46 protein-coding genes are annotated in these 44,106 nt (G+C 49.9%); 7 read left to right on the forward strand and 39 right to left on the reverse strand.

Going from position 1 to position 44,106, the window contains the following annotated elements; translation table 11 throughout:
* From ACTNDI_RS11985 to tsaE, 11 genes are all read right to left on the reverse strand, one after another.
* Window positions 1–98, reverse strand: a 98-nt coding sequence (locus tag ACTNDI_RS11985; RefSeq protein WP_441101256.1) for a transposase, incomplete at its 3' end; no start/stop codon positions are given.
* A 310-nt stretch (window positions 99–408) separates the two neighbouring features.
* A complete protein-coding gene (locus ACTNDI_RS11990; protein WP_441101215.1) occupies window positions 409–831 on the reverse strand; it encodes an arsenate reductase/protein-tyrosine-phosphatase family protein in 423 nt (140 codons plus the stop codon).
* Window positions 821–1,873, reverse strand: coding sequence for an ACR3 family arsenite efflux transporter (gene arsB / locus ACTNDI_RS11995; protein WP_441101216.1), 1,053 nt, complete (start codon window positions 1,871–1,873; stop codon window positions 821–823). The genes ACTNDI_RS11990 and arsB overlap by 11 nt, the downstream gene beginning before the upstream one ends.
* 110 nt (window positions 1,874–1,983) lie before the next feature.
* A complete protein-coding gene (locus tag ACTNDI_RS12000) occupies window positions 1,984–2,376 on the reverse strand; it encodes a thioredoxin family protein (protein WP_441101217.1) in 393 nt (130 codons plus the stop codon).
* A 14-nt stretch (window positions 2,377–2,390) separates the two neighbouring features.
* Entirely contained in the window at window positions 2,391–2,711 is a 321-nt protein-coding gene (locus ACTNDI_RS12005; protein ID WP_441101218.1) for a 4Fe-4S dicluster domain-containing protein, read from the reverse strand.
* A 22-nt stretch (window positions 2,712–2,733) separates the two neighbouring features.
* Complete coding sequence (locus tag ACTNDI_RS12010) at window positions 2,734–3,735, reverse strand: permease (protein ID WP_441101219.1); 1,002 nt, start codon at window positions 3,733–3,735, stop codon at window positions 2,734–2,736.
* Window positions 3,732–4,043 (reverse strand): ArsR/SmtB family transcription factor, encoded by a 312-nt coding sequence (locus ACTNDI_RS12015; RefSeq protein WP_441101220.1) that lies wholly within the window; start codon window positions 4,041–4,043, stop codon window positions 3,732–3,734. Before ACTNDI_RS12015 ends, ACTNDI_RS12010 begins: the two co-directional genes overlap by 4 nt.
* Before the next feature lie 364 nt (window positions 4,044–4,407).
* Window positions 4,408–4,713, reverse strand: coding sequence for a DUF3784 domain-containing protein (locus ACTNDI_RS12020; RefSeq protein WP_441101221.1), 306 nt, complete (start codon window positions 4,711–4,713; stop codon window positions 4,408–4,410).
* Window positions 4,714–4,873: 160 nt separating this feature from the next.
* The gene (gene rimI / locus ACTNDI_RS12025) at window positions 4,874–5,389 is read right to left on the reverse strand and encodes a ribosomal protein S18-alanine N-acetyltransferase (protein WP_441101222.1); all 516 of its coding nucleotides are present in this window, start codon (window positions 5,387–5,389) and stop codon (window positions 4,874–4,876) included.
* The gene (gene tsaB, locus ACTNDI_RS12030) at window positions 5,389–6,144 is read right to left on the reverse strand and encodes a tRNA (adenosine(37)-N6)-threonylcarbamoyltransferase complex dimerization subunit type 1 TsaB (RefSeq protein WP_441101223.1); all 756 of its coding nucleotides are present in this window, start codon (window positions 6,142–6,144) and stop codon (window positions 5,389–5,391) included. The genes rimI and tsaB overlap by 1 nt, the downstream gene beginning before the upstream one ends.
* Window positions 6,125–6,556 (reverse strand): tRNA (adenosine(37)-N6)-threonylcarbamoyltransferase complex ATPase subunit type 1 TsaE, encoded by a 432-nt coding sequence (gene tsaE / locus ACTNDI_RS12035; RefSeq protein ID WP_441101224.1) that lies wholly within the window; start codon window positions 6,554–6,556, stop codon window positions 6,125–6,127. The genes tsaB and tsaE overlap by 20 nt, the downstream gene beginning before the upstream one ends.
* 275 nt (window positions 6,557–6,831) lie before the next feature.
* Between tsaE and ACTNDI_RS12040 the strand changes: the two genes are divergently transcribed.
* Window positions 6,832–7,350 carry a peptidylprolyl isomerase gene (locus ACTNDI_RS12040; RefSeq protein WP_441101225.1) on the forward strand — a complete coding sequence of 173 codons (519 nt, stop codon included), beginning with the start codon at window positions 6,832–6,834 and terminating at the stop codon, window positions 7,348–7,350.
* A 21-nt stretch (window positions 7,351–7,371) separates the two neighbouring features.
* On the opposite strand, the gene ACTNDI_RS12045 is transcribed toward ACTNDI_RS12040, so the two are convergent.
* Window positions 7,372–8,088 carry a YigZ family protein gene (locus ACTNDI_RS12045; RefSeq protein ID WP_441101226.1) on the reverse strand — a complete coding sequence of 239 codons (717 nt, stop codon included), beginning with the start codon at window positions 8,086–8,088 and terminating at the stop codon, window positions 7,372–7,374.
* A 736-nt stretch (window positions 8,089–8,824) separates the two neighbouring features.
* On the opposite strand from ACTNDI_RS12045, the gene ACTNDI_RS12050 reads away from it, so the two are divergent.
* The gene (locus tag ACTNDI_RS12050) at window positions 8,825–11,383 is read left to right on the forward strand and encodes a transglycosylase domain-containing protein (RefSeq protein ID WP_441101227.1); all 2,559 of its coding nucleotides are present in this window, start codon (window positions 8,825–8,827) and stop codon (window positions 11,381–11,383) included.
* 585 nt (window positions 11,384–11,968) lie between these two features.
* Here the strand turns inward: ACTNDI_RS12050 and hprK are convergent.
* The 7 genes from hprK to ACTNDI_RS12085 all read right to left on the reverse strand — a co-directional run bounded on the left by hprK (window position 11,969) and on the right by ACTNDI_RS12085 (window position 20,006).
* On the reverse strand, window positions 11,969–12,910 hold the full coding sequence (gene hprK, locus ACTNDI_RS12055) for an HPr(Ser) kinase/phosphatase (RefSeq protein WP_441101228.1): 942 nt from the start codon (window positions 12,908–12,910) through the stop codon (window positions 11,969–11,971).
* 342 nt (window positions 12,911–13,252) lie between these two features.
* Window positions 13,253–15,106 carry an excinuclease ABC subunit UvrC gene (uvrC, locus tag ACTNDI_RS12060; protein ID WP_441101229.1) on the reverse strand — a complete coding sequence of 618 codons (1,854 nt, stop codon included), beginning with the start codon at window positions 15,104–15,106 and terminating at the stop codon, window positions 13,253–13,255.
* A gap of 130 nt (window positions 15,107–15,236) precedes the next feature.
* The gene (gene ftsH, locus ACTNDI_RS12065; protein WP_441101230.1) at window positions 15,237–17,126 is read right to left on the reverse strand and encodes an ATP-dependent zinc metalloprotease FtsH; all 1,890 of its coding nucleotides are present in this window, start codon (window positions 17,124–17,126) and stop codon (window positions 15,237–15,239) included.
* 73 nt (window positions 17,127–17,199) lie between these two features.
* On the reverse strand, window positions 17,200–17,799 hold the full coding sequence (locus tag ACTNDI_RS12070; protein WP_441101231.1) for a DUF6553 family protein: 600 nt from the start codon (window positions 17,797–17,799) through the stop codon (window positions 17,200–17,202).
* Between the two features lie 186 nt (window positions 17,800–17,985).
* Window positions 17,986–18,663, reverse strand: a complete 678-nt coding sequence (locus ACTNDI_RS12075) for a J domain-containing protein (RefSeq protein WP_441101232.1) — start codon at window positions 18,661–18,663, stop codon at window positions 17,986–17,988.
* Between the two features lie 50 nt (window positions 18,664–18,713).
* Window positions 18,714–19,574, reverse strand: a complete 861-nt coding sequence (locus ACTNDI_RS12080; RefSeq protein ID WP_441101233.1) for a DUF5685 family protein — start codon at window positions 19,572–19,574, stop codon at window positions 18,714–18,716.
* A gap of 30 nt (window positions 19,575–19,604) precedes the next feature.
* Window positions 19,605–20,006: a hypothetical protein gene (locus ACTNDI_RS12085; protein WP_441101234.1), complete on the reverse strand. Its 402-nt coding sequence runs from the start codon at window positions 20,004–20,006 to the stop codon at window positions 19,605–19,607.
* A 535-nt stretch (window positions 20,007–20,541) separates the two neighbouring features.
* Between ACTNDI_RS12085 and ACTNDI_RS12090 the strand changes: the two genes are divergently transcribed.
* A complete protein-coding gene (locus ACTNDI_RS12090; RefSeq protein WP_441101235.1) occupies window positions 20,542–21,018 on the forward strand; it encodes a hypothetical protein in 477 nt (158 codons plus the stop codon).
* Window positions 21,019–21,194: 176 nt separating this feature from the next.
* On the opposite strand, the gene ACTNDI_RS12095 is transcribed toward ACTNDI_RS12090, so the two are convergent.
* The 6 genes from ACTNDI_RS12095 to fba all read right to left on the reverse strand — a co-directional run bounded on the left by ACTNDI_RS12095 (window position 21,195) and on the right by fba (window position 28,210).
* On the reverse strand, window positions 21,195–22,217 hold the full coding sequence (locus ACTNDI_RS12095) for an aldo/keto reductase (RefSeq protein WP_441101236.1): 1,023 nt from the start codon (window positions 22,215–22,217) through the stop codon (window positions 21,195–21,197).
* A gap of 59 nt (window positions 22,218–22,276) precedes the next feature.
* The gene (pfkB, locus tag ACTNDI_RS12100; protein ID WP_441101237.1) at window positions 22,277–23,215 is read right to left on the reverse strand and encodes a 1-phosphofructokinase; all 939 of its coding nucleotides are present in this window, start codon (window positions 23,213–23,215) and stop codon (window positions 22,277–22,279) included.
* 139 nt (window positions 23,216–23,354) lie between these two features.
* Window positions 23,355–24,404: a galactitol-1-phosphate 5-dehydrogenase gene (locus tag ACTNDI_RS12105; protein ID WP_441101257.1), complete on the reverse strand. Its 1,050-nt coding sequence runs from the start codon at window positions 24,402–24,404 to the stop codon at window positions 23,355–23,357.
* Between the two features lie 121 nt (window positions 24,405–24,525).
* The gene (xylB, locus tag ACTNDI_RS12110; RefSeq protein WP_441101238.1) at window positions 24,526–26,049 is read right to left on the reverse strand and encodes a xylulokinase; all 1,524 of its coding nucleotides are present in this window, start codon (window positions 26,047–26,049) and stop codon (window positions 24,526–24,528) included.
* A 110-nt stretch (window positions 26,050–26,159) separates the two neighbouring features.
* Entirely contained in the window at window positions 26,160–27,197 is a 1,038-nt protein-coding gene (locus tag ACTNDI_RS12115) for a LacI family DNA-binding transcriptional regulator (protein ID WP_441101239.1), read from the reverse strand.
* A gap of 155 nt (window positions 27,198–27,352) precedes the next feature.
* Entirely contained in the window at window positions 27,353–28,210 is an 858-nt protein-coding gene (gene fba, locus ACTNDI_RS12120) for a class II fructose-1,6-bisphosphate aldolase (RefSeq protein WP_441101240.1), read from the reverse strand.
* Between the two features lie 249 nt (window positions 28,211–28,459).
* Between fba and ACTNDI_RS12125 the strand changes: the two genes are divergently transcribed.
* The gene (locus ACTNDI_RS12125; RefSeq protein ID WP_441101241.1) at window positions 28,460–28,930 is read left to right on the forward strand and encodes an RbsD/FucU family protein; all 471 of its coding nucleotides are present in this window, start codon (window positions 28,460–28,462) and stop codon (window positions 28,928–28,930) included.
* A gap of 229 nt (window positions 28,931–29,159) precedes the next feature.
* Here the strand turns inward: ACTNDI_RS12125 and ACTNDI_RS12130 are convergent, their stop codons facing one another.
* Together ACTNDI_RS12130 and ACTNDI_RS12135 are read right to left on the reverse strand one after the other, a co-directional pair.
* Window positions 29,160–30,458, reverse strand: a complete 1,299-nt coding sequence (locus ACTNDI_RS12130; RefSeq protein ID WP_441101242.1) for a tetratricopeptide repeat protein — start codon at window positions 30,456–30,458, stop codon at window positions 29,160–29,162.
* A gap of 641 nt (window positions 30,459–31,099) precedes the next feature.
* Complete coding sequence (locus ACTNDI_RS12135) at window positions 31,100–32,569, reverse strand: PucR family transcriptional regulator (RefSeq protein ID WP_441101243.1); 1,470 nt, start codon at window positions 32,567–32,569, stop codon at window positions 31,100–31,102.
* 366 nt (window positions 32,570–32,935) lie between these two features.
* Between ACTNDI_RS12135 and ACTNDI_RS12140 the strand changes: the two genes are divergently transcribed.
* The 3 genes from ACTNDI_RS12140 to ACTNDI_RS12150 all read left to right on the forward strand — a co-directional run bounded on the left by ACTNDI_RS12140 (window position 32,936) and on the right by ACTNDI_RS12150 (window position 35,314).
* Window positions 32,936–33,934, forward strand: coding sequence for a uroporphyrinogen decarboxylase family protein (locus ACTNDI_RS12140; protein WP_441101244.1), 999 nt, complete (start codon window positions 32,936–32,938; stop codon window positions 33,932–33,934).
* A 203-nt stretch (window positions 33,935–34,137) separates the two neighbouring features.
* Window positions 34,138–34,749, forward strand: a complete 612-nt coding sequence (locus tag ACTNDI_RS12145) for a GTP-binding protein (protein ID WP_441101245.1) — start codon at window positions 34,138–34,140, stop codon at window positions 34,747–34,749.
* Window positions 34,750–34,753: 4 nt separating this feature from the next.
* Window positions 34,754–35,314, forward strand: a complete 561-nt coding sequence (locus ACTNDI_RS12150; RefSeq protein WP_441101246.1) for a hypothetical protein — start codon at window positions 34,754–34,756, stop codon at window positions 35,312–35,314.
* A 95-nt stretch (window positions 35,315–35,409) separates the two neighbouring features.
* Here ACTNDI_RS12150 and ACTNDI_RS12155 read toward each other — a convergent pair whose 3' ends face one another.
* The 12 genes from ACTNDI_RS12155 to ACTNDI_RS12210 all read right to left on the reverse strand — a co-directional run bounded on the left by ACTNDI_RS12155 (window position 35,410) and on the right by ACTNDI_RS12210 (window position 43,912).
* Window positions 35,410–36,444 carry a hypothetical protein gene (locus ACTNDI_RS12155; RefSeq protein ID WP_441101247.1) on the reverse strand — a complete coding sequence of 345 codons (1,035 nt, stop codon included), beginning with the start codon at window positions 36,442–36,444 and terminating at the stop codon, window positions 35,410–35,412.
* A 33-nt stretch (window positions 36,445–36,477) separates the two neighbouring features.
* Window positions 36,478–36,840, reverse strand: coding sequence for a fluoride efflux transporter CrcB (gene crcB, locus ACTNDI_RS12160; RefSeq protein ID WP_441101248.1), 363 nt, complete (start codon window positions 36,838–36,840; stop codon window positions 36,478–36,480).
* Between the two features lie 25 nt (window positions 36,841–36,865).
* Window positions 36,866–37,708 carry a DUF4230 domain-containing protein gene (locus tag ACTNDI_RS12165; RefSeq protein WP_441101249.1) on the reverse strand — a complete coding sequence of 281 codons (843 nt, stop codon included), beginning with the start codon at window positions 37,706–37,708 and terminating at the stop codon, window positions 36,866–36,868.
* A 147-nt stretch (window positions 37,709–37,855) separates the two neighbouring features.
* Entirely contained in the window at window positions 37,856–38,269 is a 414-nt protein-coding gene (locus ACTNDI_RS12170; protein WP_441101250.1) for a hypothetical protein, read from the reverse strand.
* A 60-nt stretch (window positions 38,270–38,329) separates the two neighbouring features.
* The gene (locus ACTNDI_RS12175) at window positions 38,330–38,767 is read right to left on the reverse strand and encodes a hypothetical protein (protein ID WP_441101251.1); all 438 of its coding nucleotides are present in this window, start codon (window positions 38,765–38,767) and stop codon (window positions 38,330–38,332) included.
* A 103-nt stretch (window positions 38,768–38,870) separates the two neighbouring features.
* On the reverse strand, window positions 38,871–39,425 hold the full coding sequence (locus ACTNDI_RS12180) for a hypothetical protein (protein WP_441101252.1): 555 nt from the start codon (window positions 39,423–39,425) through the stop codon (window positions 38,871–38,873).
* Window positions 39,415–40,077: an ABC transporter ATP-binding protein gene (locus ACTNDI_RS12185; protein WP_279199017.1), complete on the reverse strand. Its 663-nt coding sequence runs from the start codon at window positions 40,075–40,077 to the stop codon at window positions 39,415–39,417. Before ACTNDI_RS12185 ends, ACTNDI_RS12180 begins: the two co-directional genes overlap by 11 nt.
* Window positions 40,070–40,927 carry a hypothetical protein gene (locus tag ACTNDI_RS12190; RefSeq protein WP_441101253.1) on the reverse strand — a complete coding sequence of 286 codons (858 nt, stop codon included), beginning with the start codon at window positions 40,925–40,927 and terminating at the stop codon, window positions 40,070–40,072. The genes ACTNDI_RS12185 and ACTNDI_RS12190 overlap by 8 nt, the downstream gene beginning before the upstream one ends.
* The gene (locus ACTNDI_RS12195) at window positions 40,899–41,672 is read right to left on the reverse strand and encodes a hypothetical protein (protein ID WP_279199015.1); all 774 of its coding nucleotides are present in this window, start codon (window positions 41,670–41,672) and stop codon (window positions 40,899–40,901) included. Before ACTNDI_RS12195 ends, ACTNDI_RS12190 begins: the two co-directional genes overlap by 29 nt.
* A gap of 21 nt (window positions 41,673–41,693) precedes the next feature.
* Entirely contained in the window at window positions 41,694–42,527 is an 834-nt protein-coding gene (locus tag ACTNDI_RS12200; protein WP_441101254.1) for a hypothetical protein, read from the reverse strand.
* Between the two features lie 74 nt (window positions 42,528–42,601).
* On the reverse strand, window positions 42,602–43,492 hold the full coding sequence (locus tag ACTNDI_RS12205) for a hypothetical protein (RefSeq protein ID WP_279199013.1): 891 nt from the start codon (window positions 43,490–43,492) through the stop codon (window positions 42,602–42,604).
* Between the two features lie 9 nt (window positions 43,493–43,501).
* Window positions 43,502–43,912: a DUF2712 domain-containing protein gene (locus tag ACTNDI_RS12210; RefSeq protein WP_441101255.1), complete on the reverse strand. Its 411-nt coding sequence runs from the start codon at window positions 43,910–43,912 to the stop codon at window positions 43,502–43,504.
* Between the last annotated feature and the right edge of the window lie 194 nt (window positions 43,913–44,106).

Below are 44,106 nucleotides of genomic sequence, written 5' to 3' on the forward strand. Positions count from 1 at the left end.
GAAATCTCGTCATCGATTACCTTATTCCGGTATTTTACGCACATGATAAGATGATAGTGCAGCATGAATACCGAATGATTATTTGTGTCTAATTGCATTGTATTTATAACCTTTATAATAAGTACGACTGACCTATTTATAATCAGATTATAATATAGCAAGACACAAAAGTCAAAAACGCCGTGTTTATCGCAATTCATCCCGCCACCTATAGAGGTGGGGGATTTCTTGCTTACGGCGTGTTAAATTATCTATCAAGTACGCAGTTTTTCCTAACATAGTATCATGTGTGATACCATTCGTACATTACCGGCATTTGGAATGAGCCATAAACCATATTTTCCTATATCAATTAATATGCCGGTTGCGACTTTACAAAGTGCCATCTTATAAAAATCATTGGTTTCTTTATTTCCTGAACGTTCTCTCCAGGTTTTCCTGTATCTGACCGATCACCTTCAGATATTCTTCATCTGATTTTCCAGTCGGGTCCTCAAGTCCCCAGTCAGCATCAAAATTTCTCCCAATGAACGGACATTTCACCCCGCATCCCATGGATATGGCGATGTCCGGAGCCGGGATGTCCCGGATCGTCTTCGAATACTGAGAATGCATGTCAATTCCAAATTTTTCTTTCATGATACGGACTGCATTCTGATCGATCTGTTCCTTCGGAACGGAACCCGCTGAACAGAATTCGTACCCTTGATATCCGGCACGCTTTGCCAATGCCTCGGCCATCTGGCTTCGGCAGGCATTATGCGTACAGATGAATGCTACGATTTTATCTGCTCTTTTATCTGTTGTTTTATCTGCTGTTTTATCTGACATCTGAAAAAAATCCCTTTGTCTTATTTGCAATTTTTACGAGTGTCAGCATGACCGGCACCTCTGTCAGTACGCCTACAGTCGTCGCAAGTGCCGCAGGGCTTGTGGTTCCAAACAGCGCAATCGCAACCGCGACAGCCAGTTCAAAGAAGTTGGATGCGCCGATCATGCCGGCAGGTGCTGCGATTTCAAACGGCAGCCGCATTAGTCTGCCCGCTCCGTAAGCAAGGAAGAAAATCACAAACGTCTGGATGATGAGCGGAACCGCAATCAGCAGGATGTGCAGCGGGTTACCAAGAATGACCTCTGCCTGTGAGCTGAAGATGATCACCAGGGTCAGAAGGAGTCCGATCGTCGTGGCGTTGTCAAACTTGTGGACAAATTCATTCTCCAGATAGTCTTTTCCCTTCTTTTTTGTTACCGCAACGCGGGTGATGACGCCTCCGGCCAGCGGAATGACCACGAAGAGAAAAATACTCACAAACAGCGTACTGTACGGTACGGTTACGTTCGAAACGCCCAGCAGGAACTTCACGATCGGCACAAAGGCGATCAAAATGATCAGATCATTTGTCGCTACCTGCACCACGGTATAGGCAGGATTGCCGTTCACCAGAGTGCTCCAGACAAAAACCATCGCCGTGCAGGGAGCGGCACCAAGCAGCACCGCGCCTGCCAGATACTGTGTCGCCAAATCCGGTGCGATGAAATTTTTAAACACCACAAAGAGAAAAAGCGACGCAAAGCCATACATCGTAAACGGCTTGATCACCCAGTTGACGATCCACGTCAGAAAAATTCCCTTGGGATTTTTCCCGACTTCCTTCACACTCTGGAAATCCACCTTGATCATCATCGGATAAATCATGATCCAGATGAGAATCGCAATCGGTATGGAAATGCCGGCGATCTCCATTCGTCCCAGCACCTCCGGAACGGCCGGGATGAAGTGGCCAATCACAATACCGGCCGCCATGCAGAGCAGAACCCAAACCGTCAGATATTTCTGAAAAAAGCTGATACCAGCCCGCTGTTTTGTTTCCATTGATGTCTATCCTTTCTGTTATGTCATTCGTGACCTTGCTTATCTTTTATGTCATGCGTGGCCTTACTTATCTTTTATGTCATGCGTGACCTTACTTATCTTTTATTATGTCATGCGAGTCCTAGCTTATTTAACAGTTTCTGTATATCAGACGCTTTCAAAACTTTTCCCATGGAAACGACCTGCTCTCCCACCACCAGAGCGGGCATACGCATCACACCATACTTTGCGATTTCCTTCATATCCGTGATGTATTCAATCTTTGCCGGATCGCTCATTGCAGATACTGCGTCTTTTGTATTTTGCAGAAGCGTCTGGCAATTTTTACACCCGGAACCCAGGATTTTGATTGTCAAAACATCCCCTGTCTTCAGTCCTGCTTTGCCCACTATCCTTAACTTTTCTTCCTGGACTGTATCAGCAGCTGTTTTACCGCAGGAGCACTTTGCCTTCACTGCTTCCTCCTTGTTTTCTTTCTTTTTTCCAAATAATCCCATTTTCATTTCTCCTTCCGCTACTAATTATTGCCGCATCCGCAGCCACAATTCTTTTTATCCGTTTCTTCCGTCACACTGCCGCAGCACCCGCCTGCTGTCCCATTTGTCTTCCCGCCTCTTGCCGGAGGCACCCATCCGGTATCATCACCCACATATGTAATCGCTCCAACAGAGCACCGGATGCCACAGCCATGACAGTGATCTACACAGTTCTCCGGATGAATCACTCTCGGAGTCGGTGCGGCAGCCAGATCATAAACGCCATGTGCACACATCCCGCTGCAGGTGCCACACTCTGCACAAAGCAAATAGTCAATAACCGGATACCAGGTCCTTGCCATAACGATTCCTCCTTCAAATCCCTCAGATAATGAAAGGTTGTATAAAGTTAAAGAAATAACCCACGATCATAATACCAACGGTACAGATTGCAATAAACGTTGCCAGAAGCTTCGGCTTCACAGCATTCCGCAGCATAATCAGTGACGGGAGCGAAAGCGTTGTCACCGCCATCATAAACGAGAGCACAACACCGAGAAGAGCACCTTTTGACAGCAGCGCCTCTGCAATTGGAATCGTTCCGAAGATATCTGCATACATAGGAATTCCGATGACCGTGGCCAATATCACGCCCAGCGGATTCCCATCTCCAAGAACTTTCTCCACCACGCCCTCCGGAATCCAGTTATGAATTACCGCGCCGATCCCGACGCCAATCAGGATATAAGGAAATACTTTCTTAAACGTTGAAACAACCTGATCTCTCGCATAGATAAGCCGGTCCTTAAAGATCAGCTCCGGAGATTCAATGTTTACCACGCTGTTGCTTTGATAAATAAACTCTTCAACGTATCTCTCCATATGCAGGTGCTCAATCCATGTGCCGCCTGCGACAGCGATAATGAGTCCCAAAACGACATAGATCACAGCCACCTTTGTTCCGAAAATACTCATCAGAAGCAGCAGGCTTCCCAGATCCACCATCGGCGACGAAATCAGAAAAGAAAAGGTCACGCCAAGCGGAAGCCCTGCGCTGGTGAAACCAATAAAAAGCGGAATAGATGAGCACGAGCAGAACGGCGTTACCGTGCCAAGCAGTGCGCCGATACAGTTAGCCCAGATTCCATGGAATCTGCCCAGGATCTTACGGCTTCTCTCCGGTGGAAAATAGCTCTGGATATAGCTGATCAGGAAAATCAGAACACAAAGCAGGATCGTGATCTTTAATACGTCATAGATAAAAAATAAAATACTGCCGCCGATACGTGTATTCGTATCAAGGCCGAATCCTTTCAGCACGGATCCAATCAGAGAATTCAGCCATTTCATGCCCAGAATCTGATTTTGAAGGAAGCTCCATATCATTGACAGTCACACTTTCCATCTGAACACCTGTTTTTTTTCTCACAATCCAGTTCACCGATAAAGCGTTGGAAATCTCGCAGGGTTTCGCAGTTCAAAGAGTAGTGGCTCCATTTTCCCTCTTTACGGACATTGACCAGCCCGCAGTCACAGAGAATCTTCATGTGATGGGAGAGCGTCGGCTGTGTAATATCAAACGCCTGAAGAATCACGCAGGCACACTTTTCACATCCGGAAATCATATTCACAATTCGAAGCCTGTTCGGATCTCCCAATGCCTTACAAATGGAGGAAACCTGATCTTCTGTCATGCCAAAATATAACCTTCTTTCTTAAATATTGATGATTATCTATGAGTCAGGCTATCACACACATAGATATGTGTCAATATATCTCTGTAAAAAAACGAGATAAAACACGCTGCGCGAGTTTTATCTCGCTATCGCGACGCTCGCCGCACACGAATACTTCGCATTCGGCTGCGGCTCACTGTTCGCGTAAATAAAAAGGAGCACTATCTGACTTACGTTCTGTTTCTGTAAATCAGATAGTGCTCATTCTGTACAAAGCAATTCGGCTGTCAGAGATTGCTGTATAAATGTTTCCAAAGGCTGCTCATTTTGGTCTGCACGGCGCATGAAGTAAGCTTTTTCCCGCCCGGCCCGTCATTCACCCTCAATCATACAATCTTCTCAGATAGATAACGATTCCGATCATATCCGCAACCGTAACGACGATTGAAACAATTCCCATGATCGGGTTCTCGATGAGTGCCATGAACACTTCAACTGCAGAAAGGATGATCAGAAAAACCCCTACTGCTCTCTGATATCTGAGCCGGTTCTCCGGACTCAGTTTCCGCTTATCCCGGTACTTTCCACTGAACGCATCCAGAATTCCCTGTCCTTTTCCTGCAAAAAACACAATTGCAAGCAGGAAAAGTATTCCCGCAAGGAACCAGTCAAAGGTACTGTTAAACATAATCATCCTCCATATCCCGGCCGCCGGATCAGCTTCCGCCGTGCCGCTGCATAATATCTTCCGGCCGTCGTATACTCAGCTTCTACATCTGCCATCCGGCCCCTATATTCCGTCTTTTTCTCATCCAGCCTCTATATTCTGTCTTTTTCTCATCCGGCCTCTATATTTCGTCTTTCTCCGTCTCCGGCCCGCGCATCATCAGAACGGCATCTTCCACCGGAGATGTGTAATAATTCCTGCGAACCCCGGTTCTCCGGAATCCGGAATTTTCATACAGCCGGATTGCTGGCGCATTGCTCTCCCGCACCTCCAGAAAAATCTTCCGGATGCCCCGCGCTCCCGCCGTCTGTATAAGCCCTGATACCAGACAAGTTCCAATATGGCGGTTCCGATATCTCCGGTCCACCGATACATTCGTGATGTCTCCCTCGTCCGGGAGTCCGTATTCTCCGATGTATCCGACGATCCTTCCATCCACCACCGCCACAAGAAAATCCGCATCTTCCCTGTCCAGAAAACCCTGATAATCTTCTGCGGTCCATGGTCTCGAGAAGTTTTCCTGCTCAATCCTCTCTACCTCCGGAAGATCCGCTGAAACCATTCTCCGGATCTCAGGAGTCACAGGAACACTCTGCGCTGATGCATCATCCTTCCCTCTGTTCCCGCGCCTTCCCATCAGGAGTAATCCCTCGGCTTCAGCTTTTCCGAATTTTTCTCAATTTCCTTTACCGGAACACCCCTCGCGGTCTGTTCTCTCTCTGCCTGAGAGGCGCGGAGATATTCCGGCCGGTGTTCATCTGCCGTAACCGTCATTCCCCGGGAAAAATATTTTTCGCCGAGAGCTCCGACCGCGCCTGCCCTCTGTCTGTTCAGGTGTGCAGGCGCCACGGTGAACGGAACCTTCAGCAGCTCGCGGATTCGGTCCAGATAGGGTTGAACCCCGTCCCCAAGCAGAATGACCGGCTCTCCGAGGCAGTTCAGTTCCTCCATAAGGTCCTCCACCGCTTCGGCGCACTGCGCCTTCACCGCAGTGAGCTCGTGATTCACAAACCGGTAGATTCCAGTATATACCTGGGCTCTCCGGGCATCCATCATCGGGACGATCAGCCCTTGTGCGTCATAGAGATTATACGCTAATGCGTCGACCGTAGGTACCTCAACCAACGGCTTATCAAGTGCCAGACCGAGACCCTTGGCCGTAGCTGAGCCGATTCTGAGTCCGGTAAAGGAGCCCGGCCCCTTGGAAATGGCAATCGCGTCAATGCTGTTCAGCTCCAGATCGATCATCTGTGCAATGGCATCCAGCATAGGAAGCAGCGTCTGCGAATGTGTCTTCTTGTAATTCACCGTATACTCGGCCAGCAGCGTATCGTCCTCCAGGAGGGCGACGGACGCCACAAGACCTGAGCTGTCAATTGCCAGTATTTTCAATCGTAATCCTCCGATAATCAAATCCCTTGTCAGGATCTTTTTCAATCGTCACATGAACCGCACCTTCCGGTATTATATCCCGGACCATATCCGCCCACTCAATCAGACAGACACCGCCGCCGTAAAAATAGTCGTCATATCCGACTTCCTCCATTTCTTCCGGCTCTTCAATCCTGTACACATCAAAATGATAAAACGGTATTCTGCCGCTCAGGTATTCCTGCACGATCGTAAACGTCGGACTGCTCACCGGCTCGGTCACCCCGAGGCCCTCTGCCAGTCCCTTTGCAAATACGGTTTTCCCTGTGCCGAGATCCCCATCCAGTGTATAAATCGTTCCCGGAACCGCCTTCTCCCCGAGTTTCCGGGCAAATGAACGGGTTTCCTCCGGGCTTCTTGTCTCAATAACCATTCCGACTCAAGTCCCTCCGGTTTTCCTGTCATGTGTCGCACAAGCGTCTTTTATTTTATCACATTTTACCTTATAATAACATACGTTCCAATCCTGAAAACAGGATGCTCACATCCGCTGCTCTTACAGCCTGTTCATAATACACGGTTCGGCCTTACCGGTGACGGCCTGGTCCTCACATCCGTTTTTTATTTACAGCATATTCAAGGGCAGTCCGTGGACAGTAACCGCATCCTGACCAGGACACATTTTATAAATACATAAGGAGAAAAATTATGGCCAATCCTATCGTTACCATCACCATGGAAAACGGCGATGTCATGAAGGCAGAGCTCTATCCGGAAACCGCGCCGAACACCGTCAACAACTTTATCAGCCTTGTCCGCAAGGGATTCTATGACGGGCTCGGATTTCACCGCATCATCTCCGGCTTCATGATCCAGGGCGGTGATCCTGCCGGCAACGGAACCGGTGGCCCCGGCTATTCCATCCGCGGCGAATTTTCCGGCAACGGTTTCCGGAATGATCTTTCGCACGAGCCGGGCGTGCTCTCCATGGCTCGCGCTTCAGATCCGGATTCTGCAGGCAGCCAGTTCTTTATCATGCACAAATCCGCAGATTACCTGGACGGACAGTATGCCGCCTTCGGTAAAATCATTGAGGGCATGGACGTTGTGAACAAGATCGCCGAAGTTCCTACAGACTGGAGCGACCGCCCCACAGAGCCTCAGGTTATCAAATCTATGACCGTTGATACCCTCGGTGTAGATTATCCCGAGCCAGAAACACTGTAAAAAATACAGGCATCTTGCGGATTACCGGGGTCCGGCAGATTCCATTGCGCTTTCGGACAACCGGTGCCCGGCTTCCCGATCCGCGCGATGGAATATCATTCCTCCCCCGGGTTCAAGAATGAGTTTTCCCCCGGCCACGCCAAACCAGGCGTGGCCGTTTTTTCTAATCCGGGCTCTGGCAGAGGTTGCCTCTGTGATCTGCTTTGTGAAACGTCCTTCCTCTAAAGCAGGCACAACAACACGGATCCGTACCACATCGGAAAAATCAGACTCTACTGTATGAATTTTCTCCTGTCCGATCAGATACTGAATCTTTCCCGCATCCGTGTAATCGGCAACGACGTCCAGAAGCACTCCGTTCTCCTTCTCGATCAGGACACTCTTCCCGATTCCGTCTCTGGAAGCCTGTGTGTAGGCTCTCACAAGTCCTCCCGTCCCGAGCAGCACACCGCCGAAATATCTCGTCACCACAATGCAGGTATCCGTCAGTCCCGCTCCTGTCAGAACGTCCAGAATCGGCCGCCCCGCCGTACCCGATGGTTCTCCGTCATCGGAGGCCTTCACATTTCCACCATTCTTTCCCAGAACCCAGGCGTAACAGTTATGTCTCGCATCCCAGTATTTTTTCTTCATCTCTTCAACGAAAGATGCAGCCTCCTCAACACTTGTCACATGACGAACGGTAGCAATAAATACCGACTTCTTCTCCTCGTACCTTCCTTCGCCATTCTGATACACCGTACGGTATCGCTCAGGTAGATTTTCCCCTCCTTGAACGTCTTTCGCTCCGCTCGTTTTCCCGAATTCCTGCTCTGTCTTTCCCTCTGCTTTGTTTTTGGTTTTATTTTCTGATTTACTTTTTGTTTTGCTTTCGGTTCTTCTTGATTTTCCCATGGATCCATACTACCATAATTTATTCTTTATTTCATTCTGTAATTTTGATATAATTATCGGATTAAGGATTCCCGCAGTATTCCATCAGACAAGAGGCTCCTGTCACAGGCTCTGAAAGGGCACCTGCCGCCGGCTCTGAAAATCCTGCCGCTGGCACCTGCGGCCGCCTTCCTCTTTGTTTGCTGAATACCGGGCAACGAGATAAAACACGCTGCGCGAGTTTTATCTCGCTATCGCGACGCTCGCCGCACACGAATACTTCGCATTCGGCTGCGGCTCACTGTTCGCGTAAATAAAGCAGCTCAAATGTCTCCTATTCTGAGGCATAAATGTTATTTTTTTATTTTCAACCGGGAAACATTGATCCGATCCGGGTTCTTCCGGATACGGCGGGACACAGTTTTGCAAAATATCTGTCTATGACCTGAAAACATGGGGTGCAAAACCCACGGAACAGTCTTCATAGCAGAGAACCTGGGGACTGTCTTCATGGCAGAGAACCCGGGGAACTGTCTTCACGGCAGAGAACCCCAAAACTGTCTTCCGTTCGGAACAGGATATGCCCGGAGAAGGAGCTTTCATGAATTTTGGCAAACACGGTGTTCAGCAGGAGCGCGAACGCCTGGATTCGGCTGCCCCGAAACTGGCAAGCCGCATCAGCGTATCTGTCCTGCGTGTCATCATTTACTTACTGATCGCAGCCGCCGTATTCGGCATCTGCCTCGGCATCGGTGCCTATCGCGGGATCATCGCGGACGCGCCGGAGATCACGGACTCCAATATCACGCCTCTCGGCTATGCGTCCTTTGTATACGACGGTGACGGAAATCAGATACAGAAGCTGAGCTCCGCAGAAGGCAACCGCGTCTCAATTTCCATCAACGAAATTCCAAAGAACATGCAGCATGCCATCGTTGCGATCGAGGATTCCCGTTTCTATCAGCATAACGGAGTTGATCCGCACGGAATGCTTCGTGCCATCATGGTCATGCTGAGTTCGAATTTCTCGGAATCTGAAGGAGCGAGTACCATCACTCAGCAGCTTCTGAAGAACAATGTTTTTACAGACTGGATGAATGAATCCAGGATGGGGACGATCAAGCGTAAGATCCAGGAACAGTATCTTGCCGTTCAGCTGGAGTCATCCCTTCGGAAAGCCGGAGAGGACCCCAAGTCGGTGATTTTGGAAAACTATCTCAACACCGTAAACTTTGGCAACAACGCCTACGGCGTGCAGACTGCGGCACAGACTTACTTCGGCAAGGACGCAAAAGATCTGACGCTTTCCGAATGCGCGGTGCTTGCCGCGATTCCCCAGAACCCCAGCCAGTTTAATCCGATCCTTTACCCCGAGGAGAATGCGAGCCGTATGAAGACGGTCCTCGAATACATGCTCCAGCAGGGCTATATCACAGAGAAGGATTACAAAGAAGCTCTCGCAGATAACGTTTATGACCGGATTCAGGAGAACCAGAACAATCAGGTTACACAGGATTCCACGGTGTATTCCTATTTTGTCGATGAACTGATCAGTCAGGTCAAAGACGATCTGATGACCCAGAAGGGTTATACGGAGGCTCAGGCCAATAACCTGATCTACAGTGGCGGGCTTCACATTTATTCCACCGAGAACTCTGATATTCAGTCAATTATGGACAGTGAATTCTCGGATGAGTCGATTTTCCCCGCAGATTCCCAGATCAGTCTGGACTGGGCACTGACTGTTGATAAGGCTGACGGAAGCAGGCAGAACTACAGCGTTGAAATGCTGGTGCAGTACTTCAAACAGCAGGGAGATGCCGACTTTGATCAATACTTCAGCTCCCAGGAAGAGGCACAGAGCTGCATCGACCAGTACAAGGCCTCCGTTGTCGGAGACGGTGATACCATCGTTGCGGAACGGACCGCATTCGTTCCGGAACCGCAGGCCTGCATGACCGTCATCGACCAGTCGACCGGATATGTCGTCGGTATCGTTGGCGGACGCGGGGAGAAAACCGCGAGTCTTACCCTGAACCGTGCGACGGATTCCCTTCGTCAGCCAGGCTCCACCTTTAAGATTCCTTCCACCTATGGTCCGCTCCTTGATAAGGGAAAAATAACCCTGACCTCCATGGAAACGGACGATGCCGCATACTACGCGACCGGTCAGGAAGTCAACAACGCGGACAACACGCATCACGGCACAATGACGGTGAGAAACGCGATTCAGACCTCGAACAATGTCATCGCATTCAAGCTGATGCAGGAACTGACGCCTGAAGTTGGCCTCTCTTATCTGAAAAAGCTCGGATTCACAACACTGGACAGCGACAATGACAACTCGCCCGGACTTGCTCTCGGCGGCATCACCAATGGTGTCAGTGACCTTGAACTCACGGCCGCATATGCAGCCATTGCCAACGGTGGCACATACAACCGCCCGGTATTTTACACAAAAGTCACCGATCACAGCGGTAAGACGATTCTCGAAAATTCAGAGCTGAGCCGCCGCGTCTTCAAGGAAAGCACCGCCTATCTTCTGACCAGTGCGATGCAGAGCGTCGTTCAATCCGGAACCGGAACACCTTATCAGCTTTCCTCCGGCATGCCGGTTGCCGGAAAGACAGGAACCACAGATTCCTATGTAGATCTTCAGTTTGTGGGCTATACGCCATACTACACTGCCGGCATCTGGACCGGATACGATACAAACGTGGAACTTCCCGAAGCAGACCGGACCTACATTTCCACACTCTGGACGAACGTCATGAACCGTATTCATGAATCCCTTCCCATCAAGGAATTCTCGGTTCCGGATTCTGTAGAACAGCTTACGGTATGTGCAAACACAGGCCTGCTGCCGAATACCTATTGTCCTACCGTCACCGATTACTTCGACGTAGCGAATGCACCAACGACCATCTGCACCTACGACGCGCCGGCGCCGACCGCAGCGCCTACTGCAGCCCCAACCGCTGCGCCTACCGCTTCGCCCACTGCCGCAGCCGGCGACAATAATACCGACACAAACCAGCATACCGAGAACGCTGCCGGTGAAGGTACCGGCGAGAATGCACCCGCGGAGAACACCGGAACCGGAGGGGACACCTCTTCCGGCAACACCGGAGAGAATACCCAGACAGAGCAGACCCAGTGATTGACTGCATGGATTTTCTGATCTCCTGATTGTGCAGAATCATTTAACCACCTGGAAATATGAGATTATTTACAGGATCATTTATTTTTTGATTGTATATGTCATTTATTCTCCGCCCGTCTTGTGACAGGCGGAGATTTTTACGCGAACAGTGAGCCGCAGCCGAATGCGAAGTATTCGTGTGCGGCGAGCGTCGCGATAGCGAGATAAAACTCGCGCAGCGTGTTTTATCTCGTTGGAATTCTTGATTTCCGCCGCCTGGCAGTCCTGTGAGGAACCACAGATTCTGTAAATACACTGCAGCATGTGGAAAAATATATATAATATAATTTCCTGGAGTTAGTTTATTTCCTGGAGTCAGCTTATCTCCAGGCCCCATTAATTATCCTGTCAAAATGGGCGGAACAATAGCCCCCTGCAGATCATATGTCTTCAGGGGGCTATTGTTCAAATTTATTAACGATTATTATCCAGAGAAGGTTTCTTCCTCTGCTCCACTGCCTGCCATCCACTCACGCATTACGTTCGTACACCGATTACGTTCACACTCATTGCGTTCACGCACCGATTATGTTCACACTCTGCTCACGGATGACTGCGTTTTCTGGCCAGATTAGCCTGAACACGTTTGTAAAGCTCCTGCGCCGCGTTGTAGCCCATCTTCTTCTGACGATGGTTAACGGCAGCCGTCTCTACGATAACCGCCAGATTACGTCCCGGACGGATCGGCAGAGAATGGCATACGACCTTATTGCCCAGAAATTCCGTATACTCCTCCTCAAGACCGAGGCGGTCGTATACCTTATCCTTATTCCACTCCTCCAGCTTGATGACCAGATCTATGGTATGTGTATTCTCAACGCTCTCGACACCGAACAGCGTCTTCACATCGATAATTCCGATTCCGCGAAGCTCGATAAAGTGACGGGTGATGTCCGGCGAAGTACCGACCAGTGTCACATCATCAATTCGGCTGATCTGTACCACATCATCCGTGATCAGTCGATGGCCACGCTTGATCAGCTCCAGAGCGGCCTCACTCTTACCGATTCCGCTCTCGCCCATGATCAGCACACCTTCGCCATATACATCGACAAGCACGCCGTGGATCGAAATCGTTGGTGCCAGCTGAACATTCATCCACCGGATAATCTCAGCAGTGAACGCAGATGTCGTTTTGTCGGTTCCGAAAACCGGCGTTTTATATCTCCTGCATATTTCCAGGAGCTCTTCACCGGGCTGTTCAGAGGTTGTGAAAATAATACACGGAACACCCTTCGAGACAAATGCCTCAAACGATTCCTTCCTCTTATCATACTCCATGCGATTCAGGTACGAAAGCTCCACAACTCCGATAATCTGAACTCTCTCATTTGCAAAATGCTCAAAATATCCGGTCAGCTGAAGGGCCGGACGATTGATTTCAGGAACCGTGATCTCCCTGTCCCCGAGATCCGTATCCGGAGTGAGGTTTTTCAGATCCATGTCTTTTTCTAGCTTTTCCAGCGTGATAAATTTAGATGTCATGCCGAATCCTCCCAGAAATTTGCAGGTAATTCGCACTCGTTCTCTTTCCTGCGCCGTGTGCGATGAGACCTGCTCTTTGTGTAATCTTCTCTTTTCGATCTCTTTTCCGCGCCTTGTGCGATGAGACCTGGCTGCAAATACGAAATGCCTTCTATAAAACAGTATACCACGCACACGCCTGTTTGCACGATTCTTTTCCTGCTCTAAAGGCAAAACTTTTCTCCCGTCAAAAGACAAGTCTTGCCTCCCATGAAAAACCATATCTACGCTCTTGTGAAAAGGCAAAACTTTTCTCCCGCAAAAAGACAAAGCTTGTGTCCTACAAATTGAACGTCTGCTCAATCACGATAATTGTTCTGCTTTTTTATGAAAAAAATCATACACACTCTTCGCAGCTTTTTCATTCATTCCCGGCAGGCTTTTCAGCTTCTCGACGTCCGCCCTCCGGATTGCCTCGATATCCGGGAAGGAGCGCATCAGCTCACGCCTCCGTTTTTCTCCAATATTCGGAATATCGTCCAGGATCGAATGTACTTGTTCCCTGCTTCGCAGCATCCGATGATATTCGATCGCGAACCGGTGCGTCTCATCCTGGATCCGGGTGACCAGATGAAAGCCCTCGGAATCTGTATCGATCGGAATCTCGACATTATTGAAATAGATTCCTCTGGTCCGATGCCTGTCATCCTTCACCATTCCGGCGACCGGTATCGACAGGTTCATTTTTTCAAGAACAGAAAGCGCGATGTTCACCTGTCCTCTGCCGCCGTCCATCAGAAGAAGATCCGGCAGCTTTTCAAAGCCGCTGTCTGCCTGAACCCCTCTCCGGAATCTCCTGGTCAGAACCTCCTCCATGCTTGCGTAATCATTCGGTCCCTCAACAGACTTGATCCGGAACTTCCGGTAATCCGCCTTCTTCGGCTTGCCCTGCTCATACACCACCATGGAACCGACGCTCTGGTAACCGCTGATATTGGAGATATCGTACGATTCGATACGGTCCGGCGGCTCGATTCCGAGCCACTGCCCGATCTCGTTGACCGCTCCGATCGTCTTTGCGACATCCTTTTTGATCCGTTCCCGGTCCTGTGTCAGAATGATCTGCGCATTCCGCTTCGCCAGATCCACAAGCTTCTCTTTTTTGCCCTTCTGCGGAACGAGGATCCGCACCTTTGTGCTTCCGGCGTTTTTCTTCCCGGTCAGCCATTGCTCCAGAAGCTCCCTTTCCGCAATATCATCCGAAAGCATGATCTCATGCGGAATGAAAGGGGTTCCGGAGTAAAACTGCTGCAGAAAACTCTCCATAACCTCGCTGCGGCTCTCCTCGTTCGCGATTTTCAGATAAAAATGATCTCGTCCGATCAGTTTGCCGTCTCTGACAAAAAATACCTGCGCGATGGCATCCTCTCCGTCTGCCGCAAGCGCGATCACATCCTGATCTTCTCCGCTTCCGGAAGTGATCTTCTGTCTCTCACTCACCTTCTTCACGGCCCCGATCAGATCCCTCAGGGAAGCTGCCTCCTCAAAATTCAGCGCATCGGCAGCCTGCTGCATTTTTGTCTTCAGTTCCTGAAGCACATCTTCCGTCTTCCCGTTCAGAAAAGCAATCGCATCATTGACCTGCTTCCGATATTCCTCCTCTGAGATCCATCCCTGACAGGGTGCCTTGCACTGGTGGATGTGATAATAGAGACAGGGGCGCTCCTTTCCCTGATCCTCGGGAAGCTTTTTGCTGCAGTTCCGAAGGTGATAAAGCTTCCGGACCAGATCAATCGTCTCCTTCGCGGCGGCCGCGTCCGGATAAGGCCCGAAATACTGCGACTTGTCCTTTTTCATCCTGTGCGCATACAGAACCCGGGGGAAATGCTCCTGCACCGTAACCTGGATAAAGGGATATGCCTTGTCATCCATCAGCATGGTATTGTACTTCGGCCGATATTCCTTGATCAGGTTGCACTCCAGGACGAGGGCCTCAACCTCCGAATCCGTCACAATGTACTCAAACCGCGTAACCTGCGGCACCATGCTGTATATCTTCAGCCTCTTGTTTCTGCTGTTGGAGAAGTACTGCCGCACGCGGTTCCGCAGCTTAACGGCCTTTCCCACATACATGACCTCGTCCTGAAGCCCGTGCATGATATAGACGCCGGGCTTCTGGGGCAGTTTCTTCAGCTCCTCCTGAATATCAAATGCCATAAATGCTCCTGTCTCTTCTGAATCATCCCAAGAAATGACGCACAGAGCAGGCCTTTTCATGCCTTCCTCATCCGGGCAGCCAGCCGGCTCTGCAGCCGCAGCTCGCTGTATCCCGGGTGTTCACGGTCGTTCAGGACGGACGATTCTGCGACCGCTCCCCGATAACCGTATTCATAATTCTCATGAATTCCTTTCCGGTGATCGTCTCCTGAATAATCAGATAGCCGGCAAGCCGGTCAAGCACATCCCGGTTCTCCCTGAGCATCTGCTTTGCCTTCTCATAGGATGCTTTCAGCATCTTCATGATCTCATGGTCAATCTCTGTCGCCGTCTCATCTCCACAGTCCAGAACTGCTCTGCCGTTCAGATATTTGCTTTCGGTCCTGGCAAGTCCCATCAGGCCGAACTTATCAGACATGCCGTACTGCGTGATCATTGCGCGGCAGATCTGTGTCGCCTTTTCAATATCGTTTGAGGCACCGGTCGTAACATCGCCGAAGACAATTTCCTCCGCCGCTCTTCCCGCGAGGAAGCCCGTCACCATGTCCTCCAGCTCCTTCCGCGAATTCAGATATTTCTCCTCCTCCGGAACCTGCATGACATATCCAAGTGCTCCCATGGTACGCGGAATAATCGTGATCTTCTGTACCGGCTCGGAATGCTTCTCCAGCGCATTCACGAGCGCATGACCCACCTCATGATAGGCGACGATCCGGCGCTCCTCCTTGCTGAGAATGCGTTCCTTTTTCTCCTGTCCCACAAGAACAACCTCGACGGCTTCCTGCAGATCCTTCTGGGACACTGCCCGCCTCCCGTGCTTGACAGCCAGGATGGCAGCCTCATTGACCATGTTCGCAAGATCAGATCCTACGGCTCCTGAGGTTGCGAGCGCAATTTCCTGAAAATTCACGGTTTCGTCGAGCATAACGTTTCTCGCGTGTACCTTCAGAATGTTTACACGCCCCTTCAGATCCGGGCGTTCCACAATAATTCTCCGGTCAAAACGTCCCGGCCGGAGCAGTGCGGGATCCAGCACCTCGGGACGGTTTGTCGCGCCGAGCACCAGAAGTCCCGATGCACTGTCAAAGCCGTCCATCTCGGCCAGCAGCTGATTCAGCGTCTGCTCCCGCTCGTCATTACCGCCGCCGTAACTGGAATCCCTGGTTTTTCCTATGGCGTCGATCTCATCGATAAAGATGATGCAGGGCGCCTGCTTTTTTGCCTCCTCAAACAGATCCCGCACACGGGAGGCGCCCACGCCGACAAACATCTCTACAAATTCCGATCCGGAAAGGGAGAAAAACGGAACATGTGCCTCACCGGCAACCGCTTTTGCCAGCAGTGTCTTTCCGGTTCCCGGAGGGCCTACCAGAAGAGCTCCCTTCGGAAGCTTCGCACCGATCTGTGTGTATTTCTGCGGATTATGCAGGAAATCAACCACTTCCTGCAGAGATTCCTTCGCCTCTTCCTCTCCTGCGACGTCCGCAAACGTTACGCCGGTTTCCTTCTGTACATAGGTCCGGGCCTTGCTCTTTCCGACGCCCATGACGCCGCCGCCCTTTCCCATATACCTTAGTACCAGGTTCAGGCCAATCATCATGATCAGAATCGGTATCACAATCTGAAAGATCGCAGACATCACCTGAGAACCGACGCTTGAGGATTTCTTCTCGTAAGTGATATCCGTGCCCTTCAGCAGCTCATTCAGGCCGTTCTCATCACCGACCAGCGTGGCGCGGTAGGTATATAAAGACAGTTTGTCTCCCTCTTTGAACTTCGGAGTTACCGTCAGCGTGCCGTTCTGCAGCACAACTTTCGACACCTCGTCCTTTTCTACCATCTGCACGAATTTGTCATAGGTGATTTCCTTCGATGAAGACGACTGGAACATGCTGCTGATTACACTGAAAATAATCACTGCCAGCATAATCGCCGTCGCGATGATCCAGATCGTCCGGTTATTCCGTCCCGGACCGTTTCCCGAATCCGGTCCGTCATTATCATTGAAATTAAATGACATATCTCTTTTCCCTTCTGAATTGGCCGGAAAATGCAATTCAAACAGTATGTATCCCTGTTGATCGCACGAGTTCTTATTTTCCGGCGCGCACCTTGTCCATCAGGTATCCCTGCTGATCGTTGTACTTTTCGCAGAAGGCATCCGTCGCCGCCCTGGTAAATACGGCAAGCTCCTTCTCCGCATTCATGACCTGCGGAGTCTCATATGCGAGACGATACACCTCGCCGGCAATCTTCGATATCAATGTCTCACTCTTCATATGCCCCAGTCCGAGCAGGATCGAGCCATAATTCTTGTCTGTCTCACAGAGGTGGAAGTACAGAAGCGTCATATTAAACAGCTCCTCATAAAGCACCTCCTCGCCGATCTCACCGTACTCTCCGGCAAGCTCCACCTTCCAGTCCGACAGCACAGAAGCCTTTTCCTTTTCGATCTTTTTTCTCCCGAAAAATCCCTTCGAGGTCGTGTGCACATAGTAAAGGCTCATCCAGCCGCGGATAAAATAGTCGACATCCTGGGAATTCAGCTTCCCATAGCGCTCCTGCAGAAGTTTTTCCCGGAGCTCATTGTCCGGCGCATCTCCCTCCTCGGAAATTGCCTGATCCAGGATCTCCTTTCTCCTGCTGCGATCAAGCTCACGCATGTATCTCTCCACCCACTGCTTTCTCTCCATTTCACCCTCCGATAATACTCTCTAATCCGATAACACTCTATGATCCGATAACGCTCTATGATCTGATAACGATCTCTGATCCGATAATACTCTATGATCCGATAACACTCTCAAATCTGTTTCCGGTTCCCATCCAGAACGTTTCCGGATTCACCGTCATGATCTCCATACCTGCAGCAGAAAAAATCAGATACAGCAGCATAGCGGAATGCCGCCGCCTCCCAGGCAGGTACAGCATGCCAGCGTTCCGCAGATCGCCGCGGCAGTTCTGGCACAGGTGCTGCCTCCCTGACTGTCGGTTCCTCCATAACAGGGAGAACCCTCATAGCCATAACCCTGACCCATGTCATTATACCAGGCCCCTCCGGCTGAAATCTGCTGATAAAGCTGCTGGTACCGGCTGTTGTCCGGTTCCATATTGCACGCGGTCTGCGCGTCGTTCTGCGCCGCCACGTTATTTCCGAGTCCGTAATTGGCCACGGCGTGCAGATAATACCATTCCGCATTCCGCTCCGGAATATTCTCCAGCACATTCATAGCCTCTGTGAAATGCCTTGTATTGATATAGTTTGCGGCCGCCTGCATCTCCGGATTCTCATACGGCGAATCCGATCTCTGACCATATCCGCCAAAACCGCCGTATCCATATGCGCCGGATCCTCCGGGAATCTTCCCGGACCGCTCGTCCATGATTTGTTTGTATGCTTCCTGAACGAGCTTGAACATCTCCTCTGCCTTATCCTTGTTGGGATTGTTGATATTGGCATCCGGATGGTACTTGCGGCTCAGCCTGCGGTACGCTTTTTTTACCTCTTCATCACTGGCATCCCTTGAGACACCCAGTACTTTATATGGGTCCTGCATGTGTTCCTCTTTCTGTCTTCCGCCCGGATCCTGTCCGGCGGATCATTTTATTATAAATCATCCTTTGCTTCTTGCAAAGTCCTTTGCGCTTCGGCCATCTTCGCCCGCTTCGCGCGATACTTCACCCAGATGCCCGAGTAGATGATATTACGCAACAGCTCCTCGTCCAGAAGGATCGGCAGCTTCTCAAAATATTTCGCAATTCCTGCCGCCTGCATTGTCAGGATATCGCCGGCGCGCATCTCATAATCCGCCTCTCCGCAGATCGACAGGAACGGATTATAGCTGCTGTTTCTGCGGTCCTTTTCCAGATCATCCCAGGCATCCATCAGATAGATGAACTTCCCGAGGTAAAAACCGATCTGCCCCAGATCTTCGGACCAGATATCCTCCCGATACCGGAAAATCTCTGCCATAAGCTTTCCCGTGAGGCCCGCCGCTGTATCCAGCGAACGGTCATTCTTCTCCTCAACTGCGTGCAGTTCCTTCACGTAGCGAAGGATTGCTCTCGTCTGCCTCGGATATTTCCGGGACGTTTTCAGGTAGGCCGGACGCAGGAGACGGTACGCCGCAAGGCTCGTCCCCTTCTTCTCATCAATCCAGTCATCCTCGAGATTGTGAAACACCAGCATCAGATTCATGTCGGCAGCATAAGCCGTGTATTCATTCCGGATCACCCGCCGCTTTCTTGCGGGATGAAGAATGCATCTCTCCTCTGTGATCCCCGAAGGTCCCTCGTACAGAGCATTCAGAAGAATTGCCAGAAAGGTCATGTCATAGGTCAGTGTCGCCCGCGCGGCTTCTCCGCAGGAATCCTTAAGATCCCGGCAGACACCGCAGTAAAACTCACGGTAACGGTCCAAATCCTTTCCCTTGAGTTCCTCCCGGTCAATCGTGATATATCCAAACATACATCCCTCCATCATCCGCTCATCAGGTATTTACGTATTTTTGATAAACTGTGTATGACACCTCGGGCAGGTGATCTGAATATGCCCCTTGCCCTTTGGTACACGAACCCTCTGCCCGCAGTTCGGACACCGGAAATACGCGTGATCCCTGTCCTTTGCCGCCCGCATACCACCTGTAAAAAAAGACTTCACCCGGTTCCACCCGGAGAGAAATCTCCGGTTCTCCTCCGCCCGTCTGCTGATATTTCTCGACATCATCCGGAAAAAAATCCAGACAAGCAGCACGGCCGTCACAATATTCAGAAAAATATTCGGCACAAAGGCAGACACAAAAAGCAAGGCGATCTCAACATACAGAAGCACCCGCCCCAGCTGATCCACTCCGTATCGCCCATACATCACACGGCTCACCCAGTCTCGAAATCGATTCATATTTATACCTCCCAAAGTCACGGCCCGATTCCGCCGCTTCTCGCTTCTCAATGTCAATACTTTATCGCGTTTACCCATTGATTGCAATTTTACAATATATAAAATTTTCCGAAAGACGCAATCTCCGTTACGTACCAAACCTGACACTTAGAAGAGCTCAACGCTCAAGAGTAAGGCCGTAAACCACACTCTGTCTCCGAACACTTTCCCGGCTTCCCTCACTCTTCCCTGACTCTTCCTTGGCTCTTCCTTGGCTTCCCTGACTCTCCCTTGACTTCCCTGACTCCTCCCTGACTCTTCCTTGATCTTACTTGACTTCCCTGCCTCTTCCTTGACATTTCCACTGCATGAAGATATCTTATAAAAGGTATCCTGATCAGTATACAAAACAACTGTGAAAAATTGGTGATTACGCACATCTGCCCTGATTAGCACGCTATACACCATTCGCAGATTATACATTGCTGCAGATTATATATTACCGCAGATTATACATTGCCGCAGATTATGCATTATACCAGGAAGGGATCACAGAATGAACAAATCAGAAAACAGCCTCCCGGATGGCCGGAAGAATATCACCGGGAACAGCAGCCACAGGAAATACCCCTGGACCATGCGCAGAATTACCGCCCTTTTGGGCATTGTTCTTCTGCTCGTGATGTACGCCCTCACCATGGTGTTCGCACTGGTGAAAAGCCCCTACTCGAAGGGACTTCTGATGGGATCGATTTTCTGCACCATAGCTGTCCCCGTACTCCTCTATGGCATGACAATGGTCGCCAGACTCGTCCGCGGGAAGGGAATTCCCGAAGCACACACATCCGACCCGGAAACACACGCCCCGGATTCAGCCAAGGCTGCGGACCCGGAGGCACATGCAGCCGGAACATCCAAGGCTCCAAATCCGGAAGCGCCTAAAACCGAAACGGCAAGCATCCCGGCCCCGGAAACACCTACAACCGAAACGGCCGGGAGGGCCGACCCGGCAGATTATAACACCGGGGACTGACTCCCGCGAAAAATAACCGGCTCTTATCCGGCACATCAGATTTCTTCTATATACTACACAATACTACACAGAGAGACCCGCAGGTGAACTCCATCACCTGCGGGTCTCTGCATCTTTAAATAATCATGCGTCCAATCATGCGGCCGGCACAGATCGCATGACATCCGGCATCACTGTCAATCCTTATCCCAAAGCGCGTCTGTTCCGTCCTCGTCCCAGAGGTCGCGCCAGTCGGTTGCGCCCGGCCACAGGAATACCTGTCCCTTTACCAGCCGGTTCCCGCATTCCATGCCACGGATCTCTTCCATTTCCTCATCGGTCAGCGGATCCTCCGTCACACATTTCAGATTCGCCGTATAATTTTTCTCCTTGATCGAGAATGGAATCGGGGTGTGCCCCTTCTGAACCGCCCATTTGATCGCGATCAGAACCGGGTGTACGCCGTGAGCCTCCGCAATCTTGCGGATTACAGGCTGCTGAAGATCCGCCACATCTTCCGGTGTGCGGTCTCTCTCCGGACGATCAGGCGAACCGAGCGGACAGAATCCCACGATTTCAATTCCCTGGGAACGAATATAATCATACAGCTCCTGCTGCTGGAAACACGGATGAAGCTCCATCTCGATGCAGGCCGGTTTGATCCGACACAGCGGAAGGACTGCCTTCAGCTTCGGCAGCGTCATATTTGACATACCGATGTGCTTTGTAAGACCCATATCCACCAGGCGTTCCATCTGTCTCCAGGTCGCCATGAACCTCTTGACCGAAAAAGGTTTGGAATTTGGATTCCGCTCCGTCACATCGCATTTCGGCGGATGATAATTCGGGAATGGCCAGTGAACATAGTACATATCCAGATAGTCAAGCTGGAGATCACGCAGTGTGCGGGCACAGGCCAGAAGAACATCTCCCTTGCCATGCATGTCATTCCATACCTTGGAGACGATAAACATGTCCTCCCTCTTTACCTCCCCGCTCTGGAACGCCTCCGCGAAGACCTCTCCGATCTGGTCCTCGTTTCCGTAGCACGCCGCGCAGTCAAAATGACGGTATCCTACCCGGATAGCGCCGCGAACCGCGTCACGCACCTGCTCCGGTGTCGCATGATCGGACCCGAAGGTTCCCATTCCGACCGCCGGCATTTTTGCTCCTGTGTAGAGCGTTCTCTGAGGGATTTTCGCAGGATCAATAAATTCCATTTCTCATTCCTCCTCTTCTAAAAAAATATCCATACATCTTTGATCAGGTTTATCCTTCTTTATCGTACTCTGATGATCTCCACGCGATCCCGGATAGCAGTCATGTCCTCCATCCGGAAAAATCCGGTTCTGTCGGTCATCGCGCTCGCTGCCGATATTGCGCTGGCAAGTCTCAGGCAATCCTTCATGTCCAGTCCCCGCGCGATCCCGGCGGCAAAGCCTCCGATCATGGAATCTCCGCAGCCGACTGTATTGACCGCATTGATTTTCGGCACGTGAGCCTCATATACACCCTCTTCGCAGGACATCAGCGACCCTGCACTTCCCAAAGAAATCACAACGGTCGGAATTCCCTTTGCGTGAAGCTCACCTGCCGCCTCCAGAAGCTCGTCCCGGTTTCCCTCCGTCAGCGTTCTTCCGACCAGCATCTGAATCTCATCGATGTTCGGCTTGATCATGAACGGCCTGTAAGCGACGCACTCCTTCAGCGTGCTGCCGCTCGTATCCAGAATCACTTTTTTTCCTGCCGCACGCCCTGCGTCGATCAGCCTCTTGTACAGACTGCTGTCGCAGCCGGAAGGCATCGACCCCGAGATCGTCGCCACCGCAGCATCCGAGATATGCTCTCTGAATGTCCGAACCAGTGCGTCCTGATTTGTTTCCGTTGCCTCAAATCCCGGCTCCAGAAATTCCGTCTGCGTTTTATTCACCTCGTCCCAGATATTGATGCAGGAACGCGTCTCTCCGCTGCACCACACAAAATCCTCGCGGATTCCCTCCCGGTGCAGATGTTCCTGTACAAACTCACCGGAATGACCTCCGAGGAACCCGGTCGCCAGGATTTCCTCCCCGGCGATATGCGCAGCTCTGGAGACGTTCAGCCCTTTTCCACCGGCCGAGCGCTCGCAGATTTTTACACGGTTCACCTCGTTTACCCCGAAGCCGTCCACGACGTATCGGGTGTCCACCGCCGCATTTGCGGTTACTGTCAGTATCATACGGTATCCTCTCTGTCTTTTTCCTGATTCAATTGCTCTCCATTCTGTTCTCAGCCAGAACTCATCCCTAACAACCTGCCCGTCAGATCCTGTCTTCCAGAACTTATCTTCAGAACATATCTGTCAGAACTTATCCTTTTTACTTCTCGGAGTCGATCAGAATCTTTCCCTTTACCTTGCCGCGTTCCTTATACCACTGGAACGCATCCGCGATCTGAGAAAGCGGTACAATCTTCCAGATCATTCTCGGATCATATTTCAGCTGGCCTGTGGCAAAATAATGCGCCACATCGGTCCACTCATGACCTGGGAACGGAGCCGAATAGGACATCCAGGATCCGGTAAGCGTAAACTCCTTCCGGTTCAGATTCTCCCACTCGCTCACCGTAAATGTCAGTTCCTTCTTCGGTGTTCCGATGAAGCAGACGCCGGCCTTATTCGCCGCAAGCTGGAATGCCATCTTCATCGTGATGGTGTTGCCCGCCGTCTCATAGACATAGTCATAGCCGACGCCATCGGTCTGAGCCATCGCCTGATCCATAAAGTCATCGTCCAGGGTATTGATCCCGGCGTCCGCGCCAAGCTCTTCGGCAAGAGCCAGTTTTTCCGGAACGATATCAAAAACCACAACCTTCTTCGCGCCGAAGATCTTCGCCCACTGCGCCGTCAGCATACCGATCGGGCCGGTACCGAGAATCGCCACGGTGTGGCCGCCCTTGTATCCCGTTCTTTCCAGTCCGTGAAGCGCGATCGTTGCCGGCTCAAAAAGCGCCGCCTGCTCAAAGGAGATGGATTTGTCAAATTTCACCGCATTAATTTCCGGGACACAGACATACTCAGCGAAGGATCCGAACTGACGGGAACCGATAAAGCTGTAATGCTTGCACAGAGAATAGTCGCCTCTCGCGCAGTCCGGACACTTCATGCACGGAACCAGCGGAACGCCTGCCACATAATCTCCCGGCGCCACCCTTGTCACGCCTTCACCGACCTCTTCCACGATTCCTGAAAATTCATGTCCCAGAACATTCGGGAAAAAGTGACACGCGTCACCGTTAACCCTCGGCACATCAGAGCCGCAGATTCCGGTATATTTGACCTTGATCAGCACCTCTCCCGCCTTCGGCTGCGGCTTTTCAATATCCTCGTAACGAAGATCATCTCTCGCATGTACCACGCCTGCTTTCATCATGATTGCCATCTTTTCTTCCTCCTGAAGAATTTCTTACGAATACCGCTTATTGCACAACATTTAACAAAGATATTTATTCAAATTGACAGCGACACTCTGTCGCTGACAGTCTGTTGTCTCAAAAACTGCCACCGTTTCGTCTCATAAGTCCCTCGAGATCCCGGTACAGTTCCAGATATGTCTCATAATTTTTCTGATAAACAGCCGCGTTTCCGGGATCCGGCTCATGTCGCCTCGTGTCATGAACCGTGAGCGAAACCGCTTCTTCATAATCATGGTAGAATCCGCAGCCGACTCCGGCGAGCATAACCGCGCCGAGCGTCGTTGCCGTGTCAGAAGACGGAACGACAATCGGCTTCCCTGTGATATCCGACTTGATCTGCGTCCACAGCAGCGAATTCGCCGAGCCGCCCATCGCGCGAAGCAGCTCGACATGCGCCCCCGCTTTCTCAGCCACATCCAGATTATGCTTCAGGGCGTAGGCAACACCCTCCATGCAGGCACGCACCATGTGCCCCTTCGTTTTCGAGAAATCAAGCCCGTAGAACACCCCCTTCGCGTCCGGATTCCAGATCGGTGAGCGCTCTCCGCTCATATACGGGAGAAAAACAAGCCCGTCCGATCCGGCCGCAACCTTTTCCGCCTCATGATTCAGCTGCACGAGAGACGACTCTCCGGTCTTCTCCGCCAGGAGACGCTCCTCTCCGGCGAACTCCCGCTCAAACCACCGCATCACTCCGCCGCCTCCGGTCGTACCGCCCTGCAGCAGCCATTTGCCCGGAATGACATGAAACGACAGAATCAGCCTGGGATCCGCCTTATATTCATCCAGACAAACGCTCATGCCGCCGGCCTGTCCTCCCTGCTCCTGTGTATCCCCGTCGTGAATCACGCCGGCGCCAAGCGTTCCGCACGCGGCATCAAGACCTCCCGCAACTACCGGCGTTCCCTCCAGAAGTCCCGTTTCCTTCGCCGCTGCCTCTGTCACCTTACCGATCACCTGATCACAGTTCACGATCTCCGGTAGGAACTCCTTCGGGATTCCGATCTCGGATGCCATATCATAATCCCAGACACCCCTTCTCATATCAAAGCAATGCCAGCCGTACGCGTCACAGATATCTTCCGTCATCTTTCCGGTCAGACGATATCCGATGTATCCGTTCGCGTGCAGAATCTTGTCCGTGTGCGCATAGACCTCCGGAAGGTTTTCTCTGTACCAGAGAACCTTCGGCGTGGTGTAGGAAGGCTGCAGCGCGTTTCCTGCAAGATCAAAAATCTTGTCCTGTCCGATCCGTTCATTGATCCGGTCACACACAGACTGCGCGCGGGTATCCATCCAGATCGGCGTATTCGTCAGATTCTTCCCGTCCTTATCCAGAGCGATGGCGGACCAGCCCTGCCCGTCGATTCCGATTCCACAGATATCTGCAGGCTTCACCTTCCCCTCAGCCCAGATCTTTGCCAATGCCTCACAGACGCCCCGGTACCAGTCCTCCGCATTCTGCTCCGCCCAGCCCGGGTGAGGATAATAAACCGGATAATCACCCGTCGCAGATGTCTCCACCCTGCCGTACCGGTCAAAGGCCGCCACCTTGCAGGCGCTCGTTCCGATATCTATTCCCAGTAAAAACTCTCCCATAGTTTCCTAACTTCCTCTCCGGCATCCCAATGCTCCAACGCTGCGTTAGATAAAGCAGGGAACCTGTTCATTCTGCGTTATTCCGGCCAGGCGCCTGCCTGCCTACGGCATCATTTCGCGTTATTCCGGTCAAGCACCGACCTGCCCTCCAGTATCGTTGTGCCGAGCCAGATATGCCTGCGCGCTGATGCATCAGACTCTCCATTTTCCGCATCTCCGATCTCACCGAGCCGCTGCAGCATAATCTCCGCCGCCTTCTCGCCGATTTCATCGACCGGCTGATTGATGATCGTAAGTTTCGGGTGCACCGCCCTCGCGAACTGGGGGTTATCGAATCCCACGACGGAGAGCTCCCCTGGGATCTCGATTCCGGACTCGTTGGCGCCAATCATGGCACCTATCGTCATCCGATAATTCGAAATCACAACCGCCGTCATCTCCGGATGCATCTGCCGTAACGTCTCAATTCCACAGGTGCCGCTTTCGATCGAATCATCTCCGTGAAAGATATAGTCCTCGGCGCAGACAATTCTGTTTTTCTCACACGCCTCACGGTAGCCCCGCATTCTCTGCCTGGCAGCGTTGATCTCCTCCGGTCCGGCAATCATCCCGATATGCGTGTGCCCCTTCTTCACCAGAAGATCCACCGCCGAGCGAATCGCCGCACGGTTGTCTACACAGACCGAATCCACATCCAGTCCCTCAATCTGCCGGTCAATTAAAACCACGGGCTTTTCCGTCCGGATAAACTTCCGGAGATTATTCCCGGTAGCGTCAACCGGAAGCACCACGAGTCCGTCTACCCTGCGTTTCAGAAGAAAATCGACAGCCTCTCTCTCCCTGGCGCTGTCTGTCCGGCAGTCGCAGACCAGCATGGCATAACCGTGCTGACGGAGAATATCCTCGATTTCGCTTAACACTCTCGCGCAGAACGTGCTGTTCAGCTCGGGAATTACCGCGCCGATCATCTTCGTCCGATTCGTCTTCAGCTGCCGCGCCGTCTCGTTTACTTCATAGTGAAGCTCCCCGATCGCCGCCTCGATCTTCGCCCGGTTCTTCGGCCGTACATTTCCTCCATTCAGATAGGAGGAAACCGTCGCTACGCCGCACCCTGCTCTCGTCGCAATGTCCTTTACCGTAGCCGCCATACTTCCTCCCTCCCGTCTTCAGGCGTCGTTCAGTCACTCTTTCAAAGCCTTCCTGCAGCTGCCTGACGATCACTCGTCCGGATCAATTTCTCTGCGTTTTCAGCGCTCCTGTCTCATTTCGGATCCGTCCGGCCTCAGCTCTCTGCCTTGCCTTCTCAGTTCTCTGCTTTGCCGTCGCAGCCGCAGACCGTCATGCGGTACTTCACCTGCTCAACAACCGCCGCTCTTCCTGCTGCCTGATACTTCTTCGGATCGAATACGTCCGGATCCTCAGCGATGTATTTCTTGACAGCGTCTGTATATGCCTTGCGCAGCTCGGTCGCGAAGTTCACCTTGCAGATACCTCTCTCCACGCAGCTTCTCACCTGTTCATCCGTAAGTCCGGATGCTCCGTGCAGCACAAGCGGAACGTCAACCACCTCACGGATCTCTGCAAGCCGGTTCACATCCAGAACCGGTGTCCCCTTGTAGAAGCCGTGAGCAGTGCCGATGCCGACCGCCAGTGAGGAAATGCCCGTGCGCTCCGCGAATTCCTTCGCCTCCTGCGGATCCGTGTAGATATCGTCACCGGAAGATACCGTGTCGTCCTCCTTGCCGCCGACCTTTCCAAGCTCGGCCTCTGTCGGGATACCGACCGCTGCCGCCATATCTGCTACCTTCTTGCTGATCGCGATGTTCTCCTCGAAAGGAAGCTTTGATCCGTCGATCATGACAGAGGTGTACCCCGCGACAATGCACTTCACGGCCATATCAAAGCTCGGGCCATGATCCAGATGAATGCATACCGGCACACTGGCTGTCTCTGCGACCGCCTTCACCATATTCGCGAACATCTTCGGGGTGGCGTATTTCAGCGTGCCGCCGGTGGTCTGGATCATAACCGGTGCCTTCAGTTCCTCGGCTGCCTGAACGATTGCCTGTACCATCTCCATATTCTCAGCATTAAATGCGCCGACTGCGTAATGTCCCTTCTGTGCATCCAGAAGCATCTGTTTTGAAGTAACGAGTGACATGTAAGTTCCCTCCTTGTAATCATGCCCATTCGGAGGCCGTGAGATATGCTCCGGCAGACCGAATCGTTTCGGTTTTGGTTTCATTATAGGATGTCCCCACACCTCTGTCAATCACTTTTTCCGAATCGATTCGGTTTTAAGCGAAACGTTTCATTTTTCTATTGAATTGTGACAGAAAAAAAGATAAAATAAGTGTCAGCAGACTATATATGTGTGGTGTAAGACACCACGGAGAAAGGAGTTTTTATCATGTTAAAAAATGTACCGGCAATCCTGCCGCCCGAGCTTCTGAAGGTTATTTGTGAGATGGGCCATTCTGACCGTCTGGTAATCAGTGACGGAAACTTCCCGGTTCCGACCAAGGGAAAGAACGCGGTCATCGTCCGCATGGACGGTCACGGCGTACCTGAAATTCTTGACGCGATTCTGCAGCTCTTCCCGCTGGATCCCTATGTTGAGCATCCGGTAAATCTGATGGAAGTTATGCCCGGCGACAACGTCGAGACACCGATCTGGGATACCTACAAGGAAATCGTTGCGAAGTATGACAAGCGCGGAGCCGACGCCATCGGCACAATCGAGAGATTCAAGTTCTATGAGGAGACCGAGAAGACCGCTTACTGTGTCATCTCCACAGGCGAAACCGCTCTCTATGCAAACATCATGCTTCAGAAGGGCGTTGTGACACCGGATATGCAGCCGGCACCTTATCAGAAGTAAAATCCTGCCGGCTATACGCGACAGACGATATCGGGCAGTCATGCAGAACCTCTTCGGAACAGACTGCATGTCAGTAGAACAAACATAACCGACTGCATGTCAGTCATTAGAAAGGAGACCGCCGCACAGATTCAAATCTCTGTGCGGCGGTCTCCTTTTTCTCTGATGTCGGATGCCTTTCTACTGCCTGATTTTTCGAACGAAACAAGCATAGACTGCGTTTCCGTTGTCACTTCCCCTTCCCGCAGCAGTCCTTATACTTCTTTCCGGAACCGCAGGGGCAGGGCTCATTTCTTCCGATCTTTCTGGAGGTGCGCCGATAGGTTCCTCCGTTCCCAGCCTCCGGCGACTGCTTTTTCATCATTTCATGGTAGGAATCCGCAAGCCGTCCGCGCAGGTCATCCAGCCCAATATCATCCATGTCCGCGTATTTCTGTATATCCTGAAGGAGTTCCTTCTCAAAGGCGGCCGCATCATTACGGGCACGGCCGATCAGCTCCGCCACGATCAGATAGCTCTGCGGATAATGTGTCTGGAAATAGGAAATCTCATTCTCGTGCTGCGGCAGATACTGAATCATCTGCCAGCAGGCAATCCTCGCGTTAATCCGGATGCCGTTCGCCACATATTCGTCCGAGGAATTCTCCATCTCACCGATGTGCTGCTCCGAATAAATATTGTTCACAAAATCTTCCAGCAGAGGGGAAATCTCCCTGTCGTCACGCAGGCTATAGGACTCTGCGGCTAAATAGGCGCTCGTGATGGTTTCCTGGTATTTCCCCTGCATCACCCCGAGCCTGGATACGAAAGTGACAAATTCCACAAACGGATTCCGGAGCCATTTTTTCTCCAGCTCCATACTCATGACCACGATCAGATCCGCGAGATATTGCTGATAATCCGCCACATGCTCCGCATGTCTCAGAAAATCCTTGTAATCCTCGAGGTCCTTCAGGAACAGATCCTGATTCATGGACACTTCGAGTTCCAGTGCTCTCTGGAACACACCGTCCATCCATCTCTCGTTGGGCACGAATTTCTCCTTATCGTACTGGATAATGTCCTCCCGGAACGCCTCCAGTGCTTTTTTCTTCAGCCCCAGATTTTCCAGGCAGTCCCCATACGCGGAATAAACCATCGGTTCGTACTCTTTTAACGGAAGAATTTTACCGAACTCGGCAGCAGCCTCCCGGTATTTCTTCTGCGCATGGTATGATTTTGCCAGCTGGACGGCCGCCTTCTCAAAATCCGGATGTGCCTCGATCACCTCCCGGAAGATCCGCTCCGCATCCTCAAATCTGCTTTTTTCAAAAAGGCACACTCCATAAACCGTCTGCACATACGGATAATCCGGCTTCTTCTGCAGAATTTCCCGGCACATCTCCTCTGCCCTTTCGGAATCGCCGCCTCCGAAAACATCCAGCATCGCACGGACCTGTGGCCGCATATCCTCCGGCGCCTCTCTCACGTACTGCTCAAGTGTTTCCGCCACATTTTCATTTTTCACAGCTTTTACAATCTCTGCCATTGAACCATCCTCATTCTGATCATATTTTCGATATCATACATTTACTGTATAAGTCCAGTCGCAATGTTCTTGGCCCATGGGGAGCTTGCTCACCAGTGGGCAAGAACATTAGCGACGACAACAGGTATGAGCATGGAGCGTTGCAAAGCAACGCGGGAATGCGAATACCTGTTAGCGGCACGGAAGCTGCGAAGCAGCGAAGTGACGCGGGGACTTATACAGTGTGTGGCACGACTTATCGTATGGCCGTTTACTGTATAAGCTCTTCGAAAACGCAAACAGGATCGTCACGCGCGAAGCGTGTGTAAGAGACTGTATGCGATTTCGAAGGCAACAGGTATGAGCACGAAGTGACGCGCAAGCGGCACGGAAGTGCGAATATGCGCGGGCAGTGAGCCGCATCCGCTCACACAAAGTGTGAAGCGGTGGGGCGAACGCCGCGACAGACCGACGAAGTCGGTCACCTGTGGATTGCGGGAGTGCGAAGCACGGAGCAATCCGTAGCTTATACAGTTTGTAGCACGACTTATCGTATAGTCGTTACTGTCTGACAACATTTTAACGCAAAACCGGGTGTGCTGCCACCTGAAAAAAACTGCTCTGCCGCCTTAAAACCCGAAAGCACTTTTCCCCCGTTCTGCCTACGTATCTGCCTCCTGATCCGGGTACATAAGAAACGACACCATAATTGCCATTCTCTCCTGCGTGTCATTAAGGTCTACCTTGTATTTGTCTTCAATTCTTCTAATCCGGTACAGCAGGGTATTCTTGTGAATATGAAGGCGCTCCGAAGCCCTGACAAGGCTTCTCTCCTCCTGCAGGTATACCTGCAGTGTATGAAAATACTCCGTATGATTTCTCCGATCTGCAGAACGGAGCTGCTTCAGAACCGGATGTTCCAGATCAATGGACACATTTTTTCGCAAAATATTCTGCAGATAGTAAACGACACACTCCCGGCAAAACATGACACGCCGCCCGTTCCGCTCCCCGTAACGCATCGCGATATCTGCCTGTTCAAAATACTGTCGAAGCTTCATCACATCCTGAAACGGATAACTGATTCCCATATACAGGTCAACCGGTTTCAGATACCGGGTCAGGTCCTGCAGAAAGCGGGAGAACTGCAGATGCGTCGCATTTACGACCATCATCAGGCCTTTATCGACCTGGAGCACATAGCAATCGGAATAAAGCTGTGAAATCTGATGAATCAGCCTCTCATACACCAGTTCACTTCCAGCACTCACCTGAAACCGGAGGACCCGTTTACTGTCCTCATCCTTCCAGCCGATTCTCCGGAAGAACTGATACACCGTATCGCTTTTCATCACCGGATCCTGCCGCAGCAGCCTCAGAAAGACCGCATTCTGCTCCGGAGCCTCCAGGACGATTCCATTTCGATCCCACCAACGCAGAATCTGAGCATTAAATACATGGAAAACCTGCCGTGCCGCCTCTCCGCCTTCCGTCCGGCCAAGTGTCACAAAGCTGAAGCCCCAGAAAAAGCCGTTGATAAAAATATTCTGAACAAGAGAATTCTTTTTCAGTATTGGTTCCTGAAAATAATACGAGTTTCGATTCGTGAGATTGGACTGCAGGCTTTTTACCACAGGGACTACATGATCCAGAGGCATTCCTTCCTCTATCCGCAGCTGGTCAGCATACTCAGCCGGAACTGTTTTTTCGATGTACTGCCTTCCCGCAATACTTTTCAGGATAAATCCGCTGTTCATCACAACTACCATTTCCTGAAAAATATTCGCCGCCTCCTGCGTAATATCCTGCAGCGAACAGTGAGCATCAATCAGATCCCTCACATGAAGATCCCACTCCAGATACCTGTCGATGGTGTACTGCACCTTTTCGTAGATTTCCTCCATACTCCCGCAATCTACAACCAGATAATCATTTCTGTTGACACAGATCACCCTGTTCTTCATGGTCGGGATAAAATCCTCGGAAGGGCAGATATAGACCGTGTGCGGGCTGACATTGTCGCCCCTGAACAAAAGCGAAACATTACGGATACTCATCTCACCGCCTGAAATATGGCTGTCGATTGCATATTCCTTCAGATTGTCCCGAATGATCCACATGCTAAGATACATCTCGAATATTTCCTCCGTTCTCGGCCCTGACACCCGTCTCACCTGTCCAGAAAAACTGCCGCCTCTCTCGTCACACTTCCCCCGCCTTCGGTCCTGACACCCGTCTCATCTGTCAGACATCTTGTGATCATATAACAGGTATCTGTGCTTATTATAGCATATTTATGTGTTTTTAGCCCATATTCAACTGCTCCCTCAATGCATACAATAAAACCTATACGATGCATCACGCTATACACTGTATCAGTTGCCGATCGCTCCGTGCCTTGCACTCGCGCAATCCAACACCGTACAGATCTGCCATGATGCTGAAAACAAGAACACTCCGGAAAATTCTGAGAACGTAAAAAAAGGAGGAACCTACACATGTTATCACCAAAAGAGAACTACAGACAGATTTTCCTGCACAAGCCGGTGGAATACACACCCTGCACCCTTACAGACGGGGCAATCTTCGGATTCGGAGCAAAAAACGGTCCCTGGTTTGAAAAAGGCCCAGAGGGCGGTGGCTACGACGGATTCGGTGTCCGCTGGGTCACCCCTGACTCGGGCAATAATGCAGCCATCCCCGCTCCCGGTGAATTCATTCTCGATGACATTACCGAATGGAAAAAGGTGAAATTCCCGGATCTGGACAATTACGACTGGGAAGATGAGGCTAGAAAAGACCTCTCCGGAATAAACCGTGACAATGTGCTCGTTGAGTTCGGCGTAGGAAACGGTGTATACGAGCGGCTCGCCGCTCTGATGGGTTTTGAAGAGGCACTGATCTCCCTTGCCATGGAGCCTGAAGCCTGTATGGAATTTTTTGACAAAGTCTCCGATTATCAGTGCGAATACATCGATTATATCGTCAAGTATTATCATCCGGACATCATCAATTACTATGACGACATCGCAACACAGCGAAACCTGTTTATGTCGCCTGCTACTTACCGGGAACTGATCAAACCCTTCCACAAGAAGGTAATGCAGCATATTCATGAAAAAGGATGCTACACCATGCAGCATACCTGCGGTCATGCTGAATCTGTTATCGAGGATATGATTGATATCGGCGTGGACTGCTGGGTATCTGTACAGCCCTGCAACGACATTCAGAATCTGATCCGGCAATATGGAGACCAAATCTCCTTTGCAGGCGGTATGGACACAAACGGCGCAGTCGCCGGTGAAGGCGCGACCCCGGAAATGATTCGCGCCGAGGCCAGACGTGTCGTTGACGAATACGGAAAATACCATAAAGCTTTCGCCCTGTTCGGTTTCTTCCTGAATCATGATCCGAAAGCTCTCGGCCAGAACTTCGGCATTCTGTTTGACGAATTCATGCCATACCGGATGACCAGATGCAACAGCCTGACATAAGCAAAGTGCATCACGGCCGGAATTTCATTAGAAGTTCCCGATCAGCCAGGCCTTAAATCAAACGCAGGCAAAATATATCAATTCCGGCATTCCATAAGAATCCTTGAAATTCTTGATCAGACAGCAGTTACAGATGTCACTTACCCACAAACTAATCTAAGGGCAGTGGGTTTCTGCCCACAGCAAACGAAAGGCTTTTATAGATGAAAATCATAATCCTCGGCGGCTTTCTCGGGGCCGGGAAAACCACCGTCCTGCTTCAATACGCGCGCAGCTTGATCTCACACAGCACGCAGAACGGCAATCCTGTCGTCATCCTTGAGAATGAGATCAGTGAAGCCGGCGTTGACAATCAGCTTTTGTCACGCAATCATTTTCTCGTAAAAAATATCTTCTCAGGATGCATCTGCTGTACCAGCTCTGCGCAGCTGGAGCAATCCGTCCGGGAAATCGAACGAAACTACTCGCCGGAATATCTCCTGATCGAATCAACTGGGATGGCATATCCCGACAGCGTCCGCCGCACCCTCAGAGATGCCGGCAGCTGGGATACGGGAATCGTTGCGCTTGTCGACTGTAAAAGATGGCACAAAGTGAAATGTGCCATGCCTGACTTTGTCACCAGCCAGCTGAAGGATGCATCTGTCATACTCGCCAACAAGATCGATAAGGTCAATGAAAATGAGCAAAGAGAAGTCATTGCCGACGTCAGCCGCTATAACTCCAGTGCCCGCGTCTTCCCGATCAGTGCCATAAAAAAACAGCCCGATGAGCTGTGGACGAAGATCACAGCTCTGTGCCTGGAAAAGGGGTGATTTTATGCCGAAAAATGACAGAAACGTAAATACAGAAGATCCAGTGACGGAAATCGATAACATTCCAGATAACGATCGCTGCCTGACGAAAGCCGGAAACCAGCCGTACCGGCAGGAACAAAATCATCCGGACCCTCATCATTCGGATCAGCAAAATCCGAATCAGCGCTGTATGGATCCTCACCATTGGGATCATCACCATCACGATCAAAAGAGTGACCCTTCACTTCCCCTGGTCGATGTAGATATTCTGGACAATGCTGTAATCGGCACGGTCAAGTGCAAAATCCCCGGAGAATATGAAGCGGCAAAGAAGAAGCTTGCAGAAGCCATGCAGAAAACCGCCAGGGATGTAGAATCCTCTGGCGGACTTATCGGGCACATCAAAGCATTTCTCAGACAAGAATGCAGAACCTGCACGATTTCGATCACCGAAGCCGGCGATATGCAGGAAAAAGAAGATGAGAACCCGTCACTATACGTTGACAATGCAGCAATTGTCTTTGGCATCTCAGCCACAGAATTGGAGAAGATCCTGAGACACTGCTTTGCCGCATGGCTCTGAAAAAATGAGTTGTTCTGAAGAAGTACTGCTCGTAATGCGCTGCTTCGCCGCATGGCTCTGAAAAAAAGTTTTCCTGCTCTGAAAAAGCGCTTTTCTTACTTCCCGACGTCCACCCGGCTCACGCACTTCACGCCGAGCCTCACCACGTTGACGTCTGAGAAATTATACTCCGCGTACCGGTATATACACGGAATCTTGTATTCTTCACCGGTCTGCGCACTATAGGCGACCAGCGTCGTACGGATCTGATCCATATCGCAGAGGTTCTTCAGCATGCCATACTGACACTTCAGAAGAGCCGTGCCTTCCGGCATCAGCTCTGCCTCCACATACCGCCCGGAACCGAGATCTCCAATTCTCCGGGAGAGATAATACAAACTGTAGCGGTACTTCTGACACTGGCCGTCAATCTCACGGATCTCCTCCGCCGTAATATCCGCATTATTAAGAGGAACTGTGAAACTGATCTCCGTTTTCCTGTTCTTTGGATACGTGCGTACTGCCTCCGCACGAAGAGCATCTGTCTTCATCTTGATATCATGGTACTGTGTCTCCGTGGCATTTTTCACGAGATCCGCAAGGAAAAGCTCCAGTCTCAGGCGATCCTGATCCCCTTCCTTCTCCTGCTCCAGCATCTTCCGGTACTCCGTCTCATAACCGGGGTGAATCCGCTCCATGACCTCCTCATCAAAGCAGATTTTACCCTCCTGTGAAACGGGAGATGTCCTTAGAAGCCCGTTCCTGTCTTCCCTCTCTCTCTCCTGATCCGCCGTCATCTCCGAAGATACGGCTCTCTCTTCCGTTCTTTCGGGAAACGTCTCCAGGTGATACCGGCGCAGATATTCCTTAACATTTCTGAAATTCATACCGCTGTAGTCACAGCAGTTGATCCGGTCCAGATCGTTTTCCATCGCACCATTCATCTGTTCCGCAATACACTTCTCTGTTCTTCGCTCCCGAAAAGACTCCAGGAAGGAATTCCGTTTTCTTCTTTTTTCTTCCGCCATAAAAGCAACCTTTATCCATAATATGATTGTAAACGATTCTCCAATTGCCAGGTTCTCCAATTCCCGGACTCTCCACCATTCGGACTCTCCGATATCCAGAATCCCAATGTGTGACCTTCCCACGGTCCAGGAGACCTGCAGCCTGGCTTGTACACATTATATCATCAGAGCGAGCTTCCTTCCGCAATAAATGCCGAACAGGCAGCAGGCAACACTCAGCACGATATAAGTTCCTCCTGCAAAGTACGCCCTTTTCTCCAGCAGCCGGAACGCCTCCAGCGAAAAAGTTGAGAAAGTGGTGAATCCCCCGCACACTCCTGTCTTCCAGAACAGTACCGCATTTTGCGATACGCCCTCTTTTCCGGAAGCTACACCGACCACAAAGCCGATCAGAACGGCGCCGGCGATATTCGTAAGAAGCGTCAATACCGGAAAATCTGTCTTCACCGGAATCAGACTGATCGCATACCTTCCGACAGCACCAAGCGCGCCTCCCAGTGCGACAAACAAAAAGCCCATTTTTCAGATCCTCCTGTCCACATAATTAAGAAGTGCTCACAGAAGAGCCCGCCGCGGAAACAGCGTTCTCTGTATCCTCATCCTGAAAATCAATTTTAACCTTATAAGCAGGCGATATTTCTTCCACTACTGGTTCATATGTTTCATATGCCTGCATTTTTGCAAAGGAATCCGCCTGTTTCATGGCATCCTCTGTACTCAGACTATCTCTGAGTTTTTCAACTGCCTCTGTCTCAAAGCTCTTGCTTTCCTCTGCATTCATTTTGATGTCGCCGAATGCCAGCCAGCCTCTGCTGGTATCGCCGACCTCTGTCTTCTCCGGGTCAAAGACAACCGAATGTAATTCAGCTCTTGGAATCTTAATTGTGATCTGATATTTTTCCTCATCAAGCGAGATGTCCTTCGCCGTGATATCGGTCAGGTCAATGGTATACTCTCCGGTTCCATGAATCGTCAGAATCTGCGACTTATTGAAAATAGCCCAGTTCATGAATCCAGTATTCGTAATCGTTGTATTCACGGAAGCGTCCCTCTCTTCCACAATCAGGAGCTGTTTCTTCTTTGCAAGGCCGAGAATCGGTTTTTCGAAATCAACAGCCTTAAACCCGAAAATACCATGGTTTTCCAGCGTAAGATCGTGATCCTCTACAGGCTTCACCTGTTCATGGTTTACCCGCCAGGATGAATACACCTTCACCCCAAAGACACATGCCAGGACCAGGACGATCAGAAACAGAACTCCCCTGACCCCGATTCCCCTTCTTCTGCCTGGGCCGCCGTATCTCTTAAAGGCACGCGCAACTGACTCATCCACCGCGTCGGAAACGACCGTTTTCAATTCTTCATTGTTTGTATGAATCTCACTCATCTGCAAATCCTTTCACAGCAAGTACTTTGTAACTTTCCGTACGTCATCATCTCAAGCGGAAAAATACCACCTGTGCGCTCTTTTGATTGCGGTGCAGAATAGTCACATACATTTTATAACAAATCCCTTTTATCGCAAATCTCTTTCTCAAAAGTTTGTAAAGGAAAAAGCCGCAAACCCCCATTCTTTAAGGATTTGCGGCTTTTCCACCTGCGCCTTGTCATAACCTCTTTCAGCGCCCTTATTCTCAATCACATCACTATAATTACACATATCATTCACCTCCTGCACAATTTCTTCGGTGATCTCAATCTTAAAATCTTTTTCCATTCGCATGAGCTTTTCTTCAGGCTGTATTATAGTGGAAAGGATCGTAATCAGCATCTCATGTAGTTTCGTGGCTTTATTTCCGGCCTTTTCCAGCTCATCATCCTTTGGCAGCCGGATCATGACCACACGCATTAGGTCTATTCTCGGATCTCCATCATAACTGCCATATAGATTTTCACCAGTAACCCCATACTGTGTAATTGTATTCGCCCACTTCTGAGGACAGTTCATTACAATCCAGATAGAATAAACTTTCTGTAAATTCTCATAATGATCTCTCTTGACATTGCGTCACATTTGCTCAGAAATCAATCGGCAACAGTACGCAATACCCCGCGTTTCAAGATAATAAGAACGGTAAGGTGTTCCCTGTGCTTCAATATTGATGATCAACGTATACTCCGCCGGAGTCTTTCCTTTCGGAGATTTTGCGAAGAACCTCACATCATAAGTGACCGTATTTTCGCCCAGTTCCGCACTCTCCTGAGGCATCCCTGTAATCATATCATTAGTTGTGCCAGGATACACAGGGATTGACGCAACCGAGGGATTTTCAATCAGTTCTTCTATTTCTTGTCTGTTAAGACCTTCAAATTCTGAGACGGTATACTGCAAAATCCATGCAAGCACTGGCTTCTCAGCCAGTATCTTCTTGATTGCAGTATCCAGTTTAGCTTTGTAACCAGCGGTTACAAGAGTCTGTCCCAGTGTGTTCAGTCTTTTTCCCACAGGAACACTCCTCCTTATGATTCAAGAGTAACATCAGGATCCTGACTGGTCAATGCCAGGATATAAATCATAAGTTGCCGATAGCTTTCCCTTGATTGCTTTATTAAAGATCCAGCTCCAGTCTCTGTCTTTCCGGATAGTATTCACTGCAGGAAATCCAGAATTTTTCCTTTTCTATAGATTTCCATTGCGCATCCGTAAACGAAATGCTATGGATAACATAATACAAATCACTTTCTGCTTCTCCCCCCACGGGAATCGTGATATTGATACCAGAGGTACCAGTACTGTCACCTGATGAAAGGAATTCCAGCGATACGCCTTGGGAATACCCGGTTGTCGACATGTAAAATTCAGACAGGTCAACTGTCTCCTCGCTGCTTCCCATATTCGCAAATAAGAGGTGCGCATGTATGACGCGATAATCTCCCTGTCCATTCGGATTGATCTGGTCACTCTTCCAATTCTGCGGCATATATTCAGAATCTTCTACTTTGATTGTGACGGAATCATTGAAGGAGAGCGCTTCCCCTTCAGGCACACTGTTTAGCGCAGTCTCTGCATGTGCACGGTTTACATTACGATATCCAATTCCGAAGGTGACCGTAAGTGCAGCCAGAACAGAGAGAATCAAGGATACTTTTACTTTATTTTTCACCTGTTATCCTTCCCTCCTCCATACAGTAGACCTTATCAGCTGCATTTCCTAAGTCAGCCAGATCATGCGATGCCACAATAATCAGCGCGCCTCTCTCCTTCTCCTCCTGTATCAGCCTCCAGAAATTCTCTGTACTTTTCTGGTCCAGTGCGTTTGTCGGTTCATCCAGGAGTATCAGGTCCGGCTTTTCCATGATGGCGGCAGCGATTCCCACCTTCTGCTTCATGCCGAGGGAGCATTGTCTGAATTTCTTGTTGCGGTTGTCAAACATCCCCACCCGCTTTAAAACCGCTTCAATTTCGTCCTTTCCTATGACACCGCGGATTTCAGCCAGGCTTTCCAGATTATCCATAACCGTGTAGTTATTCAGAAATCCGGGCGATTCAATTAATACGCCGCAGCTTTCGGGAAATGAATGTCTGCGGTCCAGCTTTTTCCCGTCTATGATCACCTCGCCTTCACTTGGAAGCACCAGCCCGCAGAGAACGCGAAGCAGCATGGATTTTCCGCACCCATTTTTACCCTGCAGTCCGCAGATACAGCCTTTGTCCAGAGAAAAGCTGATATCCTGAAGGATTTCAACACCCTTAATCATTTTTGAAACATGCTCCACCTGAAGATAACCCATACGTGCTCCTTTATTTTTATCCATGAACGATAAAATCTTTTTTCTGAATGTATTGATATGCAATTACAATAGACAGAAAGGCAGCTGCGGAAGCAGCAATACCTGATATCCCCAGACGCACGTGTCCGTCAAGTCCTGGCTGTAAACGTGTCCACATCGTGGCGTTCAGGAAAAGGACGTCATTCATCCAGGCAACAGTCAAGACCAATAAGATAACCAGACTGATGAAACCATACAGGCATCCGGAAATTTCAGAAACCAGGAACTGGATCATGCCGGCTGCAATCAGAGAAATAAGAAGCATCCAGCAAAACCCGGGAAAACAGCTGCGGAAAATCTGCTGCGAAATATCTGTCTGTGTCAGGGCACCCTGTACTTCCTCATGGACCTGTAATCCGGCGTTTCCCGAACCGGCACAGCCTGCCAGATATAAAGCCAGTATTGCAGCTATCGCATAAACAAACGCATCCAGCAGTATCCAGCAGATGATCCTTCCACTCCACGCCAGCCTGGAAGGATACCGGATGATTCTGCCCTTCATAGCCAGTCTGAATTCCTCCGATAAGCGAAGGCATAAAATCAGGACAAACCCAAGGTAATATGCGAACCAGAATATCGGTACATTAAAGGGCGGGCCGTCCTGCACAAGATATGGCGGCAGGTTTCCCTTGAAGAAAAACAGCATCAGGTCTCCTGCCGACCAGGCGATCCGGCTCTGTCTGTACTGTTCTATGTTCGAAAGATTTGTCTGGAACAGAAGGAAAGCAAACAGGACAAGCCCGAAAGCTGTCAGCAGCAGACACAGCTCATGCTTCGTCCACGTTACAACCCTGATATGCTTTTTCCTATTTCTGGAAATAATCCCTGTGTTCAAAGAAAGACCTTCCTGCCTGTATCATGATAAAGGCACCAATAGAGCATAACGCCACTGTCAGAAGATACCATTGTGCATTCTTAACAAAACCATACCGGATATTGATCAGGTCAAAAAATACAGGAACCTGGCATCTGGATTCGACCACCCCGATACCTATAAATAAAAGCATGCACCAGACACTGCCAAGCCTGTTCCACGAACAGATATCCTGCAGGATGAAAATCAGCAGGTATTTCATGAACAGACAATAGCATGCAAAAAGGAAAACCCACCCGGTTTCAATATGCACTACGGAAAATGTCTCCGCATAAAAAAAGCTGGAATCCGAAAACCAGTTATTTGCCGGAATTGAAAAAATCCCCGCTATAAGAAACGTTCCTGCAATCTGGACCACAGCCAGGTAGACCGCAAACAAGGCAGAGGACTTCATCATATTATCAAAAATCTCTTTCCTTGTTCTCAAACGGACAATGGACTGCGCATGATATGTCTTTACATGAATCGCCCAGTTGGCAAGTGCAGCCGCAGGAACGATAACAATGCCCATGGAAACACTGTCCTGGAATTTACGCATAAGGTCCAGAAAACATATATCAAGCCGGTAAAAATCACACAACCTCCGAAACACAAGAAAAACACCCAAAATTGCGATCAGAATCCAGATGGCAGGCAGTCCAAGGACCAGAATGCCTCTGCAACATTTCTTATGTTTATAGGCATCGCTTTTTCCCATATCAGACATTCACTTCTATCCTCAGAACAATTACTGTACGTCCTCTTTCATGCCCTTCTTTATGAAAATGAAAAAAAACAAAACAAGAGCCGCTGCTATGGCCAGTCCGGCATAAAGAGGGTGTACCGTTGATCCATACCCCGCCATGGAAAAATAAATTGGTGAAAAATCATACATACCCGTCACACTGCAAAGGATATGCCAGATCAGCTGTAAAAAGAACGGAATAATAATCACTACAACCAGATAATCTGAAAGAAAACAGCACAGCAGTGCTATTCCGGCATAAAATCCGCCAATCAATCCATCAAACAGAATAAATAGCAATAAGTAAACGGTCGGATGAGAGAAATACAGCTGATAACCCGGGGTTGTTATTGAGATGCCATTTCCAAATATTGAACTCGGCAATAAATTTGGAAGCAGGACAAGTGAAAACAGGTAATTCATCAATAATGGCAGCATCGTAATAATTGCCCCGGCTATGATACTGCCGCAAAATTTGGTTTGAAGATATTTTCTTCTGTCAACCCTGACCAGTATTGATTTGAGGTACCCTGCATGCAGATCCTCAAAAAAAGTGATCGCATAGGGCATGGAAGCAATAATCGGTAATAACATAAAGAACAAAAACGCTTCTACCGAAGTGCCACTTCCGATCATGCACTTTACCGATGCTGTGTTGGGCTGCAGAGAACGCAATTTTTCATAAAAAAGCGTATGATTCGCAAGAGATGCAGGGACCTGCTCCCTGAAAATCTGCGTCAACGCAATGCAGGCGCCAGTCAGAAGGCCTACCCAGGTCCCGCTGTTCTTCATACTTCTTTTTATACCGATAAGAAATAAACTTTCTGACTGGTACACCCTGCACGCTCCTCTCTCATAAAGGCATTTTCATATAGCACGCTTATCATTCGTTCAGAACTGATGATAAATACTCAGTTTAAAACAACATAGCCATTTAAATCACGACTGCCTCCCACAGTACCGGAAGGATTAATTTCCAGCCAGAGCAGATGGTTATTCACACACTCATCCGGAGGAAGGAATACAATCTTCTTTTCAATCGTTTCTCCTGAAGGGATACTTTCCTGAAAGTATGATTTTGAAAAACCTCTGTCATCCGATACTGCAATCACTTCACCTGTGTAATTCGAACTCATTCCAACTCTAAGCCACAAATCCCCCCAGAGAAGGCCATCGTAATCTTTCTTGGAATCATTGGTCACACTGATATCGACGATAAGACATGAATATCCATTTAAGATATTTCCCTGATCATCTACTTCTGCAATACCATAATTTGCAATTTTTTCACGTGCATTTGCTGAAAGTGTGTCCGGCAGTTTTTTCTGGACCTCAAACGCGGGATTAACATTAAAAGTCAGGGGTTCAGAATAAGCATTATAGTAATCCTCTTCCGTATTCACTGCTATGGTATCAGCAAAATCGAACTTTACAGTTATATCTTCTCCTGCGCTTACACAACTATTCGGATTGATCTTTCTTCCCCTTGCATGCAGATAATTAATCAGGCCTTCCTTTCCCGTATATATCTCGGTACTGGAAGATATCTCCCCATCAGATGAGGATTTCTGATCCGGATTCTCAGCACTCGCAGAGGCTCCTGAAGAGGATACCTGATCACTATTCTGATCGTTTTCATCAACCGACACACTTACGGATGTTTGATTTTCTGCAGCATATGGGTCTGCATCAGCTCCATTGCCGCTATAAACAGGACGGCTCAAATTAAAATACCGGAAAACCAGAAGTCCTGAAATAATGGCAATGGCGGCGATAATAACAGATAACAGTTTGTGTTTCATACTTGATCCTCAGACACTATCAGGACTCCATTTTCCTGAAACAGTAGCAGACGGCACTGAAGTAATGTATAGATAGCAATCTCGTTTTCCACTTTCATAAACATAATTCGGCAAGTATCTGCTGGTTCCAGGGGCAACATAATAAGAGCTCCCATTTGCAGTATAGTTAATGCCCTGACTTCGCACCTGAACATTCACCCCCACAGGGCCATAGTGATAAATGTATGCAGACGTTGCGTCTGTTTTATCCCGTGTATGAGTTGCAAAACCATAAGATCCAGTATATCCACTATAATCCCTGTCCTCGCAGTTATTTGCAAAAACAGTCTTACCGCATAAAACAACAAACAACATTGTTAAAACAATACAAACAATTATTTTTGATCTTTTTGATAATTTGAAAATCTGTTCGCTTCTCATATAGTTCTCTTTAAAAAAATACCGGTTACATGGGGTAAGTAGAGAGATAACATGTTTTCAAAGAGATGAGCATGCTTGCATTGGATAACGTATAATAAGTTTCGCAAATTCAATTGAATAAAAATAGACATAGTCTATTGCCATCGGTAAAATTAAGTTACCACACAAAATCCACCAAGGAGGCAATGACTATG

It is taken from the genome of Bilifractor sp. HCP3S3_D3 (genome assembly GCF_052063915.1).
Lineage (GTDB): Bacteria > Bacillota > Clostridia > Lachnospirales > Lachnospiraceae > Bilifractor.

Coding starts and splice junctions, on each gene's coding strand:
- tsaE (WP_441101224.1), bottom strand. CDS start 6,556: ATGGTTATTGAGACAAGAAGCCCGGAGGAAACCCGTTCATTTGCCCGG.
- pfkB (WP_441101237.1), bottom strand. CDS start 23,215: ATGATACTGACAGTAACCGCAAATGCGGCGGTGGACACCCGATACGTC.
- ACTNDI_RS12150 (WP_441101246.1), top strand. CDS start 34,754: ATGCCGAAAAATGACAGAAACGTAAATACAGAAGATCCAGTGACGGAA.
- ACTNDI_RS12115 (WP_441101239.1), bottom strand. CDS start 27,197: ATGGCGGCTACGGTAAAGGACATTGCGACGAGAGCAGGGTGCGGCGTA.
- ACTNDI_RS12205 (WP_279199013.1), bottom strand. CDS start 43,492: ATGAAACACAAACTGTTATCTGTTATTATCGCCGCCATTGCCATTATT.
- ACTNDI_RS12020 (WP_441101221.1), bottom strand. CDS start 4,713: ATGTTTAACAGTACCTTTGACTGGTTCCTTGCGGGAATACTTTTCCTG.
- ACTNDI_RS12210 (WP_441101255.1), bottom strand. CDS start 43,912: ATGAGAAGCGAACAGATTTTCAAATTATCAAAAAGATCAAAAATAATT.
- ACTNDI_RS12005 (WP_441101218.1), bottom strand. CDS start 2,711: ATGGCAAGGACCTGGTATCCGGTTATTGACTATTTGCTTTGTGCAGAG.
- ACTNDI_RS12105 (WP_441101257.1), bottom strand. CDS start 24,404: ATGAAAGCAGGCGTGGTACATGCGAGAGATGATCTTCGTTACGAGGAT.
- uvrC (WP_441101229.1), bottom strand. CDS start 15,106: ATGGCATTTGATATTCAGGAGGAGCTGAAGAAACTGCCCCAGAAGCCC.
- ACTNDI_RS11990 (WP_441101215.1), bottom strand. CDS start 831: ATGTCAGATAAAACAGCAGATAAAACAACAGATAAAAGAGCAGATAAA.
- xylB (WP_441101238.1), bottom strand. CDS start 26,049: ATGGGAGAGTTTTTACTGGGAATAGATATCGGAACGAGCGCCTGCAAG.
- ACTNDI_RS12140 (WP_441101244.1), top strand. CDS start 32,936: ATGTTATCACCAAAAGAGAACTACAGACAGATTTTCCTGCACAAGCCG.
- arsB (WP_441101216.1), bottom strand. CDS start 1,873: ATGGAAACAAAACAGCGGGCTGGTATCAGCTTTTTTCAGAAATATCTG.
- hprK (WP_441101228.1), bottom strand. CDS start 12,910: ATGACATCTAAATTTATCACGCTGGAAAAGCTAGAAAAAGACATGGAT.
- fba (WP_441101240.1), bottom strand. CDS start 28,210: ATGTCACTCGTTACTTCAAAACAGATGCTTCTGGATGCACAGAAGGGA.
- ACTNDI_RS12195 (WP_279199015.1), bottom strand. CDS start 41,672: ATGTCTGATATGGGAAAAAGCGATGCCTATAAACATAAGAAATGTTGC.
- ACTNDI_RS12135 (WP_441101243.1), bottom strand. CDS start 32,569: ATGTATCTTAGCATGTGGATCATTCGGGACAATCTGAAGGAATATGCA.
- ACTNDI_RS12145 (WP_441101245.1), top strand. CDS start 34,138: ATGAAAATCATAATCCTCGGCGGCTTTCTCGGGGCCGGGAAAACCACC.
- ACTNDI_RS12165 (WP_441101249.1), bottom strand. CDS start 37,708: ATGAGTGAGATTCATACAAACAATGAAGAATTGAAAACGGTCGTTTCC.
- ACTNDI_RS12075 (WP_441101232.1), bottom strand. CDS start 18,663: ATGCAGGACCCATATAAAGTACTGGGTGTCTCAAGGGATGCCAGTGAT.
- ACTNDI_RS12040 (WP_441101225.1), top strand. CDS start 6,832: ATGGCCAATCCTATCGTTACCATCACCATGGAAAACGGCGATGTCATG.
- ACTNDI_RS12070 (WP_441101231.1), bottom strand. CDS start 17,799: ATGGAGAGAAAGCAGTGGGTGGAGAGATACATGCGTGAGCTTGATCGC.
- ACTNDI_RS12000 (WP_441101217.1), bottom strand. CDS start 2,376: ATGAAAATGGGATTATTTGGAAAAAAGAAAGAAAACAAGGAGGAAGCA.
- ACTNDI_RS12125 (WP_441101241.1), top strand. CDS start 28,460: ATGTTAAAAAATGTACCGGCAATCCTGCCGCCCGAGCTTCTGAAGGTT.
- crcB (WP_441101248.1), bottom strand. CDS start 36,840: ATGGGCTTTTTGTTTGTCGCACTGGGAGGCGCGCTTGGTGCTGTCGGA.
- ACTNDI_RS12095 (WP_441101236.1), bottom strand. CDS start 22,217: ATGGAATTTATTGATCCTGCGAAAATCCCTCAGAGAACGCTCTACACA.
- ACTNDI_RS12010 (WP_441101219.1), bottom strand. CDS start 3,735: ATGATATGGAGCTTCCTTCAAAATCAGATTCTGGGCATGAAATGGCTG.
- ftsH (WP_441101230.1), bottom strand. CDS start 17,126: ATGTCATTTAATTTCAATGATAATGACGGACCGGATTCGGGAAACGGT.
- rimI (WP_441101222.1), bottom strand. CDS start 5,389: ATGGGAAGGCGCGGGAACAGAGGGAAGGATGATGCATCAGCGCAGAGT.
- ACTNDI_RS12185 (WP_279199017.1), bottom strand. CDS start 40,077: ATGGATAAAAATAAAGGAGCACGTATGGGTTATCTTCAGGTGGAGCAT.
- ACTNDI_RS12090 (WP_441101235.1), top strand. CDS start 20,542: ATGAACAAATCAGAAAACAGCCTCCCGGATGGCCGGAAGAATATCACC.
- ACTNDI_RS12015 (WP_441101220.1), bottom strand. CDS start 4,043: ATGACAGAAGATCAGGTTTCCTCCATTTGTAAGGCATTGGGAGATCCG.
- ACTNDI_RS12085 (WP_441101234.1), bottom strand. CDS start 20,006: ATGAATCGATTTCGAGACTGGGTGAGCCGTGTGATGTATGGGCGATAC.
- ACTNDI_RS12050 (WP_441101227.1), top strand. CDS start 8,825: ATGAATTTTGGCAAACACGGTGTTCAGCAGGAGCGCGAACGCCTGGAT.
- ACTNDI_RS12170 (WP_441101250.1), bottom strand. CDS start 38,269: ATGAACTGTCCTCAGAAGTGGGCGAATACAATTACACAGTATGGGGTT.
- ACTNDI_RS12130 (WP_441101242.1), bottom strand. CDS start 30,458: ATGGCAGAGATTGTAAAAGCTGTGAAAAATGAAAATGTGGCGGAAACA.
- ACTNDI_RS12080 (WP_441101233.1), bottom strand. CDS start 19,574: ATGTTTGGATATATCACGATTGACCGGGAGGAACTCAAGGGAAAGGAT.